Annotated in this window: 50 protein-coding genes, 1 tRNA gene and 1 pseudogene (2 of these 52 only partly in view); 41 read left to right on the top strand and 11 right to left on the bottom strand. The window is 59.7% G+C overall.

Features of this window, described 5'->3' with window-relative positions:
* Positions 1-154: the 5' portion of a hypothetical protein gene (locus tag G5168_RS02980; RefSeq protein ID WP_005359057.1), read on the bottom strand. 221 nt of this gene lie to the left of the window's left edge; the window shows 154 of its 375 coding nt (coding positions 1-154); its start codon is at positions 152-154; the stop codon falls past the left edge of the window.
* A 249-nt stretch (positions 155-403) separates the two neighbouring features.
* Between G5168_RS02980 and G5168_RS02985 the strand changes: the two genes are divergently transcribed.
* Together G5168_RS02985 and G5168_RS02990 are read left to right on the top strand one after the other, a co-directional pair.
* Positions 404-1,552, top strand: a complete 1,149-nt coding sequence (locus G5168_RS02985; RefSeq protein ID WP_005359054.1) for a sodium:phosphate symporter — start codon at positions 404-406, stop codon at positions 1,550-1,552.
* Positions 1,553-1,725: 173 nt separating this feature from the next.
* Complete coding sequence (locus G5168_RS02990; protein ID WP_005338245.1) at positions 1,726-2,196, top strand: FKBP-type peptidyl-prolyl cis-trans isomerase; 471 nt, start codon at positions 1,726-1,728, stop codon at positions 2,194-2,196.
* A gap of 64 nt (positions 2,197-2,260) precedes the next feature.
* Here G5168_RS02990 and ggt read toward each other — a convergent pair whose 3' ends face one another.
* Together ggt and rdgC are read right to left on the bottom strand one after the other, a co-directional pair.
* Entirely contained in the window at positions 2,261-4,042 is a 1,782-nt protein-coding gene (ggt, locus tag G5168_RS02995; RefSeq protein WP_421251821.1) for a gamma-glutamyltransferase, read from the bottom strand.
* 177 nt (positions 4,043-4,219) lie between these two features.
* On the bottom strand, positions 4,220-5,131 hold the full coding sequence (gene rdgC, locus G5168_RS03000) for a recombination-associated protein RdgC (RefSeq protein ID WP_005347467.1): 912 nt from the start codon (positions 5,129-5,131) through the stop codon (positions 4,220-4,222).
* Positions 5,132-5,308: 177 nt separating this feature from the next.
* On the opposite strand from rdgC, the gene G5168_RS03005 reads away from it, so the two are divergent.
* From G5168_RS03005 to G5168_RS03015, 3 genes are all read left to right on the top strand, one after another.
* Entirely contained in the window at positions 5,309-5,737 is a 429-nt protein-coding gene (locus G5168_RS03005; protein WP_421231085.1) for a GNAT family N-acetyltransferase, read from the top strand.
* 103 nt (positions 5,738-5,840) lie between these two features.
* A complete protein-coding gene (locus G5168_RS03010; RefSeq protein ID WP_421251822.1) occupies positions 5,841-7,067 on the top strand; it encodes an exonuclease SbcCD subunit D C-terminal domain-containing protein in 1,227 nt (408 codons plus the stop codon).
* Positions 7,064-10,816: an AAA family ATPase gene (locus G5168_RS03015; protein ID WP_421251823.1), complete on the top strand. Its 3,753-nt coding sequence runs from the start codon at positions 7,064-7,066 to the stop codon at positions 10,814-10,816. The genes G5168_RS03010 and G5168_RS03015 overlap by 4 nt, the downstream gene beginning before the upstream one ends.
* An 89-nt stretch (positions 10,817-10,905) precedes the next feature.
* Here G5168_RS03015 and G5168_RS03020 read toward each other — a convergent pair whose 3' ends face one another.
* Positions 10,906-11,670 (bottom strand): DODA-type extradiol aromatic ring-opening family dioxygenase, encoded by a 765-nt coding sequence (locus G5168_RS03020; protein WP_040065863.1) that lies wholly within the window; start codon positions 11,668-11,670, stop codon positions 10,906-10,908.
* A gap of 167 nt (positions 11,671-11,837) precedes the next feature.
* Positions 11,838-12,080 (bottom strand): hypothetical protein, encoded by a 243-nt coding sequence (locus G5168_RS03025; protein ID WP_227342253.1) that lies wholly within the window; start codon positions 12,078-12,080, stop codon positions 11,838-11,840.
* Between the two features lie 308 nt (positions 12,081-12,388).
* Here G5168_RS03025 and pykF point away from each other — a divergent pair, with 308 nt between their 5' ends.
* The 3 genes from pykF (at position 12,389) to G5168_RS03040 (ending at position 18,396) form a co-directional block, all read left to right on the top strand.
* Positions 12,389-13,801, top strand: a complete 1,413-nt coding sequence (pykF, locus tag G5168_RS03030) for a pyruvate kinase PykF (RefSeq protein WP_031227651.1) — start codon at positions 12,389-12,391, stop codon at positions 13,799-13,801.
* A gap of 150 nt (positions 13,802-13,951) precedes the next feature.
* On the top strand, positions 13,952-17,281 hold the full coding sequence (mscK, locus tag G5168_RS03035; protein ID WP_227342251.1) for a mechanosensitive channel MscK: 3,330 nt from the start codon (positions 13,952-13,954) through the stop codon (positions 17,279-17,281).
* 182 nt (positions 17,282-17,463) lie between these two features.
* A complete protein-coding gene (locus G5168_RS03040; RefSeq protein ID WP_227342250.1) occupies positions 17,464-18,396 on the top strand; it encodes a GGDEF domain-containing protein in 933 nt (310 codons plus the stop codon).
* Between the two features lie 99 nt (positions 18,397-18,495).
* Here the strand turns inward: G5168_RS03040 and crr are convergent, their stop codons facing one another.
* The 4 genes from crr to cysK form a co-directional block, all read right to left on the bottom strand.
* Positions 18,496-19,005 (bottom strand): PTS glucose transporter subunit IIA, encoded by a 510-nt coding sequence (crr, locus tag G5168_RS03045; RefSeq protein ID WP_216953167.1) that lies wholly within the window; start codon positions 19,003-19,005, stop codon positions 18,496-18,498.
* Positions 19,006-19,049: 44 nt separating this feature from the next.
* Positions 19,050-20,777, bottom strand: coding sequence for a phosphoenolpyruvate-protein phosphotransferase PtsI (gene ptsI / locus G5168_RS03050; protein WP_216953166.1), 1,728 nt, complete (start codon positions 20,775-20,777; stop codon positions 19,050-19,052).
* A gap of 46 nt (positions 20,778-20,823) precedes the next feature.
* Positions 20,824-21,081 carry an HPr family phosphocarrier protein gene (locus G5168_RS03055; RefSeq protein WP_005338266.1) on the bottom strand — a complete coding sequence of 86 codons (258 nt, stop codon included), beginning with the start codon at positions 21,079-21,081 and terminating at the stop codon, positions 20,824-20,826.
* Between the two features lie 440 nt (positions 21,082-21,521).
* Positions 21,522-22,490 carry a cysteine synthase A gene (gene cysK / locus G5168_RS03060; RefSeq protein ID WP_047440293.1) on the bottom strand — a complete coding sequence of 323 codons (969 nt, stop codon included), beginning with the start codon at positions 22,488-22,490 and terminating at the stop codon, positions 21,522-21,524.
* A 159-nt stretch (positions 22,491-22,649) separates the two neighbouring features.
* Between cysK and G5168_RS03065 the strand changes: the two genes are divergently transcribed.
* From G5168_RS03065 to G5168_RS03155, 19 genes and pseudogenes are all read left to right on the top strand, one after another.
* A complete protein-coding gene (locus G5168_RS03065; RefSeq protein ID WP_421251824.1) occupies positions 22,650-23,492 on the top strand; it encodes an AAA family ATPase in 843 nt (280 codons plus the stop codon).
* A 3-nt stretch (positions 23,493-23,495) separates the two neighbouring features.
* Positions 23,496-24,659: a vWA domain-containing protein gene (locus G5168_RS03070; RefSeq protein ID WP_216953164.1), complete on the top strand. Its 1,164-nt coding sequence runs from the start codon at positions 23,496-23,498 to the stop codon at positions 24,657-24,659.
* 54 nt (positions 24,660-24,713) lie between these two features.
* Positions 24,714-25,835, top strand: a complete 1,122-nt coding sequence (locus G5168_RS03075; RefSeq protein WP_216953163.1) for a beta-ketoacyl-ACP synthase III — start codon at positions 24,714-24,716, stop codon at positions 25,833-25,835.
* 377 nt (positions 25,836-26,212) lie between these two features.
* Positions 26,213-27,781 (top strand): ExeA family protein, encoded by a 1,569-nt coding sequence (locus G5168_RS03080; RefSeq protein ID WP_227342248.1) that lies wholly within the window; start codon positions 26,213-26,215, stop codon positions 27,779-27,781.
* Positions 27,781-28,467: a GspB family T2SS assembly factor variant ExeB gene (gene exeB, locus G5168_RS03085; protein ID WP_227342246.1), complete on the top strand. Its 687-nt coding sequence runs from the start codon at positions 27,781-27,783 to the stop codon at positions 28,465-28,467. Before G5168_RS03080 ends, exeB begins: the two co-directional genes overlap by 1 nt.
* A 221-nt stretch (positions 28,468-28,688) precedes the next feature.
* Positions 28,689-29,531 (top strand): GspC family type II secretion system variant ExeC, encoded by an 843-nt coding sequence (gene exeC / locus G5168_RS03090; RefSeq protein WP_421251825.1) that lies wholly within the window; start codon positions 28,689-28,691, stop codon positions 29,529-29,531.
* Positions 29,532-29,552: 21 nt separating this feature from the next.
* Complete coding sequence (exeD, locus tag G5168_RS03095) at positions 29,553-31,592, top strand: GspD family T2SS secretin variant ExeD (RefSeq protein ID WP_227342243.1); 2,040 nt, start codon at positions 29,553-29,555, stop codon at positions 31,590-31,592.
* Positions 31,592-33,097 (top strand): GspE family T2SS ATPase variant ExeE, encoded by a 1,506-nt coding sequence (gene exeE, locus G5168_RS03100; RefSeq protein WP_227342241.1) that lies wholly within the window; start codon positions 31,592-31,594, stop codon positions 33,095-33,097. The genes exeD and exeE overlap by 1 nt, the downstream gene beginning before the upstream one ends.
* 1 nt (position 33,098) lies before the next feature.
* Entirely contained in the window at positions 33,099-34,319 is a 1,221-nt protein-coding gene (gene exeF / locus G5168_RS03105; protein ID WP_202000670.1) for a GspF family T2SS innner membrane protein variant ExeF, read from the top strand.
* Positions 34,320-34,416: 97 nt separating this feature from the next.
* Complete coding sequence (gene exeG / locus G5168_RS03110) at positions 34,417-34,848, top strand: GspG family T2SS major pseudopilin variant ExeG (RefSeq protein WP_421205431.1); 432 nt, start codon at positions 34,417-34,419, stop codon at positions 34,846-34,848.
* A gap of 47 nt (positions 34,849-34,895) precedes the next feature.
* A complete protein-coding gene (locus tag G5168_RS03115; protein ID WP_418137091.1) occupies positions 34,896-35,015 on the top strand; it encodes a type II secretion system protein in 120 nt (39 codons plus the stop codon).
* Positions 35,012-35,572: a GspH family T2SS minor pseudopilin variant ExeH gene (gene exeH / locus G5168_RS03120; protein WP_421251826.1), complete on the top strand. Its 561-nt coding sequence runs from the start codon at positions 35,012-35,014 to the stop codon at positions 35,570-35,572. Before G5168_RS03115 ends, exeH begins: the two co-directional genes overlap by 4 nt.
* Before the next feature lie 80 nt (positions 35,573-35,652).
* A complete protein-coding gene (exeI, locus tag G5168_RS03125; protein ID WP_421251827.1) occupies positions 35,653-36,012 on the top strand; it encodes a GspI family T2SS minor pseudopilin variant ExeI in 360 nt (119 codons plus the stop codon).
* Positions 36,009-36,656, top strand: a pseudogene (gspJ, locus tag G5168_RS03130) (type II secretion system minor pseudopilin GspJ); the annotation flags it as partial. The gene exeI and the pseudogene gspJ, both read left to right, overlap by 4 nt.
* 103 nt (positions 36,657-36,759) lie before the next feature.
* On the top strand, positions 36,760-37,761 hold the full coding sequence (gene exeK / locus G5168_RS03135; protein ID WP_149153345.1) for a GspK family T2SS minor pseudopilin variant ExeK: 1,002 nt from the start codon (positions 36,760-36,762) through the stop codon (positions 37,759-37,761).
* 122 nt (positions 37,762-37,883) lie between these two features.
* On the top strand, positions 37,884-39,068 hold the full coding sequence (exeL, locus tag G5168_RS03140) for a GspL family type II secretion system protein ExeL (RefSeq protein WP_421251828.1): 1,185 nt from the start codon (positions 37,884-37,886) through the stop codon (positions 39,066-39,068).
* A complete protein-coding gene (exeM, locus tag G5168_RS03145) occupies positions 39,065-39,556 on the top strand; it encodes a GspM family type II secretion system protein ExeM (protein WP_319919440.1) in 492 nt (163 codons plus the stop codon). The genes exeL and exeM overlap by 4 nt, the downstream gene beginning before the upstream one ends.
* The gene (gene exeN, locus G5168_RS03150) at positions 39,553-40,320 is read left to right on the top strand and encodes a GspN family type II secretion system protein ExeN (RefSeq protein ID WP_421251829.1); all 768 of its coding nucleotides are present in this window, start codon (positions 39,553-39,555) and stop codon (positions 40,318-40,320) included. Before exeM ends, exeN begins: the two co-directional genes overlap by 4 nt.
* A 324-nt stretch (positions 40,321-40,644) precedes the next feature.
* Positions 40,645-41,484, top strand: a complete 840-nt coding sequence (locus G5168_RS03155; protein WP_227342231.1) for a hypothetical protein — start codon at positions 40,645-40,647, stop codon at positions 41,482-41,484.
* A 56-nt stretch (positions 41,485-41,540) separates the two neighbouring features.
* On the opposite strand, the gene G5168_RS03160 is transcribed toward G5168_RS03155, so the two are convergent.
* A protein-coding gene (locus G5168_RS03160) for an IS3 family transposase (protein WP_421171714.1) occupies positions 41,541-42,703 on the bottom strand; the annotation gives its coding sequence in 2 pieces (ribosomal slippage) (positions 41,541-42,448 and positions 42,448-42,703; 1,164 coding nt in all).
* A 530-nt stretch (positions 42,704-43,233) separates the two neighbouring features.
* Here G5168_RS03160 and G5168_RS03165 point away from each other — a divergent pair.
* The 12 genes from G5168_RS03165 (at position 43,234) to chbG (ending at position 54,974) form a co-directional block, all read left to right on the top strand.
* On the top strand, positions 43,234-44,568 hold the full coding sequence (locus G5168_RS03165; protein WP_421171712.1) for a PTS sugar transporter subunit IIC: 1,335 nt from the start codon (positions 43,234-43,236) through the stop codon (positions 44,566-44,568).
* Positions 44,561-45,538 carry a N(4)-(beta-N-acetylglucosaminyl)-L-asparaginase gene (locus G5168_RS03170; RefSeq protein ID WP_421251830.1) on the top strand — a complete coding sequence of 326 codons (978 nt, stop codon included), beginning with the start codon at positions 44,561-44,563 and terminating at the stop codon, positions 45,536-45,538. Before G5168_RS03165 ends, G5168_RS03170 begins: the two co-directional genes overlap by 8 nt.
* Positions 45,531-47,006, top strand: a complete 1,476-nt coding sequence (locus tag G5168_RS03175; RefSeq protein ID WP_421251831.1) for a leucyl aminopeptidase family protein — start codon at positions 45,531-45,533, stop codon at positions 47,004-47,006. Before G5168_RS03170 ends, G5168_RS03175 begins: the two co-directional genes overlap by 8 nt.
* Before the next feature lie 16 nt (positions 47,007-47,022).
* Positions 47,023-47,325 carry a PTS sugar transporter subunit IIB gene (locus G5168_RS03180; protein ID WP_421171707.1) on the top strand — a complete coding sequence of 101 codons (303 nt, stop codon included), beginning with the start codon at positions 47,023-47,025 and terminating at the stop codon, positions 47,323-47,325.
* Between the two features lie 9 nt (positions 47,326-47,334).
* Positions 47,335-47,682 (top strand): PTS lactose/cellobiose transporter subunit IIA, encoded by a 348-nt coding sequence (locus G5168_RS03185; RefSeq protein WP_227342223.1) that lies wholly within the window; start codon positions 47,335-47,337, stop codon positions 47,680-47,682.
* Positions 47,683-48,247: 565 nt separating this feature from the next.
* Positions 48,248-48,565: a PTS sugar transporter subunit IIB gene (locus G5168_RS03190; RefSeq protein ID WP_033135185.1), complete on the top strand. Its 318-nt coding sequence runs from the start codon at positions 48,248-48,250 to the stop codon at positions 48,563-48,565.
* A gap of 14 nt (positions 48,566-48,579) precedes the next feature.
* Positions 48,580-49,941, top strand: a complete 1,362-nt coding sequence (chbC, locus tag G5168_RS03195) for a PTS N,N'-diacetylchitobiose transporter subunit IIC (RefSeq protein WP_421171705.1) — start codon at positions 48,580-48,582, stop codon at positions 49,939-49,941.
* A gap of 68 nt (positions 49,942-50,009) precedes the next feature.
* The gene (locus tag G5168_RS03200) at positions 50,010-51,392 is read left to right on the top strand and encodes a glycoside hydrolase family 1 protein (RefSeq protein WP_421171703.1); all 1,383 of its coding nucleotides are present in this window, start codon (positions 50,010-50,012) and stop codon (positions 51,390-51,392) included.
* Between the two features lie 36 nt (positions 51,393-51,428).
* Positions 51,429-51,782 (top strand): PTS N,N'-diacetylchitobiose transporter subunit IIA, encoded by a 354-nt coding sequence (gene chbA / locus G5168_RS03205; RefSeq protein ID WP_421171701.1) that lies wholly within the window; start codon positions 51,429-51,431, stop codon positions 51,780-51,782.
* Positions 51,783-51,836: 54 nt separating this feature from the next.
* Positions 51,837-52,664 carry a transcriptional regulator ChbR gene (chbR, locus tag G5168_RS03210; protein ID WP_069554568.1) on the top strand — a complete coding sequence of 276 codons (828 nt, stop codon included), beginning with the start codon at positions 51,837-51,839 and terminating at the stop codon, positions 52,662-52,664.
* Between the two features lie 145 nt (positions 52,665-52,809).
* Entirely contained in the window at positions 52,810-54,156 is a 1,347-nt protein-coding gene (locus G5168_RS03215) for a 6-phospho-beta-glucosidase (RefSeq protein WP_421205448.1), read from the top strand.
* Between the two features lie 53 nt (positions 54,157-54,209).
* Positions 54,210-54,974, top strand: coding sequence for a chitin disaccharide deacetylase (chbG, locus tag G5168_RS03220; RefSeq protein WP_227342216.1), 765 nt, complete (start codon positions 54,210-54,212; stop codon positions 54,972-54,974).
* Between the two features lie 84 nt (positions 54,975-55,058).
* On the opposite strand, the gene G5168_RS03225 is transcribed toward chbG, so the two are convergent.
* A tRNA-Ser gene (locus G5168_RS03225) sits at positions 55,059-55,146 on the bottom strand.
* 208 nt (positions 55,147-55,354) lie between these two features.
* Here G5168_RS03225 and G5168_RS03230 point away from each other — a divergent pair.
* Together G5168_RS03230 and yccS are read left to right on the top strand one after the other, a co-directional pair.
* On the top strand, positions 55,355-56,011 hold the full coding sequence (locus G5168_RS03230; RefSeq protein ID WP_227342215.1) for a Bax inhibitor-1/YccA family protein: 657 nt from the start codon (positions 55,355-55,357) through the stop codon (positions 56,009-56,011).
* 164 nt (positions 56,012-56,175) lie between these two features.
* On the top strand, positions 56,176-57,671 hold the 5' portion of the coding sequence (yccS, locus tag G5168_RS03235; RefSeq protein ID WP_421205452.1) for a YccS family putative transporter. It continues 658 nt past the right edge of the window; the window shows 1,496 of its 2,154 coding nt (coding positions 1-1,496); the start codon lies at positions 56,176-56,178; the stop codon falls past the right edge of the window.

The raw sequence follows: 57,671 nt of genomic DNA on the forward strand, positions 1-57,671 counted from the left end.
TGCTGGTATCACAGTTGCCCTTGACTCCCAGAGTGGCATTCACCGCTTCGTTTTTGAGGGCCTTGTCGAGGTTGCAGTCGGTTTTCAACAGGCTGGCCTGTGCCCCTGCCGAGAGCAGCCCCAGCGACAGAGAGAGGATCCATGCACGCATCATCTTGTTTACTCCTGCTTGCCAATAAAGGGGCGCAGTGTAGCGATCACATTCCGGCTGGCAAGGCGGCAGTGCTTTCGTCCCCCCTTTTGCCACCCCAGAGCCAACCGGCTTGGTCAGCGCCTGTCGCCGCAGTTCGTCGTCATAAAAACATCATCGAAATGTCACGTTGTCATATTTCTGTCATTAACCATTGATTAAATGCGCGGGTCATCAACAACCCAAGACGGAACGACCGTCTCAAGAGGCTTTATGCAACACCATCACTCCTTGTCACAGCCGCCCGCGACCCGCGCCCTGTTCAACTGGATGAGTGTCATCGTACTGGTCTACCTGATCCTGGTTGCCGTGGGCGCCATCTCCCACGGCTTCAAAGATTTCTCCGGCGGCGCCGAGGGCGCAGCCCAGATCTTCGCCTTTGCCAACAACCCCTTTGTCGCCCTGCTGCTGGGTATTCTCGCTACCGCGCTGGTGCAATCCTCCAGCACCGTCACCTCGGTGATCGTCGGTCTGGTGGCTGGCGGCCTGCCCATCAGCATGGCCATCCCCATGGTGATGGGTGCCAACCTCGGCACCACCATCACCAACACCATTGTCTCCATGGGCCATGTGCGGGATCGCGCCGAGTTCCGCCGCGCCTTCGCCGCCGCCACCGTGCACGACTTCTTCAACCTGCTGGCGGTGTTCATCTTCCTGCCGCTGGAACTGATGTTCGGTCTGCTGCAACACAGCGCCGAGTGGCTGGCCAACCTGCTGGTAGGCTCCGCCAACATGTCGATGAAGGGCATGGACTTCATGAAGCCGCTGACCGCACCGGCCCAGCAGCTGATTGACAGCGCCGTTGCCTTCCTGCCGGGCAAGGGTGCCGCCATCGCCACTATCGTCATCGGTATCCTGCTGATCCTCGCCTGCGTCACTTATCTGGGCAAAGTGCTGCAACAGGTACTGGTTGGCCGTGCTAAAGAGGTGCTGCACAAGGCACTGGGCCGTGGCCCGCTGACCGGCATCACCTCCGGTGCGCTGGTGACCATCATGGTGCAATCCTCCTCCACCACCACCAGCCTGATGATCCCGCTGGCCGGCGGCGGCGTGTTCAGCACCCGTCAGCTCTACCCCTTCACCCTGGGGGCCAATATCGGGACCACTATCACCGCCCTGCTGGCTGCCACCGCTATCAGTGGAGCCGGTGCCCAGCTGGCCCTGACCATCGCACTGGTCCACGTGCTGTTCAACCTCTTTGCCGTGGTCATCATCTATGGCATCCCCTTCCTGCGTGACCTGCCGGTACGCGCCGCCGAGGGGCTGGCCCGGGTCGGCAGCGAGAACAAGCTGCTGGCTCTGGGTTATGTGACAGGTCTCTTCTTCGCCCTGCCCGCCCTGATGATGGTGGCCGCCAAGTAAGCGCCGCAGCCATGACGAGGGGCGAGTCACTGACTCGCCCTTTTTGCGTCCAGCTCGCCGGGCTTTGGCTGCCCGCTCACATCCTCCCGCCCTGTGGCTCGCCATCAGGGGCGGTGCGCGATAAGATGGCGCCCTCATTGCACTTTTTACATTTCATGGAACAGGAAAAACCGATGAAATTCATACTGATCGCGCTGCTCATCGCCGGGGTGGCCTACTACTTCTACTCCAGCAGCAACAACAAGAAGCTGGCGGCCGACAACGTGCGGATTGGCGCCGAGTTCCTCGCCAGCAACAAGGACAAACCGCTGGTGACCACCACCGCCTCCGGCCTGCAGTACGAAGTGCTGACCCCCGGCACCGGCACCGTTCACCCCACCGCCACCAGCAAGGTGAAGGTGCACTACGAGGGCAAACTGCTGGACGGCACCGTCTTTGATAGCTCGGTCGCCCGTGGCGAGCCCATCGAGTTTGGCCTCAATCAGGTGATCGCTGGCTGGACCGAAGGGGTGCAGCTGATGGTGGAAGGTGAGAAGACCCGTTTCTACATCCCCGCCAACCTCGCCTACGGCGACCGCGCCGCTGGCAAAATCCCGCCGGGATCCGTCCTGATCTTTGACGTGGAGCTGTTGGGTATCCAGTAACCGCTCCGTCACGCTCCATCAACAACAAGGCCAGCATTATGCTGGCCTTGTTGCTATGGGAACCTCACTCCCCCTTGGCGATCCCTTCCCGGCGCGGATCCGCTGCGCCAAACCAGCCGCCAGCGTTTCGCTCAACCCCCTGCAGGCCGGAAGTTTGTTCATTTAGCACCACCTCGTGTCCCCTCGCCTTCAATCCCTCGACCACCGACATGGGGGTGCGTCCCGCTTCCAGCTCGGTGGGGCCGTTGCGGCTGCCAAAGTTGGGCAGGTTGATGGCCTGTTGCAGGTTCAGGCCCCAATCCTGAGTACCGAGCAGGGTCTTGCCCACATAGTTGATGATGGCGGAGCCCCCCGGCGAGCCCAGCGTCATGGTCAGCTCGCCGCTTGGCTTGTCAAACACCAGCAGGGGTGACATGGAGGAGCGGGGCCGCTTGCCCGGCTCCACCCGGTTTGCCACCGGCAGACCGGCGGCATCCACCGAGGTGAAGGAGAAATCGGTGAGCTGGTTGTTGAGCAGGTAGCCGTTGACCATCTGACGCGATCCGAAACCATCCTCGATGGAGCTGGTCATGGAGATGGCCATCCCCGCCTTGTCGACGATCGAGACATGGCTGGTAGAGGGGAGTTCCGGGGTCGCATCCTTGCCGCGCGCCAGCGCCAGTGGCGGCGTACCGGGCTTGGCAATCCCCATGGAGTGCTGACCGACAAGCTTGCCGCGCTCGGCCAGATAGCCCTTGTCCAACAACCCCTGCACCGGCACGCTGACAAAATCGCTGTCGGCGACGTACTGGTTGCGATCGGCGAAGGCCAGACGCGCAGCTTCGCTGTAGAGGTGGATAGCCTCGCTGGAGGCAGCCAGTCCCCCCTCCTTGGTGGTGATCGGCTTGAAGGCCGCCATATCGCGGCTCTCCAGCATGCCGAAGATCTGGCCGAGTGCCAGGGTGCCGGACGAGGGAGTGGGAAAGCCGCAGATCTTGCTCTGGCGATAGTCAAAGCAGAGGCCATCCCGCAGTTTGGCCTGATAGCTGGCCAGATCGGTGGCCGCCAGAACCCCGGGATTAGTGGGATGCTGACGCACCTTGGCCACCATGGCATCCGCCAGCGGCCCCTGATAGAAGGCATCCGCCCCCTCTGTGGCCAGAGTGCGCAGCACCTTGGCCAGCGCCGGGTTGGTCAGCCGGGTACCCGCCGTTTTGGGGCTGCCATCCGCCTGATAGAAGTAGGCTCGCGCCTGCGGATCCCGTGCCAGATAGGGATCCTTGGCCAGCAAGGTGGCCAGCCGTGGACTAATCACAAATCCTTGTTCTGCCAGCGTGATGGCAGGCTCGAACAGCGCAGCCCAGGGCAGCTTGCCATAACGCTGATGGGCCAGTGCCAGCGCGCGCAGGGTGCCGGGAACGCCGACCGAGCGGCCTCCGACCACCCCGTCATAAAACGCCAGCGGCTTGCCATCTTGCATAAACAGCTGGTCGGTGGCGGCAGCCGGCGCCGTCTCGCGACCATCCACCGCACTCACCTTGCGGCCATCCCACACCAGCAGCAGCGTTCCGCCACCGATCCCGGAGGATTGCGGCTCCACCAGCGTCAATACCAGCTGCACCGCAATGGCGGCATCGACGGCACTGCCACCAGCCTTGATGATCTGGTAGCCCGCATCCACCGCCAGCGGGTTGGCGGCCGCCACCATGAAGTCATGGCCCTGCCAGCCCTGCTTGTCGGTCCAGCCACTGGCCGCCTCCGGCGCAATCAGGGTCTGGGCTGGCGGGGTGTAGTGAAAGCCGTTGTCACTGGCACAACCGGCCAGCAGGGCAAGGGCGACAGCCAGCCCCAGAGGTTTGCGCAACATGACACTCTCCTTGTCTGTTTTATGACCATGAAAAGGGACTATGTCACGATTGGCGCTGGTAGCTCAAGTTATTGAACAAGATCAATATCTTACTCATCTATCAATAATGGCTATCCGTAACAGATATAAAAAAACCGCCCGAAGGCGGTTTTTTTCAATCAGGTAGAGCCAGTTCGCTTAGATGGACTGCTCTTCGCCACCCAGGGCGGCAAACAGCGCCGGGATAAACTGGGACAGCTCGGCGGTGACCAGCGCGAAGTCCGCATCCAGACGGGCGGCCGGATCTTCGCTGGTGACATCGTCGTTCTGCTCGCGCAGCTCTTCGCTGAATTTCAGGCGTTTGATGGAGAGATCATCCCCCAGCACGAAGCTGACGGTCTCGCCCCAGTTGAGGGCCAGCTTGGTCACCAGCTTGTCGTTGGCCAGGTGGTTCTTGATTTCATCCGTCATCAGATCCTGCTGCTTGCAGCGGATGATGCCGCCGTGCTCCATGGCACTGCGCAGCTCGGCTTCGTCTTCCAGAGTGAAGGAGGCTGGCAGATTGCCCTCGTTCAGCCACTCGGTCATGGTGATCTCGGGCGGGTTCTTGAGGGCCACCGGCACCACCGGCAGGGAGCCGATGGATTTGCGCAGCAGCGCCAGCAGATCGTCCGCCTTCTTGGCAGAACCTGCATCCACCACCATTAAATTGTCGGCCGGATTGATCCAGGCGAAGGTCTGGCTGGTACGACTGAAGGCACGGGGCAGCAGGGTGTGGAGGATCTCCTCTTTCAGCGCTTCCTTCTCTTTCTTCTTGAGGGCGCGTCCCTGTTCGAACTCGATCGCTTCTACCTTCTCGGCCAGCATCTCCTTGACCACGGTGCCGGGGAGCATCTTCTCCTCTTTGCGGGCGCAGATGAGGATGTGGCCGGAGGCAGAGTGGGTCAGGGTTGAGCCGAATTTGCCAAGGGGCTTGACCCACCCGAAACGGGAGATGTCCTGACTGCCGCAAGGGGTGAAGGCACAGGCTTCCAGCTGGGTTTCCAGCTGATCCACGGTCAGGTCAAAGGGGCGGGTAAAGCGATAAATCTGCAGGTTTTTAAACCACATGGCGTCCTCGGTCTCTAGATTGTCCGGCGGGCATTGTACTAGAGAGGCGCTTTGTGATCAGCCAATCATTCTCGCTAAATAAAGGGCGATCGACCTCACAGGGTCTCATTTATGTCACCAGTTTGTTCATCAAGTTCTCCTAGACTGCGAAAGTAAATTGTTAATAAGGATGAAGGTATGTTGCGGCCCAGTCGCCCGGAAGACATGGAAGAGATCGTCGAAATCTGGTTGCTGGCCTCCCTGCAGGCCCACGATTTCGTCGATGCCTCCTGCTGGTGGCAGGCCCAAGAGGATCTGCGTACCCGCTATCTCGATCGCGCCGCCATCTGGGTGTTCGAGGAGCGTGGCGATCTGCTCGGTTTCATGGCACTGGTGGACAACTATCTCGCCGCCCTGTTCGTGCGCCCCGACCGTCAGGGCCGCGGCGTTGGCCATGCCCTCTTGCAGGAGGCCAAGCGTCAGGGGGCGTCGCTCCACGCTAGGGTCTTCGTCGAGAACGATCAGGCGGTGCGTTTCTATCGTCGCCACGGTTTCGTCATCAAGGGTGAAGAGTCCGATCCCCTTACCGGCCACCCCCAATACAGGATGTGCTGCGAACCGGCCTGAATCGATGCCAGCCCCCTGTTTTACTTGAAAAAAGCAAGGGGCATCCTCATCTTGTCTCCATCGGGTGCCGCGGGCACCATCCCTGCAACCGGGCTGCTTTCCAATGAAAATCCTCCATACCGCCGACTGGCACCTTGGCCATCAACTTCATGGCCATGACCGCCGTTTTGAACACGATGCCTTTCTCGACTGGCTGAGCGGCACCCTCAAGGCGCGCGAGATCGACGCCCTGCTGGTGGCGGGCGATCTGTTTGATACCGCCAATCCCCCCGCCAGCGCCTGGCAACAGCTCTACCGCTTTCTGGCCAGACTCCGCGCTGAAATGCCCCACCTCAACATGGTGCTGATCGGCGGCAACCACGACTCTCCCTCCAAGCTCGATGCCCCCCACGAGCTGCTGCGGGCCTTTGATCTGCATCTGGTGGGCAGCATCAGTCGCGACAGTGAGGGCAAGCTCGAGGCCGACCGCCTGCTGGTACCGCTGCAAGACAAGGAGGGCAACATTGCCGCCTGGTGCGCCGCCGTGCCGTTCCTGCGCAGCAGCGATCTGCGGGTGGAGCCGTTGGAAGAAGGGCAGGACCGGCTGATCGAAGGGGTACGGCAGGTCTATGCCGAGGTGCTGGCCGAAGGGCGCGCTCGCTGCGGGGAGGATCTGCCACTGATCGCCATGGGCCACGCCTATCTGGCGGCGGGCCAGCTCTCGGAGCTGTCGGAGCGGCGGGTACTTGGCGGCAACCAGCACGCCCTGCCCGCCGAACTCTTTGCCGGTGCAGACTACACGGCGCTCGGCCACCTCCATCTGGCCCAGAGCCCGGCCACTGGGGTGCACTACAGCGGCTCGCCACTACCGCTCTCGCTTGCCGAAGCCAACTACAACCATCAGGTGCTGGAAGTGACCTTTGCAGAGGGGAAACTGACCGGATTGGAGCGGATCCCGGTACCCCGCGCGGTGGAGATGATCCGCCTGCCCCAGAGCAGCCTCGACGACGCACTCAAAGCCATCGCATCGCTCGAGCTGCCTGATTGTCCACAAGAAGCACAGCCTTTCCTCGAAGTACGGCTGCTGCTGCCCAAGCCAGAAGCCCGCATCCGCGAGCGTATTCTGGCGGCCATCGCAGACAAGCCGGTGCGTCTGGCCCGCATCAGCACCCAGTATCAGGGCTCGGGGGAAGGGCTGGCCGATGGTCGCGAGCGGCGCAGGCTCGATGAGCTCTCCCCCACCGAGGTGTTTCGCCTCTGCTATCAGCGCCAGTTTGAAGGGGAGCCCGAGGCTGGGCTGGTTGCCTCGTTTGAAGAGATCCTGGAGCAGGTGAAGGAGTCAAACCAATGAAAATCTTGTCTCTGTCTGGTGAGAATCTGGCCAGTCTGACCGGCACCTTCACCATCGACTTTACCAGGGGGGCGCTCGGCGCTGCCGGCCTGTTTGCCATCACCGGCAATACCGGCGCGGGCAAGAGCACATTGCTCGACGCCATTTGTCTGGCCCTCTACGACGAAATGCCGCGCTTTATCGCCAATCGCAAGAACGTGGCCGAAGTGGGCCGCATGGATGACGAGGAGAAACTCAAGGCCAACGATGTGCGCGGCATCCTCAGCCGCGGTCACGCCAGCGGCTTTGCCGAGGTGCAATTTCGCGGCTGTGATGGCCGCATCTGGCTGGCCCGCTGGGCGGTACGCCGGGCACGCAACCGCTCGGAAGGGCGCTTTCAGGCGCAGGAGCGCACCCTGACCGATGTGGAGTCCGGGCAGGTCTTCTCCGGCAGCAAGCGGGAGCTGCAGGATCGCATCGACGAGCTGGTGGGTCTCTCCTGGGAGCAGTTCCGCCGCGCGGTGATCCTGCCGCAGGGGGAATTTGCCGCCTTCCTCAAATCGGATGCCAACGAGCGCTCCGCCCTGCTCGAACGGATGACCGGCACCGAGCTCTACTCCGCCATCTCCATCCAGACCTATGAGCGGGCGCGGGAGGAGCAGCAGAAGCTGGCCGCCATCACTCAACGCCTCGGCGACGTAGCGCTGATGGACGAAGCGACCCGCGAACAGTGGGTGAGCCAGCAGATAAGCATCTCCACCACCCTCAAGCATGAACAGCAACAACAGCAGCTGATGCAGGACTTGCGCGATCTCAATAGCCGCATTGCCGCCCAGTTGCAGGGCTGCGCCGAGGGACAGGCGGCGCTCGATGCCGCCCTGCAGGCCCACGGCGCCGCGGCCCCCGAGCGCGAGGAGTTTGCCCGTGCCGAACAGGCCCAGGTGGCCCGCGCCGATCACGACGAGCTGGCCCGCCTCACTCTGGAAGTGCAGCAGCAGGAGAAGGTGATCGCCGAGCTGGGGCCGGAGCTTGCCAAACTCGAGGAGCAGACCCAACAGAGCGCGCTGACCGAGCAGCAGCTGCTGGCGGAGAAGATCGCCGCCGAGCGGGAATGGGGTGCCCTGCAACCCGAACTCAAGCGGGCGCAGGAGCTTGATACCCGCCTCCGGGAAAAAGTACAGCAGTTGCAGAAGATCCAGCAGGAGGGGGCGCAAGAGCGAGAAGTGCAGCTCACCCTCGAGCAGGGCTGGCGCGAGCAGAGCAGACAGGTGGAACTGCTCAAGCAGCAGCACCAGCAGTGGGGACTTTGGCTCGAAGAGCACAAGGAGCTGGCACCGGTTGCCCGCCAGTGGCAGCCCCTGCTCACTGCCATGCAGGATTGGGCAGAGGATGCCGACAAGCTGCAGCAACTGCTCACCCTGCGGGATCACAAGCTGCGCGCCCTGCAACAGTTGCAGCGCCAACTGGAGCAAGGTCAGCAGGAGCGCGACTACTGGCAACATGAACAAGCTCGGCTGCAACAGCAACAGAACGAGCTGCAGGAGCAGCAGTGGGAGAGCCGCCTCGCCAAAGCGCAGGAGCAGTGGCAGCAACAGACCGAACAGCTGGGCCAGCTGCGCCAGCTGCTGGAGCTGGCCGATTACGGCCGCAACCACGGCGAGCAGCATACCCGCCTGCAACAGGAGATTGCCCAGCTGGAGCAGGCCCTTGGCAAGCTCGCCACCCTCGGCGAAGAGCTGGCCCCCGCCCGCGAGCGGCTCGCCCTGCAGCGGGATGAGGCGCGCCACGCGCTGGAGCAGTCCCGCGCCATCGCCAGCTTCGAGCAGTATCGCCATATCCTGAGCGATGGCGAACCTTGCCCGCTGTGCGGTTCCGTGGAGCACCCCTACAGCCAGAGCCAGCCCCAGGTGGCGGGGATCCTAGGTCAGCTGGCGGAGCGGGTCAGAAGCCTCGAACTCGAATGGGAGCGGCTCAATCATCAATACATCCAGTGCGAGAGCGAGCGTCAGGAGCTGGCCCGCCAGCTGGCGGTGCGCCAGCAACATCTGCCGGAGCTGGAAACCCGCGCCGAGCAGCTGACCCAGCGCTGGCAACAGCTGGGGGGCGATACCCTGCTCGGCCATTCGCTGCCGCTGCGCCAAAGCCCCATTGAGTGGAACGAGCTGATGAGCACCCTGCTTGGCCGTGGCCAGGCGCTGGAGCAGGGGTTGGCCCAGAGCCAGCAGCTGCTGCGTCAGGCCCAGCTTGGCCAACAACAGCTGCAAGGGGTGCGTCAACAACTGAGCCAACTGGCTGCCCAGCACCAGCAGTTTGACCAGCAGTGGCAGGAGGCCGATCGCCAGCGCATCGCGCTGGAAGGGGAAGTAAAGGGGATGGGCGAGCAGGAGGCGACCCTGCGCCAGCGCCTTGAGCAAGGCGCCCACCGCCTCGACGAGCAGATGGGCGGCCAACCGTGGCGCCAGTGGCTCGGCAGCCAGCAGTGGCACGAGTGGCAGCGAGCCTGCGAGGCCTGGCTGCACGGCCAGAGCGAGTGGGAGCGTCTGGCCAGCGAGATCGCCAGCCTCACCCCCGCCCTGAGCGCGCAGGAGGCACGCCTGCAGACTCAGCGCGAGCTGCTGCACAAACTCGAGCGGGACTACAAGGAGCACGAACAGCAACGGCAGGGGCTGCTCACCAGCCGCAGCGGTTGTCTCGGTGGCGAGGAGATCCCGCTGGTCGAGAGCCGCTGGCAACAGCGTCTGCAACAACTCGCCAGCGAACTGGAGCTGATGCAAAGTGGCGCCCGCGCTCTGCGGGAGCGGCAGACCGAGCTCAAAACCCGCCTCACCCATGTGGAGCAGGAAAAGCAGACCAGCAGCCGCCGCAAGCGGGAGGTGCTGGGCCGCTGGGCCGCCCACGCCAGCACCCTTGGCATTGCCGAGTACGACCTGCGCCGCCTGCTCGCCATCACCCCCGATGAACTCAAGGCTCGCCGCTCTGCTCTGCAAGGGTTGGAAGATGCCCTTGGCGAGGCGCGCACCCGCCTTGCCGAGCGGCAACGGGCGCTGGCACTGGAGGAGAGCAAGCGGGATCGCTATCGCGAGCACCACCCCGAGCTGGCCGCCCTGCCGGATGCAGAGCTGAGCGATCAACTGGCGGCACTCGATGCCCGTTGTCGCGCCCTTGAAGAGCAGCTGTTCGAGTGCAAGAGCAAACTGGCACAGGCCGAAGCCGCCGCTCTCAAGGCGGGTAGCCTGCAACAGGAGTTGGCCGCCCAGCAGACAGTGGCCGACCACTGGCAGCAGCTGTGCGATCTGATCGGGCAAGCCAACGGCGCCAAGTTCCGCACCTTCGCCCAGAGCCTCACCCTCGAGCGTCTGCTGCTGGAGGCCAACGCCCAGCTCGCCGAGCTATCACCGCGCTACCGGCTGGAGCGGGTACCCGGCACCGATCTGGCGCTACAAGTGGTGGATCTCGACATGGGGGACGAGGTGCGTTCGGTGGACTCCCTCTCCGGTGGCGAGAGTTTCCTGGTATCGCTGGCGCTGGCGCTGGCCCTCTCCAGCCTCTCGTCACGGCAGACCCAGGTCGAGTCGCTGTTTATTGACGAAGGGTTTGGCACGCTCGATCCAGACAGTCTGGATCTGGCGCTCGCCAGCCTCGACTCCCTGCAGGCCGCCGGTCGCCAGATCGGGGTCATCTCCCACGTTCAGACGCTTGTAGAGCGGATTGGCGTGCAGATCAGAGTCGAAGCCCTCGGCGGCGGCGAGAGCCGGGTAGTGGTTCCCTGAGAGCCTTCGGCTCAATCACCACTACCATCGGTCCACCACGCCGTAAATAACAAGACCCCGCCAATTGGCGGGGTCTTGTTGAGAGGCTATCAGCCGAAGCGGTAGGCGCCCATATAGAGGCTGCCGCCATCCCAGCTTTCGTGCAGCCGGGTGGGCGCCACACCGTCGGCCGCCCCCAACGCCACAAAGAGCGGGCGCAGGTGGTCGTCGTGGGGATGGGACTCCACCGCACCGGGAGCCTGCTGGCGATAGTCGAGCAGCGCCAGCCGATCCTCGTCGGCCATCTTCTGCTCCAGCCAGTCGACAAACTGGCTGGCCCACTCCGGCACCGGCGAGCCTTCCGGTGCCAGCGCCCGCAGGTTGTGGGTGATGGCGCCTGAGGCGAGGATGCCAATCCCCTGACTGCGCAACGCCCCCAACACCTCTCCCAACTGCCACAACTGGGCCGGGGTGAAGCTGGCGGGAATGGAGATCTGCACCAGCGGGATCTCGCTGTTTGGGTCGATCAGGGAGAGCGGCGACCAGACCCCGTGATCCAGCTCGCGCCGCACCGGGGTGGCGGTCAGTCCGGCCAGTGCCAGCTGGTCGCTCACCCCTTGTTGCAGCCACTCGGGGCTGCTGGCAGGCCAGCGCATCCGGTAGAGGGGCTCGGGGAAGCCATAGAAGTCGTACATCAAGGCCGGTTTGGGCTCGACGTTGATCTGTAGCTCGCGGCTGAACCAGTGGGCGGAGATGACCACCAGCCCCTTGAGCTCACCCAGACGCAGGGTTCGCAGAAAGCGGGTGGCGGGTTGCTCACGCAGCACCAGATCCGGTGCGCCGTGGGAGATAAACCAGACAGGGGCGAGGGACATAAAGCAGACTCCAACAAAGTATCAGGGGGCGATACCGGAGGGGATATCGCTGTTGGAATCGATTATCCTCCCGCCATGAAAGGTGGACAATCCAGCAAGATAGATAAGAACTATCAACCAATGGTTGATAATTTCACGCTTTCACGACCGGTAAGCAGCAATAGATATCAAGGCTGCGACGCTTCCGGCTGCAGTCGGACTGCGCGAAGCGCCATCCGGGTCGCTGCACTGTGATCCTGCCACTCTCGCCACGCCAATCCCTCGGCGGCCACCTCCCCTTTCACCGGATGGGAGAAAATCGCCAGCAGTCGCGCATTATCAGGCCAGTAGCGGGCTGGCAGTGTCTGAACCAGCAGCAGGGCGGCGCCCAGCAAGAGCAGAGCCCATCCGGTTTCATGGCTGTTTTTCATCTCGGCCTCCTTCACCCGTGCGCCAATGAACTAACATTTTTGCGCAAGCCGGTGACAAGACGGTGACAGCGGACGGGTGGTCATTTTACAACATCTGAACCTCAACCCGGCCAAACAACCACAGATGGCAACATTTGTATCCCTTCAGCCCGAACCTGTGGCCGTATGCTCTAAAATGTGACTCACAGGAAAACGTTATCCCTGAAAAGAAAACGTTATCTGGTCAAAACGTTGTTTCTGGATCATAAAAAGATTCCAAAAACTGGTGTATATTGCTCGGCGGAAATTCCTTAACCATGAAGATTGACATGAAAAAGACCAAAATTGTCTGCACCATCGGTCCGAAGACCGAATCCAAAGAAATGCTGGCCAAAATGCTGGACGCCGGCATGAACGTCATGCGCCTGAACTTCTCCCACGGTGACTACGCCGAGCACGGCAGCCGCATCAGCAACCTGCGCGCTGTAATGGCCGAGACCGGCAAGCACGCAGCTATCCTGCTGGACACCAAGGGTCCGGAAATCCGTACCATGAAGCTGGAAGGCGGCAACGACGTCGCGCTGGTCGCTGGCCAGACTTTCACCTTCACCACCGACCAGACCGTGGTTGGCAACAAAGACAAAGTGGCTGTGACCTATGCAGGTTTCGCCAACGATCTGCGCGTCGGCAACCGCATTCTGGTTGATGACGGCCTGATCGGTCTGGACGTTATCGAAATCACCGAGCGCGAAGTTATCTGTAAAGTGCTGAACAACGGTGACCTGGGCGAGAACAAAGGCGTTAACCTGCCGGGCGTCTCCATCAAGCTGCCGGCCCTGGCCGAGAAAGACAAGCGCGACCTGATCTTCGGTTGCGAGCAAGGCGTTGATTTCGTTGCTGCTTCTTTCATCCGCAAGAAAGAAGACGTTCTGGAAATCCGTGAGCACCTGAAAGCCCACGGTGGCGAGAACATCCAGATCATCTCCAAGATCGAAAACCAGGAAGGTCTGGACAACTTCGACGAGATCCTGGCTGTTTCCGACGGCATCATGGTTGCTCGTGGCGACATGGGTGTAGAGATCCCGGTTGAAGAAGTTATCTTCGCCCAGAAGATGATCATCGCCAAGTGCAACAAAGCCCGCAAAGTGGTTATCACTGCCACCCAGATGCTGGACTCCATGATCAAGAACCCGCGTCCGACCCGCGCCGAAGCTGGTGACGTGGCCAACGCCATCCTGGACGGTACCGACGCAGTCATGCTGTCCGGTGAATCCGCCAAGGGTAAGTACCCGCTGGAAGCCGTGACCATCATGGCCACCATCTGCGAGCGTACCGATGCCGTGATGCCGTCCAACCTGTCTGCTGCAAACGACAGCAACAAGCTGCGCATCACCGAAGCCGTATGTAAAGGCGCCGTAGAGACCTCCGAGAAGCTGGACGCCCCGCTGATCGTGGTTGCTACCGAAGGCGGCAAATCTGCCAAGGCCATTCGCAAGTACTTCCCGAAAGCCTGGATCCTGGCTATCACCACCAACAAGAAAACTGCTGCCCAGCTGGTTCTGACCAAGGGTGTGGTTGCTCACGTGGTTGACAGCATCGCCTCTACCGACGATTTCTATCGCATCGGTAAAGAAGCCGCGCTGGAAATCGGCATGGGTCTGAAAGGTGACGTGGTTGTGATGGTCTCCGGTGCTCTGGTACCGAGCGGCACCACCAACACCGCTTCTGTTCACGTTCTTTAATCAGAGCTGAACGAGTTGAAAACGGCGCCTGCGGGCGCCGTTTTTTTTGTCCCTCCCCCCTGCTTACCTGACAAGCCCGGTGTTAGAATCCACGCGAATTTAATCTATGCGGGAAATCTCCCGAATATCGCGTAATAACCCGGAAGTTATATGCCCTCAATACGTTTTAAAAGAGTCTCGGCCACCCTGTTGCCGCTGCTCTGTCTCCTCGCCAGCCTCTGCGTCCCGCAAGCCATGGCGCAAGATGTCCCCTCTCGCAACGCAGTTCAGCGAGCGCTGGATGGTCTGGGTAAATCAGAGACCCTGACCGTCAGTCAGCAAGCAGATCAGAAGTTGCTGACCGAAACCCTCGGCCTGCTCGACAACATCGACAAGGAGGAGGCGAAGGCCAAGACCCAGGCCCAGCGGATCCGCAACCTGCCCACCGAACTCAGAGAGATCAGCGCCAAGCTCGATGCCCTGACCAAGGGCAAAAGTGCAGAGCAGATCAAGAGCGAATACGCCAGCATGAGTCTGGCAGAACTCGACAGCCGTCAGCCGGAAGTGCTGGCCAACATGCAGGCGGCCCAGGAGGCCCTCGGCGCCATCGGCAGCCAGCTCACCAGCTTGCAGACACTGCCGGAGCGAGCCCAGGCCAGCATGAGCCGTGCCTACCAGCGCAGTCAGGAGATCCGCAGCCGCCTCAACGCAGGTGAAAGCGTCTCCAGCGCCGAGAAGATGAAGCTCGGTGCCGAGCTGGCCCTGCTCGACCTGCAACTGGCCCACCTGCAAAAGGAGCTGGATAACCGTACCAGCATGCAGGATCTGGCGATCAAGCAGCGCGACTACCAGAGCGCCCGTCTCGCCAGCGAAGAGCAGAAACTGCAGCTGTTGCAGGATCAGAGCAGCGCCAAGCGCCTCGGCGACACCGAAAAAACCGCCGAGCAGACCGGTGAACTGGTGGCGACCGAAGACAGCCCGCTGGTGCAAAAAGAGCAGGAGCTCAACCACCAGCTCAGCCAGCAGCTGATCGGTGCCACTACCAGCCTCAACTCGCTGGTCCAGAAAAACCTGCAAGCCAAGAGCTGGCTGGAGCGCGGCATCCAGACCGAGCGCAACCTCAATGAACAGGTGCAGATGCTCAAGGGCAATCTGCTGCTGTCGCGCATCCTCTATCAGCTCTATCAGCAGCTGGAGGCGGCCCCCACCATCGCCGTCAAAAACCTGGAAGAGCAGATCGCCGATCTCCATCTGGCCCAGTTTGAACTGAGCCAGCAGCGTGACCAGCTGTTCCAGAAGAACCTCTATCTGGACAATCTGATCGCCGGCAGCAAGGATCCGGTGAGCGAGGAGGACAAAGAGAGCCTTGCCAAGCTGCTCGACACCCGCATCAATCTGCTCGATCAGCTCAACCGCCAGCTCGACAGCCAGCTCACCAACGCCATCAGCCTGCAGCTGACCCAGCAGCAGCTGGCGCGGGTCTATGCCTCTATCGAATTTACCCTGCAGCAACACATCTTCTGGGTAAGCAGCAACAAGCCCATCGACAGCAAGTGGTTTATCAGCTGGCCCGCCCAGGCCTACAAACAGGCCTCCGACTGGGTATTGAAACCGGACTGGAAACGCTGGCGCGAAGAGCTGCTGGGGATCTCCCTGCTCGCCTTCCCGCTGCTGCTGATCGGCGGCCTGCTGGTCTGGAAACGTCCGGCGCTGGTTGAGCGCGAGAAGAAGATCACCAAGGACCTTGGCCGTTTCCGTCAGGACAGCCAGTGGCACACCCCGCGCGCCCTGCTCTATACCGTGCTGCAACGCCTGCCGGGCAGCATGTTCATTCTCGCTGGCGGTCTGCTGCTCACCTACTGCGGTCTGCTCAGTCCCAAGCTGATGTTCCAAATCACCCTGAACCTCGCCCTCGGCTATCTGGTGTTCAGCGTCTATCTGGCGGTGATGCGCCCGGGTGGCATCGCCGAAACCCACTTCCGGATCCCGAAAGCGGAGCTGCAGGCCAAGCGCAACAGCATGCGCTACATCTGGTTGCCACTGCTGCCGCTCATCATGCTCGCAACCAAGGCGGTGGTTGAACCCTCCACCCTGGGCAACGACGTGATCGGTCAGGCTATGACCCTGACCCTGCTGGGGCTGGCCGCCTATCTGGTGTTCCCCATCTCCCGCGCCCGCATCAAGGGCGAGGCGAGCATGCAGAAGTCGCTGATCGCCATCGCCCTGGCGCTGGCGCCGGTGGCGCTGATCGTGCTGGCGGTGCTCGGTTACTACTACACCGCGCTGAAGCTCACCGGTCGCCTGATCGAATCCTTCTACCTCATCATCATCTGGAGCCTGGTCTACCGCACCGCCCTGCGTGGTCTGGAGCTGGCAGCACGTCGTCTGGCCTACCGCCGTGCGGTGGCCAAGCGTGAGCACAAATCTTCGGAAGATGCGGAAGGGGGCGAATCCATCGAAGAGCAGCCCATGGATCTGGAGGATGTCAGCCAGCAGTCCCTGCGTCTGACCCGTACCGTGCTGATGCTGATCTTCGGCGTCGCCTTCTACTGGCTCTGGTCCGATCTGGTCGCGGTCTTCTCCTACCTCGACAGCATGGTGCTGTGGCACCGCAGCGAAGGCACTGGCGCCAACGCCGTGCTGTTCCCCATCAGCCTGAGTGACGTGCTGATCGGCTTCCTGCTGCTCGGCGGTGCCTGGTCACTGGCGCGCAACCTGCCGGGCTTGCTGGAGGTGCTGGTGCTCTCCAAGCTCAACCTGGCTCAGGGGACCGCCTACGCCATCACCACCATGCTCAACTACGTACTGATCGGCTTTGGCTCCCTCACCGCTCTCTCCATGATGGGCGTGCAGTGGGACAAGCTGCAGTGGGTAGCGGGTGGTCTGTCAGTCGGTATCGGTTTCGGCATGAAGGAGATCCTCTCCAACTTCGTCTCCGGCATCATCATCCTGTTCGAGCGTCCGGTGCGGATCGGTGACACCGTCACCATCGGCTCCTTCTCCGGTACCGTCTCGCGGATCCGCATTCGCGCCACCACCCTGACCGACTTCGACCGCAAAGAGGTGATCATCCCCAACCAGCAGCTGATGACAGAACGGCTCATCAACTGGTCGCTGAGTGACACCGTCACCCGGGTGATCGTGCGGGTGGGCGTGGCGTACGGCTCGGATCTGGAGCTGACCCGCACCCTGCTCAAACAGGCGGCCGACGAAAACAGCCGGGTGCTGAAAGACCCAGCCCCCATCGTCTACTTCCTCACCTTTGGCGCCAGCACTCTGGATCACGAGCTGCGCTTCTTCGTGAGCGAACTGGGTGATCGCAACCCGGCGGTAGACGAGTTGAACCGCAAGATCGACCAGCTGTTCCGCGAGAACGGCATCGAGATCGCCTTCAACCAGATGGATGTCTACATCAAGAACATGCAGGGCGAAGAGCAGAAGGTGGAGTCCAACTCCGCCGCTCTGCCACCTCCCGCGGAAGATGGCAAGCAGCCAGCCTGATAGCGAACTGCACTGATCTGATGACAACAGCCGCTCACCCAGGTGAGCGGCTTTTTTATGTTCCCGTTGCTACGATCGTCCCCTCAGGCAACCACCGGAGAGTGATAAATGAGTTTACCCGCTGCGGTCTCTCACCTAATGTAGGCTGACGAACGGGAGAGCAGGGAGCCGCGTTTTCGCCCATGGATGACCAACAACTAGAGCACATTCTGTTTCGCTCCTTTGATGTGATCCCGCTCCCAATCCTGGTGTCCGAGTCGACAGCCAGCCAGGGTCATATGTCACTCGACCGGATCCCCCTGCGTCGCCATCTCTTCCTCAACAGGGCCTTTCGCGAACAGCTGGGCTATGAGCTGCAGGATCTGCCGGACATGGAGAGTTGGTTTCACCTCGCCTATCCCGATGAGAGCTATCGCAACTCGGTAATTCAGGCCTGGCATAACCAGATAGAGCAGAGCCTGCACCATGGGCTGGAGGTCGCCGAAATGCCTGCGCTGATCCGCTGCAAGAGCGGTCAGTCGCGCTGGTTTATCGTCACTGCCCAGCTGGGGGCAGATGCCATCCCGGATAGCCATATCGTCACCTTTCGCGATATCCACGACCTGCAATGCATGGTAGAAGAGGTGAGCCGCCTCTCCTGCACCGATCCCCTAACCGAACTGACCAACCGGCGTGGCGCACAGCAACAGCTGCAGGCTCTCTGGTTGCAGGGCCAGCCCCTCTCGGTAGTACTGGGAGATATCGATCATTTCAAGCAGGTCAATGACCGCTACGGCCACCCTGCGGGCGATGCCGCGCTCTGCGCCGTCGCCCACGCCATGGCGGGCCAGCTGTTGCCGGGGGAGAGTTTGGCCCGTTGGGGCGGGGAGGAGTTCCTGCTGATCCTGCCAGACTGCAGCATTGAACAGGCAGCACGGCGCGCCGAACAACTGCGCCAGCATGTCAGTACCACCCGCTTGCCATGGCAAGGAAAACAGATCGCGCTAACCATCAGTCTGGGGTGTGCCAGCATGAAGGGTCAGGAGAGCATCGACTATCTGCTGATGATGGCAGACCGGGCCCTTTATCAGGCGAAGGAGCAGGGACGTAACCGGGTGGTCATCTCGGCACAATAGCCTGATAGCCAGAAAGGGAAGCTCGCACGCAACCATAAAAAAACCGAAGCACCAGGCTTCGGTTTTTTACTGCGGCAACTGGCATAGGCCAGCCGACCATTACTTCTTGATGCGGATAACCGGAGTCTCGCCCACAGTCACGGCACCAGTCATCTTCACCAGCTCTTTGATCTCGTCCATGTTGGAGATGACCACCGGAGTCAGGGTAGATTTGGCTTTTGCTTCCAGAACGGCCAGATCGAATTCGATGATGGTATCACCGCGCTTGACCTGCTGGCCTTCCTGAGCGATACGCTTGAAGCCTTCGCCTTTCAGTTCAACGGTGTCGATACCGAAGTGAACGAACAGCTCGATACCAGAGTCGGACTCCAGAGAGAACGCATGGTTGGTCTCGAAGATTTTTCCGATGGTGCCATCGCACGGAGCAACCATCTTGTTGCCAGCCGGCTTGATGGCGATACCGTCACCCACGATCTTCTCGGCGAAGACAACGTCAGGCACATCTTCGATCGGCACGATTTCGCCAGACAGCGGAGCGAAGATTTCGATGCCGCCGGTATCAGCGCTATCGTCGGACACCAGTTTCTTCAGTTTGTCGAACAGACCCATAGTAAAAGCTCCTAGAGATGATTTGTCGCTGTTTGCAGCCGATCTTAGCAGACTGCCTTCTGCTTGATAAAGTTATCTACGCACGCTTCGATTTCAGCAGCGGTGGCAAAGCTCAATGCCTGGTCAGCCATTGCCTTCACATCTTCGAAGCTGGTGTTGCGGATAAGCTTCTTGATACGCGGTACAGAGATGGCGCTCATGGAGAACTCATCCAGACCCATACCCAGCAGCAGCAGGGTGGCGCGCTCGTCACCAGCCAGTTCACCACACATACCGGTCCACTTGCCTTCGGCGTGGGACGCATCGATAACCATCTTGATCAGGGTCAGGACGGAGGGTGACAGCGGGTTGTACATAGCGGAGATCATCTCGTTACCGCGATCGACAGCCAGGGTGTACTGGGTCAGGTCGTTGGTACCGATACTGAAGAAATCCACTTCCTTGGCCAGATGATGAGCCATCACGGCAGCGGCCGGGGTCTCGATCATGATACCCACTTCGATGGATTCATCAAAGGCTTTGCCTTCAGCACGCAGTTCGGCTTTCAGCGTCTCCACGGTAGCTTTCAGGCTACGGAACTCTTCGACAGAGATGATCATCGGGAACATGATGCGCAGTTTGCCGAAGGCAGACGCACGCAGAATGGCCCGCAGCTGAGCGTGCATGATGTCTTCGCGGTCGAAGAAAATACGCACGGCACGCCAGCCCAGGAAGGGGTTCATCTCTTTCGGGAAATTCATGTACGGCAGCTCTTTGTCGCCGCCAATGTCCATGGTACGCACGATGATCGGCTGATCCGGCATCGCTTCGGCCACTTCTTTGTAGGCTTTGAACTGCTCGTCTTCGGTCGGCAGCGCGTCACGGTCCATGAACAGGAACTCGGTACGGTACAGACCCACGCCTTCGGCGCCATTGCGGATGGCACCTTCGGTATCCTTGACGGTACCGATGTTGGCGCACACTTCGACCTGGTGACCATCCAGCGTGATGGCAGGCAGATCTTTCAGCTTGGCCAGCTCATCTTTCTCGGCCTGGAACTGAGCCTGGAACTTCTTGGCTTCGTTCAGCTGTTCAGCGGTCGGATTGATGATGATCTGGTTATTGATCGCATCCAGCACCAGCATGTCACCGTTCTTGACGCGCTCGGTGATGTCGTTGGTGCCTACCACGGCCGGCAGCTCCAGGGAGCGGGCCATGATGGAGGTGTGAGAGGTACGGCCACCGATATCGGTGACGAAACCCAGCACATATTTCAGGTTGATCTGAGCGGTTTCAGACGGGGTCAGGTCTTTGGCGACCAGGATCACCTCTTCGTCGATGGTGCTCAGGTTGACAACGGCGATGCCCAGCACGTTCTTCACCAGACGGGTACCGATGTCACGGAAGTCGGTAGCGCGCTCGCGCAGATAGGGGTCATCCAGCTCGGCCATCATCTTGGCGTACTGCTCGATCACCTCATAGATGGCTTTGTCGGCGGATGCCTTGTTCTCTTTGATGAAGGATTTGATATCCCCTTCCAGCTCCTCATCTTCGAGCAACATGATGTGGCCTTCGAAGATGGCCTCTTTTTCCTCACCGAAGGTGCGACCGGCCATCTCTTTGATGGCTTCCAGCTGGGCAGCTGACTTGGTACGAGCTTCGAGGAAACGGTTGATCTCGCCATCAATCTGATCAGCAGAGATTTTGCCCTGATTGATAACGATTTCATCTTCTTTAAGAAGAAGCGCCTTACCGAATGCGATACCGGGGGACGCAAGAATGCCAGATATCATAATCCTTCCTATTAAAACGACTGTGGGGGAGGAATCTAAAGCTGGATTACTCCAGCTCGTCCATCAGGGCAACCAGCTTCTCAACAGCTTGCTGGGCATCCGGGCCGTCAGCCTGGATGGTTACGTTGGTGCCCTTGGTCAGGCCCAGGGTCTGCAGCTTGAACAGGCTCTTGGCGCTGGCGGACTTGCCACCGGAGACCACAGTGATCTCGCTTTGGAATTCTTTGGCTTCTTTCACGAACTGAGCTGCCGGACGGGTGTGCAGGCCGTTTTCAGCAGTAATAACAACAGACTTCTCGTACATGGTTTCACCCCATATTATTGATATTTTTTGGTGGATTGGTCGTTTTTGAAGCAACCTGACCCACCGTGTCAGTATGGATATGTTGTAAAGTAACGAAAGCAGACCCGCAATGGTTTAATCCAGGTCAAGTTTCTGTGCAGTAATCGGCGCGCTGGTTGGCAATTTTCAGTTATTGGGCTACAAGCCGCATCAGGACTGGCCTGAAATTATTTTATAACGAAAAATAACACTTTGTTACTTTGTGATACCCAGCCAGCAAACACCGCGTGACGCCGCACAGGATATGAGATTTAGAGCGGAATGTCTGCTTTTTTTCTCACTCCGGAACTTGTTATTTTACCCCAAAAAATAAGGATCAAGTGACACTAACAGGGGTTGAGTCTAGCCCATAAAGAAGCGGCGCTCCTGGGAGCGCCGCTGTTTTGAAAGATTCCGATCAGTTACTGCTGCAGTTCCTGCTCGCTGAACACCCCGGCAAACAGGGCGCTGGAGAGGTAACGCTCCGCCGCACTCGGCAGAATGACCACTATGGTTTTGCCCGCAAATTCCGGCAGCTCGGCCAGACGGCTGGCAGCCACCACCGCAGCACCGGAGCTGATACCGGCCAGGATCCCCTCCTCCTCCATCAGGCGGCGGGCCATCTCGATGGCTTCATCGCTGGTCACCTTCTCCACCCGGTCGATGAGGGAGAGGTCCAGGTTGCCCGGGATAAAGCCTGCGCCGATCCCCTGGATCTTGTGGGGGCCCGGTTTGATCTCTTCCCCGGCCAACTTCTGACTGATGACCGGCGACTCGGCCGGTTCGACCGCGACAGAGACCACCGCCTTGCCCTGGGTCTTCTTCAGATAGCGGGAGACACCGGTAATGGTGCCACCGGTACCGACCCCGGCCACGAACACATCCACCTCACCGTCAGTGGCATCCCAAATCTCGGGGCCAGTGGTCTTTTCGTGGATCTCCGGGTTGGCCGGGTTTTCAAACTGTTGCAGCAACACATACTTGCCCGGCTCGGATTCGAGGATCTCGTTGGCCTTGGCAATGGCCCCCTTCATGCCGAGCGGCCCTTCGGTCAGCACCAGATTGGCACCGAGCGCCTTGAGCAGCTTGCGGCGCTCCAGGCTCATGGTGGCCGGCATGGTCAGGGTGATGGGATAGCCGCGAGCCGCCGCGACAAAGGCCAGAGCAATGCCCGTGTTGCCGCTGGTGGGCTCGATGATCTCCTTACCCTTGGTCAGGATGCCGCGCTTCTCGGCATCCCAGATCAGGTTGGCACCGATACGGCACTTGACGCTGAAGCTGGGGTTGCGGCTCTCGATCTTGGCCAGCACGCGACCTTTGGTAACACGGTTGAGACGAACCAGCGGGGTGTGACCGATAGTCTGGCTGTTGTCCTCAAAAATTTTGCTCATGGCGCTATCCCTGTGTTTGTTACGACGATGAAACAAGATTACCCTGTGGTTTCTGAATGAGAAGTGACTATTCGTTATAACCATATGGTATTACAACATATAGAGCTTATTCTCTCTGGCCCCTGACTCCGGGCGCCAATCGTCAAAGGAACCGACGTTATGGGATTTTCAGGAAGCAGCCAGTATCTCGCCTCCGATGCATTGAAGATGGCGGTCAATGCCGCCATCACCCTCGAAAAACCGCTGCTGATCAAAGGGGAGCCGGGCACCGGCAAGACGGTGCTGGCGGAAGCGGTCGCCGACCATCTCGGCACCGACCTCATTGCCTGGCATATCAAGTCCACCACCAAGGCCCAACAGGGACTCTACGAATATGATGCGGTGGCCCGGCTGCGGGACTCCCAGCTCGGCGACCCCAGAGTGGCCGATATCAGCCACTACATTCGTAAAGGCAAACTGTGGCAGGCCTTCAGCTCCGAGCAGCGACCTGTGCTGCTGATCGACGAGATCGACAAGGCCGACATCGAATTCCCCAACGATCTGCTGCTGGAGCTGGATCGGATGGAGTTCGACGTCTACGAAACCGGCGAGCGAGTCAAGGCACGCCAGCGGCCTGTGGTCATCATCACCTCCAACAATGAGAAAGAGCTGCCGGACGCCTTCCTGCGCCGCTGTTTCTTCCACTACATCCGCTTCCCCGACAAGGCCGAGATGCAGGCCATCGTCAAACTCCACTACCCCGACCTCAAGGAGAGCCTGCTTGGCGAGGCAATGGAGCTCTTCTTCGAACTGCGCGAAGTAGAGGGGCTGCGCAAGAAGCCCTCCACCTCGGAACTACTGGACTGGATCCGCCTGCTCTTGGCCGACGATATCGCCCCCGAGGCGATGCGCGCCCGCGAGCCCGGCAAGCTGGTGACCGCGCTATATGGCGCCCTGCTCAAGACCGAGCAGGATTTGCATCTCTTCGAGAAGCTCGCCTTTCTGGCCCGGCGCGGCAGCTGACCCATGCTGATCGACTTTTTTACCCACCTGCGCCGCCACAAGCTCCCCTGCAGCCTGCGTGAGCTGCTGGACTTGCACGCCGCGCTGGCAGCCCGGCTGGTCGCTGCCGATATGGACGAGTTCTACCAACTCTCCCGCTGCCTGCTGGTAAAAGACGAGGCCCACTACGATCGCTTCGATCGCGCCTTCGCCGAATACTACGAAGGGCTGGAAGCCATCCCCCTGCTGCCGGAGAGCCTGCCCGAGGAGTGGCTGCGCAAGGAGTTCGAACGGCTGTTGAGCCCAGAGGAGAAGGCGCTGCTCACATCCCTCGGCGGACTCGACAAGCTGCTGGAAACCCTTAACCAGCGATTACGCGAGCAGAAAGAGCGCCACGCCGGTGGCAACAAGTGGGTGGGAACCGGTGGCAGCAGCCCGTTTGGCCACGGCGGTTTTCACCCCGAGGGCATCCGCATGGGTGGAGAAGGGCAGCACGGCAAGGCGACCAAGGTGTGGGAGGCCCGCCACTATCGCAACTTCAGCGACGACTCGCCGCTAGGCCAGCGCGCCATCCAGCTGGCGCTGCGCAAGCTAAGACGCTGGGTGCGCAAAGGCAATCCCGACGAGCTGGATCTCGACGACACCATAAAAAGTTCTGCCCGCCAGGGCTGGCTCGATGTGAAGCTGCGGCCCGAGCGCCACAACGGGGTCAAACTGTTGGTCTTTTTCGATGTCGGAGGCTCCATGGATGCCCACGTGGCCGAGGTGCAGCGCCTCTTCTCCGCCCTGCGCCACGAGTTCAAGCATCTGGAGTACTTCTATTTTCACAACTGCCTCTACGACTTCGTCTGGAAGGATAACGCCCGCCGCTTTGAGGAGCGGTTCGATACCCTGCGGCTGCTGCGCACCTATGGCAGCGACTACCGGGTGATCCTGGTGGGGGATGCCACCATGGGCCCCTACGAGATCACCTGGCCGGGCGGCAGTGTCGAGCAGTGGAACGAGGAGTCGGGTCAGGTGTGGCTCACCCGCTTGCAGCAGCACTTTCCCAAACTGGTGTGGATCAATCCCACCCCGCGGCGGGAGTGGCTCTGGCATCCCTCCATCAAACTGATGAATGACGTGGTTGGCGGACGGATGCATCCGCTGACCCTGGCGGGTCTCGCTGCGGCGATCAACCAGCTCTAACCCTCTCTACCCTATAAACCGACAAGCCGGGAACGCACCCGGCGAGGAGCAAAGATGACCTCTATCGTGATCAGTGGCTCAGGCCTCTATACCCCACCCTTTGCCGTCAGCAATGAAGAGCTGGTGGCCGCCTTCAACCAGTATGTGGATCTCTACAACGAGGAGAACGCCTCCGCCATCGATGCCGGCCAGCTTCCCGCCAAGCAGCACTCCAGCTGCGAGTTCATCGAGAAGGCATCCGGCATCAAGAGCCGTTATCTGGTGAGCCGCGAGGGAGTACTCAATCCCGATATCATGCAACCGCTGCTGGCGGAGCGGCCCGATGAGATGCCCTCCATCATGGTGGAGATGGCGGTGGCCGCCGCCGAGCAGGCACTGATCGCCGCCGGTCGCGAGCCGGGAGAGATCGACTTGGTCATCGTCGCCGCCTCCAACATGCCGCGCCCCTACCCAGCGCTGGCCATCGAGCTGCAGCATTATCTGGGGGCGAGCGGCATGGCCTTTGACATGAACGTGGCCTGCTCGTCTGCCACCTTCGGCATCAAGACAGCCGCCGATATGCTGGCGGCAGGCACCGCCAAACTGGCGCTGGTAGTCAATCCGGAGATCTGCTCGGGACACCTCAATTTCCGGGACAGAGACAGTCACTTTATCTTCGGCGATGCCTGCACCGCGGTGCTGCTGGAGCGGGAGGCCGATTGCAAGGTGGCCAATCCGTGGCAACTGGTGGCCAGCAAGCTGGTGACCCAGTACTCCAACAACATCCGCAACAACTTCGGCTTTCTGAACCGGCTGAGCCCGCGCACCCGCTACGGCGACGACAAGCTGTTTCGCCAGCAGGGGCGCAAGGTGTTCAAGGAGGTGTTGCCGCTGGTGTGCGACCAGATAGCCAACCAGCTCGATGAGCAGGGCTGGCCTGCCGAGAGCCTGAACCGGCTCTGGCTCCATCAGGCCAACCTCACCATGAACCAGTTCATCGGTCGCAAGCTGCTGGGTCACGATGCCAGCCAGCAGGAGGCGCCGGTCATTCTTGATAGCTATGGTAATACCAGCTCGGCGGGTTCCATCATCGCGTTTCATCTGTACAATCGCGACCTTCCTGCGGGGGCCCGCGGCGTACTTTGCTCCTTTGGCGCTGGCTACTCCATCGGTAGCCTGCTGCTACAACGACAGTAACAGAGTGCGCGGGGAGAGTGGCCCGCGCCCTGTACTCTGATTGGGGTTTGGCGCTGTTTCGCCGCTAGCCCCGCTCTCGGTTCACCCTTACGAGAGGAGAAAACGGGCATAAATAGTGGCCAGACCATGACTATTGATCCGAAAACACCGTACTACTGTGACAACGCATACCGACAAGCCATTGATGAAAAACTTATTTTTCAGATTGGTTGCAATTTTTGAGTACCATGGTGCAACGGGGCGATATCTGGATCACAAGATGACAGGAAAAGGCTGCAATTTGTCATCCTTTGCCAATGATGGCTTCCAATGAATTCGAGGTTTGCTATCATCCGGAGACATTTCTTATCTGTCGCCGGCTACAAAAGAATCCCCTCATGTACACACAGTTCTTCGGCCTATCGGAACCGCCTTTCTCCATCTCGCCCAATCCCAAATACCTCTATATGAGTGAGCGCCACGGCGAAGCCCTTGCTCACCTCAACTACGGATTGCAGGATGGTGGCGGCTTTGTGCTGCTGACCGGCGAAGTGGGCACCGGCAAAACCACCGTCTCCCGCTGCCTGTTGCAGCAGTTGCCAGCAGAGACCGAGATCGCCTACATCCTCAACCCCTCCCTGACCGAACGGGATCTGCTGGCCGCCATCTGTGACGAGTTTCAACTCACCTACCCCGCCGAGGCCGGGATCAAGCAACTGTTCGACCTTATCCGCGACCACCTGCTGGCCAACCTGACCGCAGGCAAGCGCAGCGTGGTACTGGTGGATGAGGCCCAACATCTGTTGCCCGAGGTATTGGAGCAGTTGCGTCTGCTGACCAACCTGGAAACCGACGAGAAAAAACTGCTGCAAATCGTGCTGATCGGCCAACCCGAACTGCAACAGATGCTGCGCCTGCCCCTGTTGCGCCAACTGGCCCAGCGCATCACCGCCCGCTACCACCTGCTGCCCCTCTCCGCCACCGATGTGGATGCCTACGTCCGCTTCCGGCTGCAAGTAGCCGGTTGTGTGCAGCCCATTTTTACCCCCAGAGCGATCCAGACGCTGCATCGGCTCTCCGGCGGCATTCCGCGCCTGATCAACCTCATCTGCGATCGCGCCCTGCTCGCAGCCTTCGCCCGTGGCAGCTACAAGATTGTCCATGGCGACATCAGCCAGGCGGCGTTCGAGGTGAGCGGCGTCCGTGATGAGGGAAGCTGGCTTTCCGGTCTGATGGTGACACTGGCTGGCGCCTTGCTGGTAGCAGCAGGCTGGTGGGGCTGGCAATTTTTCGGCGTATTCCCCGAACGGCCTGTGGTCAAGGTCGAGGTGCCTGTCACCGTTGACGAGACCGCCGAACAACAAGATCAGTTGACCGAGGCCATCAATCAGGCCCTCGACCCCGAGAGCGCCATGCAGAATCTCTATCGGGTCTGGGGCTATGAACCGGAACCGTTCGATGCCACCTGTGACAACGCCCCTCGCGCCGGTCTGCGCTGCCAGGAGGGAGAGGCAAGCCTCGAGGAGCTGCGCGCCCTGCAGCATCCCGCCATGATCACGCTCACTGACCAGAATGGCGGTCTCTATTACGCCACCCTGGTCAATCTGGGGCCAAGCAAGGCCAGCCTGATGATCGGCAACCAGAGCTGGCAAGTGGATCGCCAGTGGCTCACCGACAACTGGGGTGGCAGCTATACCCTGCTCTGGCGCATGCCGAAAGGGGGCGTCAGCCTGATCGCCAGCAATGCCGGACAGACCCAGATCCAGTGGCTCGACAACGCCCTGAGTCGAGCATTGCAACAACCCGAACGCAAGGTGCGCCGTTTCGATGGCGAGCTCAAGACCAAACTGCAGCAGTTCCAGCGGGATCAGGGGCTCACCCCTGATGGCATCGCCGGCAGCAACACCCTGCTGCGGCTCAACGCTCTCTCCGGCGAACCCATGCCAAGACTGGAGGAGGCCTCCTGATGTCTACCCTGCTCAATGCTCTGCGCCGTGCCCAGCAGCCTTCGCAACAGAGCCATATTCCCGCCATGGGGCTGGCAGTAGCCCGCGAAGAGACGCAACCCGCGCGCCGTATCGGCTGGCTGCTGGCCCCCCTTGCCCTGCTGCTGGGGGCGGGTGCCAACTATGGCTGGCATCTAATCCACCTGCGTCCCATCGAGGAGAAGGTGGAGGTAAAAGAGGTGATTGCCTCCCCCTTCGTGCGGGTTGAGCCCAAGGCGATGGTGACCCGTCCGCTGCCCCCGCCCCTGCCGGAACCTGTAGTGCAGCAGCCCAGGGTCGCAGCGGCTGCCAGCAATCCGGCAGCCAGTCGACCAACCTTGGCCGAACAATTGATGCGCGCCCTCAACGAAACACCGCTGCAACAGGAATCGGGTACAGTTTCCCAAAGCGTGCAGCCGACCCAGTTGATGTCGCTGAATGCCGCTCCGCTTTCGGTTCGCCAGCAAGTGCCCGCATTCAGCTATGGCTCCCATGTGTTCTCATCCAATCCGGCCAAGCGGGCCGTGGTGCTCAATGGCCGCGAATACCGGGAAGGGAGCGAGATAGCCCCCGGGGTCGTGCTCGCCACCATCGACCAGCAGTACATTGTGCTGGATATCGGAGGCCAGAGCGTAACCCTCAAGGCGTTGCAGGATTGGCAAGGGTGAGTACACACCTTCCCCTGATAATCGCTGGCAAGCAGGATGCACCTCGCCTGAGTGCCACTTTTATGAGCATTCAAAGGTTTACGGTGTGATGAAATATCCATTTTTACGGTTTGGTGCGCCCCGACCCGTTGTGTCACAGCACGCAGCCGTACACAATACGCAGCCGCCCCAGAGCCTGGAATTTGTTGATTAATATGACGCTACGATTCAGGGATGACATCTTGACCCTGCTGCTGGCCCGGTGCCGACAGCTTCCTTTGACTCGCGTCACCGGAGTGTTCTTTCTGGTGCTGCTGCTGATGCTGGCCCAGCAGAGCGCAGCCCTCACCTGGCGCTTGCTCACTCTGGCAAACCCGCAATCCAACCAGCCGTGGCAACCCTCCACCGTGGCGGTCAGCGGCCAAAGCAGCCAGCGCCTTGAACTGGGCGAGGTGAGCCGACTGGCGCTGTTTGGCAAGGCGATCCCCAAGGCGCAGGCAAAAACCGCCGTGGCCGCCAATGCGCCGCGCACCCAGCTTAATGCCCAGCTCAACGGGGTGTTGGCAAGCTCGGATCCGGCCAAATCCATCGCCATCATCGCCATGTCCGGCATCCAGAACTCCTACGGGGTTGGCGACATGATTGACGGCACCCAAGCGCGGATCCGGCAGGTCTATCCGGATCGAGTCATCATAGAGCGGGATGGCCGCGACGAGACCCTGATGCTGGATGGCGAGGAGTATGGCAAGCCGCTACCGCAAACAACAAATACCACTCTCCTTGGCTCTCTGCGCAGCGAGCTGATGGCTGATCCGGGCAAGATCACTGATTACCTCAATATTTCACCGGTTCAGATGGATGGCCGCATGGCCGGTTATCGCCTCAACCCGGGCAACAATCCGGAATTTTTCAACCAGAGCGGGCTGCAGGCCAATGATCTGGCCATCAGCATCAACGGACTGGATCTGCGTGACAACATGCAAGCCATGCAGGCGATGCAGCAGCTGGCTAGCGCAACGGAAATGACAGTGACCGTCGAGCGGCAGGGCGAACAGTTCGATGTCTATGTGCGCTTGTCAGAATAATGATTTGGAGTCGTACCAATAATGACCACTAAAGGGAAAGGCTGGCGTCTGGCCACTATCGCAGCGGCACTGATGATGGCGGGCTCAGCCTGGGCCACCGAGTACTCTGCCAGCTTCAAGAACGCCGACATCGAAGAGTTTATCAATACGGTGGGCAAAAACCTCAACAAGACCATCATCATAGAGCCCTCGGTGCGCGGCAAGATCAACGTGCGCAGCTACGACCTGCTCAACGAGGAGCAGTACTACCAGTTCTTCCTGAGTGTGCTCGATGTCTACGGTTTTGCCGTGGTGCCGATGAATAACGGCGTGCTCAAGGTGCTGCGCTCGCGGGATGCCAAAACCTCCGCCATTCCGGTGGTGGATGGCAATAACCCGGGAGTGGGCGACGAGATGGTGACCAGAGTCGTGCCGGTACGCAACGTCTCGGTCCGTGAGCTGGCTCCCCTGCTGCGCCAGCTCAACGACAACGCCGGTGGGGGCAACGTGGTGCACTACGAGCCATCAAACGTACTGCTGATCACCGGCCGCGCCGCCGTGGTCAACCGTCTGGTGGAAGTGGTGAACCGGGTCGACCGCGCAGGCGATCAGGATGTGGACATCATCAAACTGAGATATGCCTCGGCCGGCGAGATGGTGCGGCTGGTGACCAACCTCAACAAGGATGGCAATCCACAAGGGGGCACCGCCTCCCTGTTGCTGTCGCCCAAGGTGGTGGCCGACGAGCGTACCAACTCGGTGGTGGTGAGCGGTGAGCCGAAAGCGCGCGCCCGCATCATCCAGATGGTTCGCCAGCTCGACCGCGACCTGCAGAGTCAGGGCAACACCCGGGTCTTCTATCTCAAATATGGCAAGGCCAAGGATATGGTCGATGTGCTCAAGGGGGTCAGCTCCAGCATCGAGGCTGACAAGAAGGGGGGCGGAGCAACCACAGGGGGCGCCAGCATCGGCGGTGGCAAGCTGGCCATCTCTGCCGACGAGGCAACCAATGCCCTGGTCATCACCGCCCAGCCGGATGTGATGGCGGAACTGGAGCAGGTGGTGGCCAAGCTCGATATCCGTCGCGCCCAGGTGCTGGTAGAAGCGATCATCGTCGAAATTGCCGACAGTGACGGCCTCAATCTGGGCGTGCAGTGGGCCAACACCAACGCTGGCGGCACCCAATTTACCAACACAACACTGCCCATTGGCGGAGCCATCGCAGCCGGTAAGGATTACCAGGATGGCAATACCGAGACAGCTACCAACTTGCTTGGGAGCTTTAACGGGATGGCCGCCGGTTTCTATCACGGCGATTGGGCCATGTTGGCGACGGCGCTCGCCTCCAATACCAAGAGCGATATTCTCTCAACCCCGAGTATCGTCACCATGGACAACAAGGAGGCCTCCTTCAATGTCGGACAGGAGGTGCCGGTGCAGAGCGGTTCACAAAGCTCCACCACCAGCGATCAGGTGTTCAACACCATAGAGCGCAAGACGGTGGGCACCAAGCTGACGGTTACGCCGCAGATTAACGAAGGGGACTCGGTACTGCTCAACATCGAGCAGGAGGTCTCCAGCGTCGCCAAGGTCGTATCAGACAGTACCAAGGGACTAGGCCCCACCTTCGATACCCGCACGGTGAAAAACGCCGTACTGGTGAAGAGTGGCGAGACAGTGGTACTGGGTGGCCTGATGGATGAGCAGACCAAGGAGGAAGTTTCCAAGGTGCCGTTACTCGGCGATATCCCGGTACTGGGTTACCTGTTCCGCTCCACCAGCACCAACACCAACAAGCGCAACCTGATGGTCTTTATCCGGCCCACCATCTTGCGTGATGCGGAGGTTTATACCGGCGTCTCCAGTAACAAGTACAGCCTGTTCCGCGCCGAACAGCTCAATGCTGCCGCCCAGGAGGGGTATCTCACCTCGCCCGCCCGTCAGGTTTTGCCCGTCTATGGCCAGGATGTGATGATGTCACCCGAAATCCGGCAGGAAGTGGAAAATCAGATGGAGCAGATAAAACGCCGCCAGCAGAACACTGCTGACAGCACCACCCCCTTTGTGCAGAGCCGTCCCTGATGAGTGCCTACCATCTTGATGGCGGCGAGTTGCCGCCCCCGCTGCCGGAGCTGCCCTTCGCCTTTGCCCGCAACTTCGGGGTGATCCTGATTGAGCGGGACGGCGCTCCCGTGCTGCAGTGCCGCCCCGGCGTCACCCCGCAGGCCCTGCTGGAAGTTCGGCGGGTAGCGGGTTGCAGCTTCGCGGTGGAGCAGCTCGACAACGAGGCCTTCGAAGAGCTGCTGATGGCCCACTATCAGCGCGACTCCTCCGAAGCGCGCCAGCTGATGGAAGATCTCGGCAACGAGATGGACTTCTTCGCCCTGGCCGAAGAGCTGCCGCAAAGCGAAGATCTGCTGGATGCCGATGACGACGCCCCCATCATTCGCCTCATCAACGCCATGTTGAGCGAGGCGATCAAGGAGGAGGCCTCCGATATCCATATCGAGACCTTCGAGCGGGCACTAGTGATCCGTTTTCGTATCGATGGGGTACTGCGGGAGATCCTGCGCCCCCATCGCAAGCTGGCATCACTGCTGGTCTCGCGGATCAAGGTGATGTCGCGGATGGATATTGCCGAGAAGCGGGTACCGCAGGATGGCCGTATCTCGTTGCGTATCGGCGGCCGCGCCGTCGACGTGCGGGTCTCCACCATGCCGTCCAGCTACGGCGAGCGGGTGGTATTGCGTCTGCTCGACAAGAACAACGTGCGCCTCGAGCTCAAGCAGCTGGGGATGACCGCGGCCAACCGCAGCATCATCAGCGAGCTTATCCGCAAGCCCCACGGCATCATTCTGGTCACCGGCCCGACCGGTTCCGGTAAATCCACCACCCTCTATGCGGCGCTGTCAGAAATCAACTCGCGGGATCGCAACATCCTAACGGTGGAAGACCCCATCGAATATGACCTCGAAGGGGTGGGCCAGACCCAGGTCAACAGCAAGGTGGACATGACCTTCGCCCGCGGTCTGCGCGCCATTCTGCGCCAGGATCCGGACGTAGTGATGGTGGGGGAAATTCGTGACCTCGAGACCGCCCAGATCGCGGTACAGGCCTCCCTCACCGGTCACCTGGTAATGTCGACCCTGCACACCAACACCGCCATCGGCGCCATCACCCGGATGCGGGACATGGGGATCGAGCCCTTCCTGCTCTCCTCGTCGCTCTTGGCGGTGCTGGCCCAGCGGCTGGTGCGTACCCTCTGCCCCGATTGCCGCGCCTCGCGTCCGGCCACCGAGCAGGAGCGACTTGCAATGGGTATCACACTGGAACCTGATCAGCCTATCTGGCATCCGGTGGGCTGCGAACAGTGCAACCACACCGGCTATCGTGGCCGGACCGGCATCCACGAACTGGTGGTGGTGGACGAGGCGGTGCGTGAAGCCATTCACGGCGCCAGCGGCGAGATGGCCATTGAACGGCTGATCCGCGGCCATACCCCCAGCATCCGCCGCGACGGTATCGACAAGGTGCTCAAAGGGCAGACCAGCCTCGAAGAGGTACTGCGCGTGACCCGGGAAGATTGAGATGGCGGCATTCGAATACAAGGCCCTCGACAACAAGGGGCGTAGCAAGAGCGGCGTGATGGAGGGTGACTCGGCCCGTCAGGTGCGCCAGCTGCTGCGCGAGCAGGGGCTCACTCCCCTCGAGGTAAACGAGACCACCGAGAAGGCGAAACGGGAGGCGACCCGCTTCGCCCTGTTTCGGCGTGGCGCCAGCACAGCCGAGCTGGCCCTGATCACTCGCCAGCTGGCCACTCTGGTCGGTGCCGGCCTCACCATCGAAGAGGCCCTCAAGGCGGTGGCCGAGCAGTGCGAAAAAGCTCACTTGCGCTCTCTGGTGGCCACCGTGCGCAGCAAGGTAGTGGAAGGGTATTCGCTGGCCGACTCGCTGGGGGCCTTTCCCCATGTATTTGACCAGCTGTTTCGCTCCATGGTGGCGGCCGGTGAAAAATCGGGCCATCTGGAGAAGGTGCTCAACCGCCTCGCCGACTACACCGAGCAGCGCCAGCACATGCGCACCAAGCTGCTGCAGGCGATGATCTACCCCATCGTGCTCACCTGCGTCGCCATTGGGGTTATCTCGATCCTGCTTACCGCCGTGGTACCCAAGGTAGTGGCCCAGTTTGAACACATGGGCCAGCAGCTGCCGGGCACCACCCGCTTTCTCATCGGCACCAGCGAACTGATGCAGGCCTACGGCCTCTGGTTCCTGCTGCTGATCTTCCTGGGCTGCTTTGTCTGGCGCTGGTGGCTCACCGACGAGAAGCGCCGCCGACGCTGGCATCAGGTGCTGCTCGGCCTGCCGGTGATTGGCCGGGTCAGTCGCGGTCTCAACACCGCCCGCTTCGCCCGCACGTTAAGCATCCTCAATGCCAGTGCGGTGCCGCTGTTGGAGGGGATGAAGATCTCCGGCGAAGTGCTCTCCAACGACTTTGCCAGAATGCGTATTCTCGAGGCCGCCGAACGGGTGCGCGAGGGGACCAGTCTGCGCAAGTCGCTGACCGAGACCAAGATTTTCCCGCCCATGATGCTGCACATGATCGCCTCCGGCGAGCAGAGCGGCGAGCTCGACAGCATGCTGGAGCGGGCTGCAGACAACCAGGATCGGGAGTTTGAATCCCAGGTCAATATCGCCCTCGGGGTGTTCGAACCCATGCTGGTGGTCTCCATGGCCGGGGTGGTGCTGTTTATCGTGATGTCGATCCTGCAGCCGATCCTCGAGCTCAACAACATGGTGAATATGTAAGTTTCCGGCGTTCGATAGCCCCGCTGGCGGCCCGTCGAACCCACCCAGTGATCACTCTCTGATGGGCTATCCCATCTCATTCGTTACGGAGCAACTCATGAACAAACGTCGTCAATCCGGTTTTACCCTGCTGGAAGTCATGGTAGTCATCGTGATCCTCGGCATTCTGGCCAGTCTGGTGGTGCCCAACCTGATGGGCAACAAGGAGAAGGCTGACCAGCAGAAAGCGGTCTCCGATATCGTGGCGCTGGAAAACGCCCTCGACATGTACAAGCTGGACAACAACCGCTACCCGACCACAGAACAGGGTCTGGATGCGCTGGTGACCAAGCCTTCTATCGATCCGGCGCCGCGCAGCTACCGCGATGGCGGCTACATCAAGCGCCTGCCGCAAGATCCCTGGGGCAACCCGTACCAGCTGCTGAGCCCGGGCCAGTACGGCAAGATCGACATCTTCTCCATGGGTCTGGATGGTGAAGCCGGTACCGATGACGACATCGGCAACTGGAACCTGAAGGATTTCCAATAAGTGATGTGCCGCCAGCGCATTCACTCCGCCTTGCTGGAGCAGCCTGAATGAAGGCTGCGCCATCTGCTCGTCGCCAATCCGGCTTTACCCTGCTGGAAGTGTTGCTGGTTGCCATGTTGATGGGTCGGATTGAGGCTACCGCTATGCAGTTGAGGCTGGCGCCATGAAACAGAGACGCCAGGCCGGCTTTACCCTGCTGGAAGTGTTGCTGGTCGCCATGCTGATGGGGCTGGTGGCCACCGCCGTCACCCTCAGCATGGGTGGCGCAAAAGGTGACAGGGAGATCGACAAGCAGGCGCGCCGCCTGATGGCAACCCTGCAGCTGGCGCAGGAGTATGCGGTGATGGATGGTCGGCTGGTGGGTATTCGCATCGAGGATAACGGCTGGCAGTTTATGCAGCGTCAGGCCAAAGATCGCAAGTGGCTGGCCCTGACTGGCGACAAGCAACTGGGGCCGGTGCAACTGGCCGAGAACATGACGCTGGCGCTGGAGCTGGAAGGCTTTGGCTGGCAGCCGGACTCCGACGAGAAAACCGAACAGAAGCGCGACGAGAAGGAGCGCACGCCTCAGTTGCTGATCTTCCCGGGCGGCGAGCTGAGCCCGTTCGTGCTCACCTTTACCCAGCAGGATGACGATGCCCGCTACACCCGCATCGTCAAGGGGGATGAGTTCGGCCGCCTGACCCTGCTCACCGGCGATGAAGATGAAGAGGTGAGCAAGTGAACGCCCGTGGTATGACGTTGTTTGAGAAAGGTCATGGTGGCGCTACTTCTGTGCCAACAACCCCCTCAACAGGTGGCACGATGAACGCGCATGGCATGACCTTACTCGAAGTCATGGTAGCGCTGGCGGTCTTTGCCATCGCCGGACTTGCGGTAATGAAAACCGCCAGCGAACACCTCTCGGCCCTCAACTATCTGGAGCAGAAGACCCTGGCCACCTGGGTGGTGGAGAACCAGCTGGTGCAACAGAAGCTCGAGAACAAGTGGCCCGGCGACAGCTGGGTGGAAGGGGATGAGCAGATGGCGGGCAGCACCTGGTACTGGCGATATCGCGGTGTGGCCACCGCCGACAACAACTTCCGTGCGCTCGATATGGAAGTGCGCACCGAGGCCAAGGCCGAGAACCCGGTCGCCATGATGCGGACCTATATCAGCCGATGACCCAGCTCTCCGCCCGCACGCCTCGCCCTTCCCGTCACCGTGGTTTTACCCTGCTGGAGATGCTGGTGGCGATCGCCATCTTCGCCAGCCTCAGCATGGGTGCCTATCAGGTGCTGCAGGGGGTGCTCACCAGCGACGAGGTAGCCAAGCGCAAGGAGGCCCGCCTCAACGAACTGCAGCTCGCCTTCACCCTGCTGGAGCGAGACATCACCCAGATGGTGCCGCGCAGCGGTCGCATCGAGGGGGAAAACAACAAAGTGCTGCTAGCGGCTTCCCGCTTCGGCCAGCAGAGCGATGACTGGGGCATGGCCTTTATGCGCAGTGGCTGGCTCAACCCGGACGGCATGCTGCCCCGCTCCCATCTGCAGCGGGTCGGCTGGCGCCTCAAGGATCAGAAGCTGGAGCGCCTGAGCTACCTCTATCCGGATCCGGTGATCGGCACTGAGCCGCGCATCCAGCAGGTGCTGGCGGGAGTCACGGCGTTTCGCCTCTACTTCTTCGACAAGGGCAACTGGAAAGAAGAGTGGACCCAGCGCAGCGTGCTGCCCCACGGGCTGGCAGTGGAGCTGGATCTGGAAGATTACGGCACCATTCGCCGTCAATTCCTGATTGGCGCTGGCGGCCAGCGCGCCGAAGAGAACAGCCAGAGCAGCAACCCCGACCAAGGTGGCAACAACAACGGGAACAACGGCGGCAACGGCAATACCAATGGCGGTAATGGTGACAGCCAGAACGGAGGGGGCGCCAATGCGGGCTAATCTCGCCGCACCCGATCGCCAGCGCGGCATGGCGCTGCTGGTGGTGCTGCTGATCCTCTCGGTAATGGTGATCATCGCCAGCAATATGAGCGGCCGCCTGCAGCTTGAGCTGCGCCGCACCGCCAACATCACCACAGGCAAACAGGCGTGGTGGTATGCCCTCTCGGCGGAAGCGCTGGTGAGCAAGGTGCTGACGCAGGATTTCAAGGACAATCCCGAGGTGGTCAACCTCAGCCAGAACTGGGCCCGCAAGAATACTGTGTTTCCGGTGGACGATGGCCAGCTCAAGGGCGAGGTGACAGACCTGCAATCCTGCTTCAACCTCAACAGCCTGAGCGTGGCCTCCAAGGCGGGGAGCGGCGAGGAGCTGGCTCAGCAGCCCTATCCGGTGCAGGTGTTTCGCGAACTGCTCAAACAGCTGGCGATGGATGATTACGAGGCGGCCCAGCTCACCGATGCCATCCGTGACTGGACCGACAAGGATACGGTGCTGGTCTCCAGCCTTGGTGCAGAGGACGCCTATTACGAGGGGCTCAAGCCCCCCTATCTGACCGCCAACCAGTGGATGCTGGGCAAGGACGAGCTGAGGGCGGTGCGCGGGGTGACGGCCAGGGTCTATGCCAAACTGGCACCCTACGTCTGCACCCTGCCCAACGACAAGTTGAAGATCAATATCAATACCCTTGCCCCCCAGCGCCCCGAGCTGCTGGTTGCCCTCTATCTGGGTACTATCGGGCTGGATGACGCCAAGCGAGTGCTGAACGAGCGGCCACAGAAGGGGTGGAAAGAGAGCAAGCTGATGACGGACATGCTCGCTCCGGTCGATTCGGTGAAAGGACTGAAAGAAGCGCTGGTGGTCAAGAGCGACTTCTTCGAAGCCCGAGTCGTGGCCGAGGTCGGCGACAACCGGGCCTGGCTCGAAACCCTGTTCCAGCGGGGCAAGGACAATAAACTGGTGATGCTGCGCCGCCTCAGTAGCGGCGCCGAATAAACAGCGCACCTGCAGGCCATCGCCTGCGGGTACGAGAGATGTTGGATGCAGCCTGCGGGCTGCGCACCGGTTGCTAGGGCGCACAACGCCCTTTGCAAACCGGTATCGCAGGAGAGAGATGCGTGAGCGAAAGTCTGGTCATCCGACTGGGGACCAATAAACAACAACCCGTAGCCTGGCTGGTCTGGTCCGGTCAGGAGCAGGAGATCATCGCCTCCGGCACCCTGCCCTCGGCCGATGCCCTGAGCGAGCTGCAGGAGCGGGCCGGTGGCCGCCCCGTGGTCACCCTGGTGCCGGGCAGCGATCTGATCTTCCGGCGCGTCACCCTGCCGGGTCGCTACAACCGCCAGTCGGCAGCGGCCCTCCCCTACCTGCTGGAGGAGCAGATAGCCTCCGATGTGGACGAGCTCCATCTGGTGGTGCTGGCCCACGAAGGGCAACAGGTCGACCTGATGGCGGTGGATCGGCAGAAGATGGCCGAGTGGCTCAGCTGGCTCGATGCCGCTGGCCTCAAGAGCCTGCAACTGCTGCCCGATGTGCTGGCGCTGCCACAGGCCGCTGATGGCTGGTCTGCCCTGCAACTCGGCAGCGAGTGGCTGGTACGCCAGGGCCCCTGTCAGGGGATCGTCGCCGACGAGCCGCTGCTGGCTATCTTGCTGGCGACTGAAGCGGAGCCGGTCACCATCCACAGCCACACCCCGGTGCCCGCCATTGCCGCCGCCAACTGGCAGACGGCGGAGCCCGAACTCCCCATGCTGCTGCTGGCCAAGGGGGCACTCACCTGCCGCGCCAACCTGCTGACCGGCCCCTATCGACCCCAGACCGAATATGCCCGCTACTGGTTGCAGTGGCGCAAGGTGGCCATCACCGCAGGCTTGTTGCTGCTGGTGGCCCTCGGCCAGCGCGGGGTGCAGCTCTATCAGCTCACCGAGCAGGACAAGGCGCTGAAAGCGGAGATCCGTGCCGTCTATACCCGCATTTTCCCGGGGGAGAGCCGCATCGTGAACGTGCGCAGCCAGATGAACCAGCATCTGCAACAGATGGGACAGGCCCCGCAAAACGGTGTGCTGCTGATGCTCACCGAGCTGGCCCCCACCTTTGCCGAAGTCCCCGGCCTCAAGCCGCAGGTGATGCGCTTTGATGCCAGTCGCCGCGAGCTGCGGCTGCAGGTGACCGCCCCCGGCTTTGCCGAGATCGAGCGGTTCCGCGAGCTGGCGGGCAAGCAATTCGAAGTACAGCAAGGCGAGGTGCGCAGCACCGAGGGCAAGGTTGAAGGGGCGCTGGTGCTCAAGGGTAAGACATCATGATGGAAAAATTGCAGAGCTGGTGGCACGGCATCACAGCACGGGAACAGCGACTGGTGGTTGCTGGCAGCATACTGCTGCTGGTCGGCCTCTTCTACTGGAGTGTCTGGCATCCTCTCAACAACCGCATCGCCGAGCGCGAACGCCAAGTACAAAACCAGCAGCAGACCCTCGCCTGGCTCAAGGAGAAGGGTGAAGAGGTGCTGGCCATGCAGGGTGGAGCGGGTCGCCAGATCGATACCAGCGGCACCCTGGAAGGGGTGGTCAACCGCACCGCCTTCAACCACAAGATCAAGATTGCCCGGCTGCAACCCCAGGCGCAGGAGCTGCAAGTGTGGATCGACACGGTCCAGTTCGATGACTTGCTGCTCTGGCTCTCCACGCTGGTGGAGCAGCACGGCATTCAGGTTCAAATCATCGAGATCGCCCGCGAGGATCTGGCCCCGGGTCTGGTCAAGGTCAGACGTTTGCAGTTGAGTCGTCCACAATGAAAAAACGCATCCTGATTGCCAGCCTGTTTCTGACAGCCTATCTGCTCTTCCTGCTGGCCACCCTGCCCGCGGCGCTGGTGGCTCGCTATCTGCCGCTGCCTGCCAACGTTGCCAACCTGCTGAAACTGGAAGGGGTGAGCGGCACCCTCTGGAATGGCCAGATCGCCCGACTGCAATATGCCAGCGAATCGGTGAACCAGCTGCGCTGGGATCTCAACGGCTGGTCGCTGCTGCGCTTCGCACCCGAAGTGGCCATACGCTTTGGCGATCGCAACGGGCTGAACGGTCAGGGCATTGTCGGCTGGAATGGTGCCGCCTTCGGCCGGGATCTGACCCTCAACGCCCCCGCCCCCTGGTTGCTGAGCCGGGTGCCGATGCGCTTGCCGATCCCGATCACCGTCAGCGGCCAGCTGCAGCTCAAAGTGGAGCAGTTTGCCCAGGGCAACCCCTGGTGTGACAACCTCTACGGCAACCTCGACTGGTACAACGCCAGTGCCGATACCCCGGCGGGCAAGCTGGATCTGGCCGACCCCGAGCTGAAGCTCACCTGCCTCGACTCCAGACTGGTGGCCGAACTCAAGCAGGGCTCCGATGCGGTGCAGACCATAGGTCGCCTCGAGCTGCAACCCAATGGCCAATACCTGTTCCAGGGCACCCTGAAACCGGGCCCGGAACTGCCACCGCAGATGCAACAAGGACTCCCCTTCCTCGGTCAGCCCGACAGTCAGGGCCGCTTCCCCCTGCGCTACCAGGGGCGAATCTAATACCCTCCCCCGTCGACCCCGGAGCCACTCCGGGGTCGACGGGGGAGGCTCTGACTCCTGGGTCCCCCCACTGCGTTCACACACCGGCAATCATCAATAAGGGCCTTCCTACTGAAAAAGCAGCAACGCATTCCCGTCACGCCCAATCTCCATCAGCTTGTGTTCGTAGTGAAATGTGAGCAGGAACCAATTCTTGACTATTTATCTCCAGGCCAGGATCTGCTTCACCGCCCAATCCGTGGTCGATGTACCAGACTCGCTTTATTACGATATAATCATCGCTCTTTTCGCCCGGCCAGCACGGTTAGTCCAAGAGTACGCAAGATGGAAATAAAGCTGCACCAGAACGCAACCACAACGCCCCGGACTCGCAAATATATCCAGACCTCCAGCAAATCAGATGCAGCTCTTGCCGAGGAGCTGAACATCTCGATAGATACGGTGAGACGCTGGCGCAATCGTGATGATTGCTATGACAAATCCCACAGACCCCGCACAATCCATCGCAAACTGCAGCCTGAGCAGGAGTGGTTGGTATTGTTTCTTCGCCATCGGCTGCATCTCTCTCTTGATGAACTGCTGGAGGTCACCCGTTTACTGATCCGTGCCGATGTCTCGCGGGCAGGTTTGAGCCGCTGTCTGCAAAAATACCAACAAGATCGGTTGAAAAAGCCTGACCCTGCATCTGGATTGGGTCACGTGTGGCTGGATGCGCTATATCTCCCAACTGTCATCGCAGCCAGTCAGCCTTTGCTGCTGGTGCTCACGGAGCAATTGACCGGCCATATCTCATTTGCCCTCTGTGCCCCGGAAGAGAAAGAGCAGATCCTTAATGGCTTCACCAACTATTTGCAAAATGAGTTGCCCTACCCGATCGAGAGCATTGAGGTCACCAGTCCACTCCCCGAAGTAGAGGCGTTGGCCAACAGGCTATGCACGTCGGTGACCTCTGCCTCTTTACCGATATCCAGTGGGTTGCTCGACTCAACCGCATTCTCTCAACCACTGACTGCCATTCTGGCTGGTGAGCGTTTTGACAAACGTCTCAGTCTGGGAGCCGTATTACTTGAGTTTGAAGATCTGCTTAACCACAGGATATTGCGCAATCGCTTGAAAAGCCTGACACCTGGCACCTACATCCGTCAACTACAGCAAAAAGAGTAAAAGTGGCCGCTCAGTGTAATACCTCCTGACAGATCTCTGTAGTGTTACTGTAGTGGTCAACTAAATCCGGACACTTGGTTAGGCCGTTCTTCGGCTTTTGCTGGCGGTATCCCATTATTGTGGTGATGTGGACGCCGCCAGTTGTAGTAATCCATCAGGTAATAACTGATATCCCGCTTTGCCTCCCGCACGCTCATGTATCCCATAGCCGGGAGCCACTCTGACTTCAGGCTTCTGAACAATCGCTCCATCGGGGCGTTATCCCAGCAGTTACCACGACGACTCATGCTTTGGGTCATGCGATAGCGCCACAGTCGTTGCCGAAATGCCCGGCTGCCATATTGGCTGCCCTGGTCGGAGTGAAATAGCACACCGGATGGGCAACCCCGCTGCTGATAGGCCATCTCCAGTGCTTTGATTGCCAATTCTGCATCAGGCTTCTCAGATATCGCCCACCCCACAACCCGCCGGGTATGCAGGTCAAGCACCGCTGCCAGGTAATGCCAACGACCACCTGCCCAGACGTAGGTGATATCGCCACCCCACACCTGATTGGGTTGCTGGACATCAAATTCGCGGGCCAGCAGATTGGGAATGTCCGGTCGTTCAGACCGAGCGACCTGATAGCGATGAGTGCCCGGTTGCTTGGATACCAGACCGGCTTCCTTCATCAGGTTACGTACTTTGAATCGACCAATCTGATACCCCAACTCCCGCATCATCGACATCAAGGCACGGCTGCCCGCTGAGTTTCGGCTCGCTTTGAACAAACGGCGCAACTCAGAGCGCTGCTGCATACGCTCACGGTTAATCGTCTGCTTGCGAGCCAGATAGTCGTAAAAACAGGATGTTGGAACATCGAAAGCGCAGCAGACCAGGGTGATGGGGGCTTGCTCTCTTAATCGGTCTATCAGCGCGTACGTGTGAACTCGTCCGTCATCAAGAGAGCCGTAGCCTTTTTTAGAATGTCCTTTTCACGTTCGAGCCGGTTGATGCGGGCTTCCAGCTCCTGGATTTTCTGCTGCTCCGGAGTCAGTGCTTTGCCGATTGGGGTTGTGCCAGTTCGTTCGGATTGAAGCTGCTGAACCCTGCGACGGAGCACGGTTTCACCGACATCCAGTGAACGGCTGGCTTCAGGGACAGAATATCCCTGGTCGAGCACCAGGGATGCGGCTTCGAGTTTGAATGCGGCAGTAAATGAGCGACGTAATCTTGTCATTGAACACCTCAGGTCATGGTGGCGACTGTACCACCTAAAATGGTGTCCGGGATGATTAGACCACTACAGGGACATCAAACTCACCAACCAGCAGATTTTGACTATCCGGCCGTTCAGACCGGGCTATCTGATAGCAATGAGCTAAAGAGTACCTAGAGACCAGCCTTGCGTCCTTTATCCGCTGACGAATTCTGAAAAGAGTAAATTACCCCCACCTCACGCATCATCGATCTCAAAGGCTCAGCTGCCTGCCGAAACCCGACTCTCGGTGAAGCTTGTTGCGTCGTGGCGTTGCTGCATGGGCTTGCGGTTAATTGTCCGCTGCAAGCCAGATAGAGGTAAAAACAGGAGCTGGAGAGAACCCGGAAGAGTGAGGGTACGGCACAAAAAAATACGCAATCAAGTGATACTTGGTTGTTGGGTGCGTGATACCTGTCACTAAAAAATGCAATTAAATGGAATAGCATAGTCAAACATGACGTCTTGTATCGACTGATTGCATCATTTCTTTAGTGGCTTGGGGAACGCAAATGAAGAGCGTGGTCGGATTGATAGAAAGCAAATTGATGCCGCTGGCAGGGCGCCTCGCTCAACAGCGTCATCTGGGGGCAATTCGGGATGGTTATATCTCGTTTATGCCGTTCATCATCGTGGGTTCGATCCTGCTGGTCATCTCATCGTTTCCCAGCGACAGTTACAAAGCTTTTATGGCATCCATCTTTGGTGAGCAGTGGGGGGCGACGATTGAAGTGCCCTTTAATGCGATCTTCTCAACCATGGCGCTGTTTGTCTCTTATCTGGTGGCCTATCGTCTGGCGGAACGCAATGATATCGATAAAAGCTCAGCCGGTATCTTGTCGCTCTCCTGTTTCCTGATCCTGACGCCATTTAGCGTGGATGCGCAGGGTGCTGCGGTGATCCCCATGGAGTGGATCGGTTCCAAGGGTTTGTTTGTGGCCATGCTGGGCGCGATTGTCTGGACCGAGATATTCACCCTCTTCCTGCGTCGCAATATCGTGATAAAAATGCCGGAGGGGGTACCGCCAGCAGTACAAAAATCATTTGCTGCACTTATCCCGGCCCTATGTATTCTCTCCATGGCGCTGGCTATCCGGGTCTTCTTTGCATCCACCGCTTATCACACCATTCATGAATTTATCTACACAGTGATTGCCATGCCGGTACGCCATTTTGGCACCTCCTATTTTGGCGCCATTTTGACGGTGCTCAGCATCAGCTCACTCTGGTCGGTCGGGATTAACTCCGGTTCCATGATTAACGGGATCCTGCGTCCATTCTGGATGGACAATCAGGCCGAAAACCTGGCTGCTACTCATGCCGGCTTGCTGCCCCCGCACGTTGTCACAGAGCAGTTTTACGACATGATCTGGATGGGGGGTTCCGGCGCGACCTTGTCGCTGGTCTTGGCGATGCTGATTTTTGCCCGTAGCCAGCACATCAAGAAAATGACCCGATTGGCCGCTGGCTCCTCCATTTTCAATATCAACGAACCCATACTGTTTGGCCTTCCGGTCATCATGAACCCCATCATGCTGATCCCGTTCAATCTGGTTCCTGTGGTGCTGGTGACCATCCAGTACATCGCGATGGCATCGGGTCTGGTCTCTACGACAACCGGGGTCTATATCCCCTGGACGCTGCCCCCTGTCATCAGTGGTTTTATCGTTACAGGCCATCTTAGCGGTGCCCTCATCCAGTTATTCAATCTGGTGATTGGCGCCATGATTTATCTGCCCTTCCTCAAGGTTCTGGATCGCCAGTATCAGGGGACAGAGAGCCCGGCCGAAAGTCATGGGGAGTCGTCACATTCACCGCAATCAAACAAGAAGGTAAGCAATGGTTAATCATCAATGGGGCATTATCGCCACCTGGCGGATGGCTTACGAAGGTCTGAGTGCCAGTGCCAGGCAGCTGGCTGACAAAGGGGATGCTCGCTCTGCTGTGTTGCAAGCAGTCAAACAGGTAGAGGATTATCCCCTCTACAAGTCAGTTGGATACGGTGGCCTGCCAAATCAGGATGGCGAAGTGGAACTGGATGCTGCCTTTATGGATGGCGACTCATTGGCCATGGGGGCCGTGGCTGGCGTGCGTAATCTGGCCAACCCGGTCATGATCGCGGCGGCGTTGAGCGAAGAGCGATTCAACAGTTTCATGGTGGGGGGCGGCGCTGAACAGTGGGCTATCAACAAGGGATTCGAGCAAAAGAAAATGTTGACCGAGCGGGCCTTGCAGCACTATCGCAAGCGCTGCCGCGAAACCCTGGCCCGTGGCCTCAATCCTTATACCGGCCACGACACAGTAGGCGTTATCACCCTGGATCATAGCCGCAAAATCTGTGTCGCAACCTCAACCAGCGGCCTCTTTATGAAGCGGCCAGGACGGGTGGGAGACTCCCCGGTCTCTGGTAGTGGTTTTTATGCCGACAGCACCATGGGGGCCGCGACGGCCACTGGCCTGGGTGAAGACTTGATGAAGGGGTGCATCAGTTACGAGATTGTTCAACGTATGGGGCGGGGGATGACGCCGCAGATGGCAGCCGAGTCTGCCGTCTATGAGCTGGAAGCCCGTCTGCTGGCCCGCTATGGGCGTGCCGGGGATCTGTCGGTCGTCTGCATGAATCGCGAAGGCGAGTTTGGTGCGGCAACCAATATCGACAACTTCTCTTTTGTCGTGGCCAACCATGCCCTTGCACCGACGGTTTTTCTGGCTCGGCGTGAAGGCGATCATACCCTCTACAACGAGGCTGATGAGACTTGGTTGAATGCCTATCTCGCCCGTATCAGTGCCCCCGTGGAGGAATCCCATCATGCTTGATGCGTCAGTAACGCTCTGGTCTACCCCCTTGCCGGCGACGACGCATTTGCTGCTGTGGCAGGGTGGGGCCCATGGCTATCGGGAGCAATCTGTCTTGCAGCCCATCGCGGCACTATTGGTTGAGTTGAACGGTCGTCAGAGCACCACGCTCGATGTCGGGTTGGCGGGGCTGTGCCAGCGTCTGACCTGGCTGGCGGCCGACCATCAGACGCTGCTGGAGCCGGCGGGATTGCGCGAGATGACCGATGCATTGATCCGTGTAGTACCCGGTGACGGAACCGGGTGTGTTGCCCTCGACATCACCCCCTTTTCGCTGGAAAAACCGGCGCAACGGACTGCGTTGCGCCACTGCATCGTCACGCTGCAAAACCAGTTCTACCAACTGCCTCTGCTCGGTTATCGCTCCGCCCCCAGCCATGCAGAGCCGGCACTGCGGCTGCTGGCAGCGCCAGAGCAGCATCCATTGGCCGAGGCGCTGCTGAAGGAGTGTTGTGCCATCAGCTACGGTATGCGACTTGCCCGGCGCATGGCTGATCGACCAAGCCAGGATTGTACGCCTGTGAGTGTGGCCGATGAGTTGGCGAGCTATGCCGCGCAGCATGACGAGGTCAGCTGTGAAATTCTCGATGAGGAGGCGATCCGTACCTTGGGATTGGGGGCATTGCATGCGGTTGGCAAGGGGAGCTTGAACCCTCCCCGCCTGGTCTTGCTCCGTTATCGGGGGGGCGGTGATGCCCAGCCTTACGCGATAGTGGGCAAGGGGGTCACCTTTGACAGCGGCGGCCTCTGGCTCAAACAGGGCGAGGGCATGCGCACCATGAAGTACGATATGTGCGGTGCTGCCGTGGTGTTCGGACTGATTGATACCGTGCGACGTCTGACGCTGCCTCTCAATCTGGATGCCGTGCTGGTATTGGCTGAAAATATGCCGACGGATCGCGCCATGCGGCCTGGCGATGTCGTCACGACCTATGCTGGTCACACCGTCGAGATCATCAACACCGATGCCGAGGGGCGGCTGGTATTGGCGGACGGGATTGCATTTGCGGATCGTCAGCTCTCTCCTCGCTGCATTATCGATGTGGCCACGCTGACAGGCGCCGTCGTCAAGGCGCTGGGTTATGACATCAGCGGCTTGATGAGTAATGACCCTGCGTTGGGCTCAGCCCTGACCCGGGCGGCTGAGTCGAGTCGGGATCGCCTATGGGCATTGCCGTTTGACGACAGTTTTGAACCGCAAATCAAGAGCTATATAGCAGATTTCACCAATACTCCCCCGAATAACGCAGCTATTGCTGTCTCTGCAGGCTATTTTCTGAGTAAATTCTGTGGCAACCGTCCATGGGCTCATCTGGATGTGAGTGGTACCGCCTTGCGCCGTGGTGACTATACCCAGGCCAGTGGCCGCCCTATCCCTTTGTTGACGGAATTTCTAATCCAGCAAATCGCGCCCGCCCTGAATGGGTGAGCAGAAGGAGTTAAAAATGAAAAAGATCCTATTGGTATGTGATATGGGCATGTCTACCAGTCTGGTAGTGAAAAAAATGCAGGATGTGGCGGCCCGCCGTCAACTTGAGGTCGACATTCAGGCCAAAGGCATGCAGGAGTTCAAAGAGGCCATACAGTCGTTTGACTGTGCACTGCTGGGCCCGCAAATCAGCTACAAGTTGGCAGCCTGCAAGGAACAAGCCGATCAATATGGCAAAAAAGTCGAATCTATCAATATGATGCACTACGGTATGCTGGATGGGGAAAAGATCCTCGACCATGCTCTGACGCTGATCTAAGGAGCGATCATGGAGCTCGAAGAACAGGTCATGACCCTGATTGTGAGTGCAGGTAGCTGCCGCAGCATGTTGATGGAGGCCATGAGGCATTCACGTAACGGGGAATTTGAACAAGCAGAGCAGTTGGTCGAGCAGGCGCGGGGGGCGCTCCACGCCGCTCATGCAGTGCAAACGAAGCTGATTGAAGCCGATGCTGGGGAGGGAAAACTGCCCGTCCAGATCGTGATGGTTCATGCCCAGGACCATGTGATGAACGCAGTCCTGCTGATGGATCTGACCCAGGAGATGATTGCGATTCATCGTCGTTTACCCCCAGTGACAACAAACTGTGATCAGTCAACAGCCATGGTCTGCTAAGGCATTGCTATTGTCAGGCATAAAGCTAAAAGAGGGAGGTGTGATACCTCCCTCTTCTCATTGTCAACCATCTTGCGCCGTCGATACATCACAACGAGGTCGCCAATCTCTGTTAGGCACAAAAGCGAAGCCAAACAGATTAGTCAATTTGCACACACTTCAATAGCAAGGCCAACCTCCTGACCCAAAAAACAGAAACATCAACCACGTTGCATTACTTAAAAATTGTGACATTTCACCAATTATTTCTTTTTTTAAAAAAAAGAGGCTCACACACCTCACAAGAAATTATAATTAATTGAAATAAAACAATTTATAAATCTATCACATCCCCTGCACCGACTGTTTTACGTGTTCTTATTCTGATATCCGCCATCAAAAGTGTGAACAGTGGCAACACCAAATGTCAATTAGACACTATTGATATAAGTATTGAAATACCAGGTAAATCCAGTAATTCATTACAATCATGTCAATAGGAGATGATTGATTTGTCTTGCTAGCACGACAGACACGCATCTCGACCGATCTGTTCATCTGGTTTTCAAGCGTTGAGGGAAAGGTTATGGAAAAGAAGCGTATTTACCTGTTTTGCTCTGCCGGGATGTCCACTTCACTGCTGGTTTCAAAGATGAAGGCGCAGGCGGAAAAATATGATGTGCCGGTGCTGATCGATGCCTATCCGGAGACCCTGGCTGGCGAGAAGGGACAGGATGCCGATCTGGTGCTGCTGGGCCCGCAAATCGCCTACATGCTGCCGGAGATCCAGCAGCAACTGCCGGGCAAGCCGGTCGAGGTGATCGACACCCTGCTCTACGGCAAGGTCGATGGCCTCGGCGTACTGAAGGCGGCAGTAGCCTCCATCAAGAAGAGCCTCGCATAGGTAAGGAGATCCCTGTGAGCAACATCATCGCATCGTTGGAGAAGGTCATACTGCCCATTGCCGTCAAGCTGGGCAAACAGCCTCATGTCAACGCCATCAAGAACGGCTTTATCAAGCTGATGCCCCTGACACTGGTCGGGGCCATGTTCGTACTGATCAACAACGTGTTCCTGAGCTTTGGCGAAGGCTCCTTCTTCTACTCCATCGGTGTGCGGCTCGATCCTGCCACCATCGCCACCCTAGACGGCCTCAAAAGCATCGGTGGCAACGTCTATAACGGCACTCTGGGGATCATGTCCCTGATGGCCCCCTTCTTTATCGGTCTGGCGCTGGCCGAAGAGCGCAAGAGCGATCCCCTGGCATCGGGCCTGCTCTCGGTAGCGGCCTTTATGACCGTCACGCCGTTCAGCGTGGGCGACGCCTATGCGGTGGGCGCCAACTGGCTGGGCGGAGCCAACATCATCTCCGGCATGCTGATCGGTATCGTCGTGGCCGAGATGTTCGCCTTTATCGTCCGTCGCAACTGGGTGATCACCCTGCCTGACAGCGTGCCGGCCTCGGTCTCCCGCTCGTTCTCCGCGCTCATTCCGGGCTTTATCATCCTCTCCATCATGGGGGTCATCTCCTATCTGCTGAGCGATGCGGGCACCAACTTCCACCAGCTGATCATGGACAGCATCGCCAAGCCGCTGTCCAATATGAGCGGTCTGGTCGGCTGGGTCTATGTGGTGTTCTCCTCCTTCCTCTGGTTCTTCGGGGTACACGGCATGCTGGCGCTCACCGCGCTGGAATCCGGCATTCTGTTCCCCTTCGCCCTGGAAAACGTCGCCCTCTACAACCAGTACGGCTCGGTTGAAGCGGCCATCGCGGCAGGCAAACAGTTCCACTTCTGGGCCAAGCCGATCACCGACTCCTTCGTCTTCCTCGGCGGTACCGGTGCCACACTGGGCCTCATCCTGGCCATCTTTATGGTCTCCCGCCGCGATGACTACCGTCAGGTGGCCAAGTTGGGTCTGCCCTCCGGTCTGTTCCAGATCAACGAACCCATCCTGTTCGGCTTGCCGGTCATCATGAACCCCATCCTGCTGGTGCCCTTCATCCTGGTGCACCCGGTACTGATGGGGATCACCATGGCGGCCTACTACGCCGGGCTCATCCCGCCCATCACCAACATAGCGCCATGGACCATGCCGACCGGCCTGGGTGCCTTCTTCAACACCAACGGCAGCGTGGCCGCCTTCTGTCTGGCGATATTCAACCTGGGTGTCGCGACCATGATGTATATCCCCTTCGTGCTGATTGCCAACAAAGCGCAGAACGTCATCGATGAAGAAGAGGAGAGCGAAGAGGATATCGCTCTGGCTCTGAAGTTCTGATAACAGCCATTCCAATGACAGCAAGGGAGGAGCAAAACTCCTCCCCTAACAGCCTGGAGAAGTAACCCATGCAGTATCGTTTTCCGGATAACTTCTGGTGGGGCAGCGCCAGCTCGGCCCCGCAGATGGAAGGCGCCGCCAACCGCGGCGGCAAATCCACCAATATCTTTGACTACTGGTTCTCCATCGAACCGCAGCGTTTCCACAACGGGGTCGGCCCGACCGACACTTCCACCTTCTATGACAACTTCGAGAGCGACATCAAGCTGCTCAAGCAGCTGGGGCACAACAGTTTTCGCACCTCCATCTCCTGGTCACGGCTGATCCCGGACGGGGTGGGCGAAATCAACCAGGAGGCGGTCAGCTTCTACAACGCCGTCTTTGACCGGCTGCTGGCCGAGGGGATCACCCCGCTTATCAACCTCTACCACTTCGACATGCCGATGTGCATGCAGGAGCGTGGCGGCTGGGAGAGCCGGGAAGTGGTGGCCGCCTATGTGCGCTACGCCACCCGCTGCTTCGACCTGTTTGGCGGTCGCATCAAGCACTGGTTCACCTTCAACGAGCCGATTGTGCCGGTCGAGTGCGGCTACCTTGGCCACTACCACTACCCCTGCGTGGTCGATTTTGGTCGGGCGGCCACCGTCGCCTACCACACCGCGCTGGCCCATGCCGGTGCCGTGCAGGCCTATCGCGCCTGCCAGCATGATGGCGAGATCGGCATCATCCTCAACCTGAGCCCAACCTATCCCCGCTCGCAGGATCCGGCAGATCTCGCCGCCTCCCGCATCGCGGATCTGCTGCTCAACAAAAGCTTCCTCGATCCTGCCCTGAAGGGGAGCTACGACCCCGAGCTGATCGCGCTGCTAGAGCAGTACGACTTGCTGCCGCAGATCGAAGAGGGTGACAAGGCGCTGCTCGCCGCCGGCAAGGTGGATATCCTCGGCATCAACTACTACCAGCCGCGCCGGGTCAAGGCCAAAGAGGTGGCTTTGCCGGGTGTACCGCGTACGCCGGAAGATCTGTTCGACTACTACGAGATGCCGGGCCGCAAGATGAACCCCCACCGCGGCTGGGAGATTTACGAAAAAGGGATCTACGACATCCTCACTGACCTGCGAGTCAACTACGGCAACCTGCCCTGCTACATCTCGGAAAACGGCATGGGGGTCGAAGGGGAAGAGCGCTTTATCGGTCCCGAGGGACGGGTGGAGGATGACTACCGCATCCAGTTCATTCGCGAGCACCTCCAGTGGCTGCATCGCGCACTGGAAGAGGGCAGCGCCTGTCGCGGCTATCACCTGTGGACCTTTATCGACAACTGGTCGTGGCTCAACGCCTACAAGAACCGTTACGGCTTCGTCCGCCTCGATCTCAAGAGCCAGCAGCGCACCATCAAGAAAAGCGGCTACTGGTTTGCCGAGGTAGCGCGCAACCATGGTTTTAATTAACGGTTTCAATTAACGCATTTACGTAAGGAACGACACATGTTCGATCTGGACAACATCACTGAAGAGGCCACCACCAGCAACGATCTGGAAGAGGTGGTAATGGGGCTTATCATCAACTCCGGGCAGGCCCGCAGTCTCGCCTACACCGCGCTGAAAAAGGCCAAGGAGGGGGACCTGGCCGCCGCTCACCAGCTGATGGCCCAATCCCGCGAGGCGCTCAATGCCGCCCATCTGGTGCAGACCCAGCTGATCGAGGACGATCAGGGGGAAGGCAAGATCCCGGTCACCCTGGTGCTGGTCCATGCCCAGGATCACCTGATGACCTCCATGCTGGCCCGTGAGCTGATCAGCGAGCTGATCGAGCTGCACGAAAAGCTGCATAACCAATAACCTCCGGACGGGGCGAGAGGCCCCGTCATCGGCCCGCAGATCAGGAAGCGACTCATGAGCGTTAAAACAATCCGGGAAACCGAACTGTTTAACAACAAACCGTTCCACATGTTCATCTACAACAAACAGGTGAGCGGAACCGGTTTGCACCAGCATGACTACTACGAGTTCACCCTGGTACTGACCGGTCGTTACTATCAGGAGGTCAACGGCAAGCGGGTGCTGCTGGAGCGGGGGGACGTGGTGTTTATCCCGCTCGGCTCCCGCCATCAGAGCTTCTACGAGTTCGGCACCACCCGCATCTTTAACGTCGGGATCACCCGTACCTATTTTGACGAGCACTTCAAATACCTGTTGCCGGAACACTTCGTCGCCTCACAGGCCTATCCGCTCAAGAGCGAGTTCCTCAGCTACATCGAGTCGGTGCTGGTCTCGCCGGGGTTTAGGGAAGAGGCGCTGACCGAATTTCTCGAAGTGGTGACCTACGCGGTGATGAACCGGCTGCGTCACTACAAGGACACCTCCGCCAGCGATGATCTTCCGCTCTGGCTCCACGAAACCGTGGAGCGGATGCACGATCGCCCCCTCTTTGCCGAGGATGCGCTGGCCAACATGGTCTCCCTCTGTGGCAAGAGCCAGGAGTATCTGACCAGGGCCACCCGGCGTTACTACAACAAGACGCCGATGCAGATCATCAATGAGATCCGGATCAACTACGCCAAGATGCAGTTGGAGGTGACCAACAACTCGGTGGCCGATATCGCCTTCGAGACCGGCTACAACGACGTCAGCCTCTTTATCAAAAACTTCAAGAAGCTCACCTCGTTTACCCCGGGCAGTTACCGCAAATATCTCTATCCGAAATTCGAAAGTTCAGCCTGAGACCAGCGACTTGCTGACCTAAACAACCCGGTTCAAGAGAACCAATCCATTGTGACCAGCCCCTGCCACAGGCGGCTGCGGCCCCTCTCACCATGAAGACAGAGCGGCCACCATCAAACCTAGAAAGATCGATGAAGAGGGATTTATGAGCGAGAAGATCAAGGTAGTCACCATTGGCGGCGGCAGCAGCTACACCCCCGAGCTGGTCGATGGTTTCATCAAGCGCTATGCCGAGCTGCCCATCAGCGAGCTGTGGCTGGTGGATATTCCCGCTGGCGAAGAGAAACTGAACATCATCTTCGACCTGTGCCAACGGATGATCCGCCAGGCAGGCATCCCCATGACCCTGCACAAAACCCTGGATCGCCGCGAGGCACTTGTGGGCGCCCACTTCGTCACCACCCAGCTTCGAGTCGGCCAGTTGCAGGCGCGGGAGAAGGATGAGCGCATCCCCTTGAGCCACGGCATGCTGGGGCAAGAGACCAACGGCGCAGGCGGCCTGTTCAAGGGACTGCGCACCATACCGGTCATCTTCGACATCATCCGCGACGTCGAAGCGCTTTGCCCGGATGCCTGGCTGATTAACTTCACCAATCCGGCCGGCATGGTGACCGAAGCGGTGCGCCGTCATACCAACTTCCGCCGCTTTATCGGGGTGTGCAACATTCCGGTCGGTATGCAGATGTTTGTGCGCGATGCCCTCAAACTGACCGAGCAGGATCACCTCTCCATGGATTTGTTCGGCCTCAATCATCTGGTCTTTATCGGCGATGTGCTGGTCAACGGCGAATCCCGCTTTGACGAGCTGCTGGAAGGGGTCGCCGATGGCAGCCTGACCCGCGCCAGCTCGGTCAAGAACATCTTCGACCTGCCGTTCGACCCCGGTTTTATCCGCGGCTTGCGCCTGCTTCCCTGCTCCTACCTGCGTTACTACTTCAAGGAGAAAGAGATGCTGGGGATCGAGATGGGCGAGTTCTATAAAGGCGGCGCCCGGGCTCAAGTCGTGCAGCAGGTCGAGAAGAAACTGTTCGAGCTCTACCAGAACCCCGATCTGTGCGAAAAGCCCAAGGAGCTGGAGCTGCGTGGCGGCGCCTACTACTCCGATGCAGCCTGCGAAGTGATCAGCGCCATCTACAACGACAAGCAGAGCGAGCACTACGTCATCGTGCCCCATCAGGGCCATGTCACCAATATCCCGGCCGACTGGACGGTGGAGATGAGCTGCCTTATCGGGCGTGACGGTGCCATCCCCCACCCGCGCCTCACCCGCTTTGACGACAAAGTGAACGGGCTGGTGCACCTCATCAAGAGCTTCGAGATAGCCGCCGCCAAGGCTGCCATCAGTGGCGACTTCGATGACCTGCTGCTGGCGATGAACCTCAACCCGCTGATCCACTCCGACAACGATGCCCGCATCGTCGCCCGCGAGCTGCTGCTGGCCCACCGCGAACACCTGCCCAACTTCGCCGCCGCTATCGACGCCCTCGCCTGAGGCCAACACGCCCCGCCCGAACTGGCGGGGTGCTTAACCGCAAGGGAATCCTCATGAGCAAAAGATTGATCATCAACGCCGACGACTTCGGCCTCTGCCGCGCCCAGAACTACGGCATCGTAGAGGCGTTCGAGCACGGGGTCGTCAGCTCCACCAGCGCCATCGTCACCTCCCCCGCTATCGCACACGCCGCCTGGCTGGCCGAACGCTTCCCCGAATTGCCAGTCGGGCTGCACTTTATGCTCAGCTGGGGGAAGCCGCTCACGCCGCTCACCTCGCTGGTGAACGAGCAGGGCGAGCTCAACAAGGGGATCTGGCACAAGAGCGAGGCGGGAGAGCTGGATCTGGCCGAGATATCCGGTGAGCTGGCGAGTCAGTATCAGCGCTTTGTCGCGATTTTCGGCAAGCAGCCGACCCATATCGACAGCCACCACCATGTTCATATGTTGCCGACACTCTACCCGCTGGTGGAGGCTTTCGCCAAGGCGCATGGCCTGCCCCTTCGCATCGACCGGGGCGAAATAGCCCGCCACGGCCTGACCGTCACCCACCCGCAGAGCTGCGATCGGTTCGACGACCGCTTCTACGGCGCGCAGCTGACCCAAGCCAGCCTGCTGCAACTGCTCGATGAGGCCAGTGAACTGGGGGCCCATTCGCTCGAGATCATGTGCCACCCTTCCTTTGTCGATCTTGAAATGCAGGGCAGCTCCTACTGCCAGCCCCGCCTCAACGAACTGGCGATCCTGACCGACCCGTCCCTGCCCGCCCTTATCGCCGAGCGCGGCTACCGCCTCGCCAGCTATCGGGAGTGGCAATAGCCGCAGGCCATCAGGTGGACCGGTAAAAACCGCAGATACAAAAAAGCCCAAGCGATTGAATCGCTTGGGCTTTCTCTTTGAATATGGCGGAGGAGGTGGGATTTGAACCCACGGATGGTCGCCCATCGCCGGTTTTCAAGACCGGTGCATTCAGCCGCTCTGCCACCCCTCCGAACGGCGTGCATACTACGCTAAGCCCTTGTTCATATGCAATACATATTTCCTGTGGGATAGTGTGCGGGAGCAAAATGGCAGGTGGCTTGAAATTGTTCCTCGTCATCCCTATTTGTTCTACATACAATGCGTAAACATGCAGTAACAAACAGCGATCACGAGGCGGCTGCTCGCCGTCTCACCCGGACATAAAGAGGACACCCAAGATGGATACCCGTTCTATCTACACTGGCACCCAAAGTGCCGTACGCGATACCAACAAGGTGCTGCGTAACACCTATATGCTGCTCTCCCTCACTCTGGGCTTCTCTGCCGTGGTGGCGGGCATCGCGACCGTAATGAACATGCCGCCGCTGCACTGGGCCATCTTCCTCATCGGCGTATACGGTCTGATGTTCCTGACCGAGAAGAATCGCAACAACGGCATGGGGCTGGTCTTCACCTTCGCCCTGACCGGTCTGCTGGGCTATAGCCTGGGCCCCATCATCAACATGTATATGAACAATGGTGGTGGCGAGATCGTGATGACCGCCCTTGGCGGCACCGCGCTCACCTTCTTCGGTCTGTCGGCCTATGCCCTGACCACCAAGCGTGACCTCTCTTTCATCGGCGGCATGCTGTTCGTCGGTTTCTGGGTACTGCTGGTGGCCATGATTGCCAACATCTTCCTGCAGATGAGCGCCCTGAGCCTGGCTCTGTCCGCCATGTTCATGCTCTTCTCCTCCGGTGCCATCCTGCTGACTACCCAGCAGATCGTGCGCGGTGGCGAGACCAACTACATCTCTGCCACCGTCACCCTGTATGTCTCCATCTACAACATCTTCCTGAGCCTGCTGAGCCTGCTTGGCGGCAACCGCAACTAATCAGAAACCCCGCTTCGGCGGGGTTTTTATTGGCGCCGATTTTTGTCAGGATAAGTTGTAAATCAAGGATATGAAGCGAAGTGGCCCTGATTTGGATCAGGGCCACTTCGCGCTTGGCGGGTTACTATCTCGCTCTCGTTTCGATCAAGGGTTTCACCTGTCTCATGCCGATGGATCTCTCTGGCCTGCTGCGCCGACTGCTGACCGATAGTCACATCTACTTCGCTCTCAAGGTGCTGCTGGCCATTCTCGGTCTGCTCGCCTTCACCCTGGCCACCGGCAATATCCAGCTCACCGTGCTGCTCTCCCTCGGGGTCGTGGCGGGTGCCATTGCCGAAACCGACGACAGCCTGTGGGGACGCCTTAAAAACCTCGCCATGACGCTCATCTGCTTCATGTTCGCGTCCCTCTGTGTGCAGTATCTCTACCCCACCCCCTGGCTGTTTGCCATCGGGCTGGCCAGCTCCACCTTTATCTTTGTGATGGTGGGGGCCCTCGGTGCCCGCTACGCCACCATCAGCTTTGGCTCGCTGCTGATCGCCATCTACACCATGCTGGGGGCCGCCAAGGCGCCGGATCTCTTCTACCAGCCGCTGGCACTCGGCGCCGGCGCCCTCTGGTACGGGCTGGTCTCGTTTATCTGGCTCTGGCTGCTGCCCTACAAGACCCTGCACGAGCAACTGGCCCAGAGCTACTTCGCCCTTGGCCGCTACCTGCTGGAAAAGTCCCGCTTCTTCCCGGCGGACGAGCACGGCGCCCAGGCCATTCGCCACAATCTGGCCCAGCTCAACATCAATCTGGTGAGCGCGCTGACCCTCACCAAGTCGGCCCTCAACGCCCGCCTGAGCCGCCGCCATCCGGCGAGCCCCGAGCTGGCCAGCCTGCTGCGCCTCTATCTTCTGGCGCTGGAGATTCACGAGCGAGCCACCTCCAGCCACTATCCCTACAGCCGGTTGGAAGCGGAGCTCAAGCAAGGCATCGTACTGGAAGGATTTCAGGAGGTGTTCCTGCAACTCTCCGAGGCATGCCAGCGGCTGGGTTACGCCATTCTGGTGCACAAGCCCTACGCCCATAACAAGCGCATCCACTGGACGCTGGAGGCCCTAGGCGATCAGCTGGAGTTCACCAATCTCAAGCAGCACTACCCGAAAACCCTGCTGACGCCGATGAAATTCCTGCGCCGCAATCTGGCCAGCATCAACCAGTTGCTGGGCAGCGCCGAAGTGCTGCAAAACCCCGAGCAGCCGGAGCAGGATCTGCCAGCGCTGGCGCGCCCCCCCCGCCTGCCGCTGCTAGCCCAGCTCAAGCAGCACCTCACCTTGCACTCCATGGTGTTTCGCCACGCGCTGCGTTTGTCGCTCGGACTGGTGATCGGCTACGGCATACTGCAAACCTTTGATATGGATAAGGGCTACTGGATTTTGCTGACCGTGCTGTTTGTCTGCCAGCCCAGCTACAGCGCCACCCGCCGCCGACTGGTGCAGCGGATGCTCGGCACCTTCGCAGGTATTCTGGTGGGTATTCCGGTGCTCTGGCTCTTCCCCGAGCTGCACGTTCAGCTGGTGGTGATGGGGCTGGCCGCCTTCCTGTTTTTCACCCAGGTGCGCAACAACTACAGCGCCGCGGTCTGCTTTATCACCCTCTACGTGCTGATGGCGTT

This window comes from Aeromonas sp. 600724, assembly GCF_049175135.1.
Lineage (GTDB): Bacteria > Pseudomonadota > Gammaproteobacteria > Enterobacterales > Aeromonadaceae > Aeromonas > Aeromonas veronii_A.

Coding starts and splice junctions, on each gene's coding strand:
- pykF (WP_031227651.1), top strand. CDS start 12,389: ATGAAAAAGACCAAAATTGTCTGCACCATCGGTCCGAAGACCGAATCC.
- exeB (WP_227342246.1), top strand. CDS start 27,781: ATGTCTACCCTGCTCAATGCTCTGCGCCGTGCCCAGCAGCCTTCGCAA.
- G5168_RS03010 (WP_421251822.1), top strand. CDS start 5,841: ATGAAAATCCTCCATACCGCCGACTGGCACCTTGGCCATCAACTTCAT.
- G5168_RS03170 (WP_421251830.1), top strand. CDS start 44,561: ATGGTTAATCATCAATGGGGCATTATCGCCACCTGGCGGATGGCTTAC.
- G5168_RS03065 (WP_421251824.1), top strand. CDS start 22,650: ATGGGATTTTCAGGAAGCAGCCAGTATCTCGCCTCCGATGCATTGAAG.
- G5168_RS03005 (WP_421231085.1), top strand. CDS start 5,309: ATGTTGCGGCCCAGTCGCCCGGAAGACATGGAAGAGATCGTCGAAATC.
- G5168_RS03175 (WP_421251831.1), top strand. CDS start 45,531: ATGCTTGATGCGTCAGTAACGCTCTGGTCTACCCCCTTGCCGGCGACG.
- crr (WP_216953167.1), bottom strand. CDS start 19,005: ATGGGTCTGTTCGACAAACTGAAGAAACTGGTGTCCGACGATAGCGCT.
- G5168_RS03080 (WP_227342248.1), top strand. CDS start 26,213: ATGTACACACAGTTCTTCGGCCTATCGGAACCGCCTTTCTCCATCTCG.
- exeD (WP_227342243.1), top strand. CDS start 29,553: ATGACCACTAAAGGGAAAGGCTGGCGTCTGGCCACTATCGCAGCGGCA.
- G5168_RS03015 (WP_421251823.1), top strand. CDS start 7,064: ATGAAAATCTTGTCTCTGTCTGGTGAGAATCTGGCCAGTCTGACCGGC.
- exeN (WP_421251829.1), top strand. CDS start 39,553: ATGAAAAAACGCATCCTGATTGCCAGCCTGTTTCTGACAGCCTATCTG.
- G5168_RS03190 (WP_033135185.1), top strand. CDS start 48,248: ATGGAAAAGAAGCGTATTTACCTGTTTTGCTCTGCCGGGATGTCCACT.
- G5168_RS03155 (WP_227342231.1), top strand. CDS start 40,645: ATGGAAATAAAGCTGCACCAGAACGCAACCACAACGCCCCGGACTCGC.
- G5168_RS03055 (WP_005338266.1), bottom strand. CDS start 21,081: ATGTACGAGAAGTCTGTTGTTATTACTGCTGAAAACGGCCTGCACACC.
- G5168_RS03075 (WP_216953163.1), top strand. CDS start 24,714: ATGACCTCTATCGTGATCAGTGGCTCAGGCCTCTATACCCCACCCTTT.
- chbA (WP_421171701.1), top strand. CDS start 51,429: ATGTTCGATCTGGACAACATCACTGAAGAGGCCACCACCAGCAACGAT.
- G5168_RS02985 (WP_005359054.1), top strand. CDS start 404: ATGCAACACCATCACTCCTTGTCACAGCCGCCCGCGACCCGCGCCCTG.
- G5168_RS03020 (WP_040065863.1), bottom strand. CDS start 11,670: ATGTCCCTCGCCCCTGTCTGGTTTATCTCCCACGGCGCACCGGATCTG.
- exeE (WP_227342241.1), top strand. CDS start 31,592: ATGAGTGCCTACCATCTTGATGGCGGCGAGTTGCCGCCCCCGCTGCCG.
- G5168_RS02990 (WP_005338245.1), top strand. CDS start 1,726: ATGAAATTCATACTGATCGCGCTGCTCATCGCCGGGGTGGCCTACTAC.
- G5168_RS03115 (WP_418137091.1), top strand. CDS start 34,896: ATGAAGGCTGCGCCATCTGCTCGTCGCCAATCCGGCTTTACCCTGCTG.
- G5168_RS03165 (WP_421171712.1), top strand. CDS start 43,234: ATGAAGAGCGTGGTCGGATTGATAGAAAGCAAATTGATGCCGCTGGCA.
- G5168_RS03185 (WP_227342223.1), top strand. CDS start 47,335: ATGGAGCTCGAAGAACAGGTCATGACCCTGATTGTGAGTGCAGGTAGC.
- rdgC (WP_005347467.1), bottom strand. CDS start 5,131: ATGTGGTTTAAAAACCTGCAGATTTATCGCTTTACCCGCCCCTTTGAC.
- mscK (WP_227342251.1), top strand. CDS start 13,952: ATGCCCTCAATACGTTTTAAAAGAGTCTCGGCCACCCTGTTGCCGCTG.
- ggt (WP_421251821.1), bottom strand. CDS start 4,042: ATGTTGCGCAAACCTCTGGGGCTGGCTGTCGCCCTTGCCCTGCTGGCC.
- exeM (WP_319919440.1), top strand. CDS start 39,065: ATGATGGAAAAATTGCAGAGCTGGTGGCACGGCATCACAGCACGGGAA.
- ptsI (WP_216953166.1), bottom strand. CDS start 20,777: ATGATATCTGGCATTCTTGCGTCCCCCGGTATCGCATTCGGTAAGGCG.
- G5168_RS03025 (WP_227342253.1), bottom strand. CDS start 12,080: ATGAAAAACAGCCATGAAACCGGATGGGCTCTGCTCTTGCTGGGCGCC.
- cysK (WP_047440293.1), bottom strand. CDS start 22,490: ATGAGCAAAATTTTTGAGGACAACAGCCAGACTATCGGTCACACCCCG.
- G5168_RS03215 (WP_421205448.1), top strand. CDS start 52,810: ATGAGCGAGAAGATCAAGGTAGTCACCATTGGCGGCGGCAGCAGCTAC.
- G5168_RS03180 (WP_421171707.1), top strand. CDS start 47,023: ATGAAAAAGATCCTATTGGTATGTGATATGGGCATGTCTACCAGTCTG.
- exeH (WP_421251826.1), top strand. CDS start 35,012: ATGAAACAGAGACGCCAGGCCGGCTTTACCCTGCTGGAAGTGTTGCTG.
- exeF (WP_202000670.1), top strand. CDS start 33,099: ATGGCGGCATTCGAATACAAGGCCCTCGACAACAAGGGGCGTAGCAAG.
- G5168_RS03040 (WP_227342250.1), top strand. CDS start 17,464: ATGGATGACCAACAACTAGAGCACATTCTGTTTCGCTCCTTTGATGTG.
- chbR (WP_069554568.1), top strand. CDS start 51,837: ATGAGCGTTAAAACAATCCGGGAAACCGAACTGTTTAACAACAAACCG.
- G5168_RS03070 (WP_216953164.1), top strand. CDS start 23,496: ATGCTGATCGACTTTTTTACCCACCTGCGCCGCCACAAGCTCCCCTGC.
- chbG (WP_227342216.1), top strand. CDS start 54,210: ATGAGCAAAAGATTGATCATCAACGCCGACGACTTCGGCCTCTGCCGC.
- exeI (WP_421251827.1), top strand. CDS start 35,653: ATGAACGCGCATGGCATGACCTTACTCGAAGTCATGGTAGCGCTGGCG.
- exeK (WP_149153345.1), top strand. CDS start 36,760: ATGCGGGCTAATCTCGCCGCACCCGATCGCCAGCGCGGCATGGCGCTG.
- G5168_RS03230 (WP_227342215.1), top strand. CDS start 55,355: ATGGATACCCGTTCTATCTACACTGGCACCCAAAGTGCCGTACGCGAT.
- exeG (WP_421205431.1), top strand. CDS start 34,417: ATGAACAAACGTCGTCAATCCGGTTTTACCCTGCTGGAAGTCATGGTA.
- G5168_RS03200 (WP_421171703.1), top strand. CDS start 50,010: ATGCAGTATCGTTTTCCGGATAACTTCTGGTGGGGCAGCGCCAGCTCG.